The organism is Acinetobacter sp. WCHAc060033 (genome assembly GCF_004209125.1).
GTDB lineage: Bacteria > Pseudomonadota > Gammaproteobacteria > Pseudomonadales > Moraxellaceae > Acinetobacter > Acinetobacter wuhouensis.
Genome location: NZ_SGSW01000001.1, coordinates 1 through 57,671, shown reverse-complemented (window position 1 = coordinate 57,671; position 57,671 = coordinate 1). Strand labels below are relative to the sequence as shown.

The following is a 57,671-nucleotide window of genomic DNA, read 5'->3' as shown; positions in this document are numbered from 1 at the left end:
ATCTATTATGAATCATCTGTGATCTGCATCATGACACAATATCGCAATAAGAATATTTTCAAAGCTCTTCTCTTAGCACCGATCGCTTTATTGGTCATCTTGGCTTGTTTGTTTATTGTGATGAATCATGAATATAGCTTACAAGCAATTTTAACTGTTTTAGGAGTTACGTTGCTGATTTATTTCATTTACTGCGTGATTACAGTCCCGATCAGTTATGCAATATCAGTATTACTTTCTCGTAAAAATCGACTGACATTCTTTAGTATTATCTTTGGTTCTTGGTTGATGTGGGCTATCGTTTCAATGATAGGTTATCTCTTATTTACAGGCACACTTCCCACACCGTTTTGGAAGTTGTTTACAGATTGGTTTTTCTATTGTTTAGCTATGTTTGTTGGGTGTTGTTATTGGGGGATTTTGCAAGTATTCAATAAGATTACTTGCAAATCATAATCTTAGCTTTAAGATTAAACTAACTTTTGAAAATACCATCTAAAATGTCTCAAAATCGCGAAGAACTATTAAAACACTTAGCTGCCTCCCTCAAAGATGCCAAAGAAGATGGTGGAGCAATCCTTTTGGTTGGCGCAGGGATTTCTGTTTCAGCAGGTATCCCACCTGCATTTAAACTGATGAAAATTGCGATTGAGAACTTTCCAAATTATTTTACAGAAGAAGAACAAAAGCTAGCTCAAGAAGATTTAAGCCAACTTCAATACAATGACATTATGACCAAACTGTCGAATGTAAAACGTAAAGAGCTTTTTAAATGGTTTATAGAAGGCAATAAAGATAAAGGCATTGAAAAAGCCAAACTGAACTTCGCACATATTGCGATTGCTGAACTTTTAAAGCAAAAATACTTCAGCAGAATACTCACTGTTAATTTTGATCCTTTGCTGATTCATGCATGCTACATGGTAGGCATGTATCCTCTTCCCGCAATTTATGATTTAGGTTCTGTTGAAAGAGTTAACCCTGAACTTTTTAACGATCCATGTATCATTTATCTTAACGGACAACATGTAGGACAAGTTCAAAGAAACACTACAAACCAACTCACTCAACATGACCCTATTTTACAGAAAGTTGTACACTCAACAGGTTGTACTAAAACTTGGGTGGTTGCAGGTTATAGTGGTGAAAATGACCCACTTATGACCGCCCTGAAAGAGCTACGTCCTTATAGTAATTGGTTGTATTGGCTCGAATATAGCAATCAAGTTTTACAAAAAGAAAGCCATCATTTTTTAGGGATAGATGAAGAATGCAAAGTTATTTATGGCTGTGATGCTGATGAAACATTTATGGACATTGCAGAATGTTTAAATTGCAATTTGGATTTTATCGAACGACCTGAAGTGGAACTACAGAATTATTTAAATGAAATCAATTTTGAAACAGCACGAGAAAAAGGAAAACAATATAAATCACATACCGAACAACTTGTCAGAGTTCTAAGTAATAAACTAGATAATTACACTCGTGTTGATATTTTTTATACAATGTTGGAAAAACTAGACGAAGATCAATTTACTGAAAATAATCTTTCACTTAAAATTGCATGTCAAAAAGAAATTTTAATTTATGAGCCTAAAAATCTTTTCATGGCAGAACAATCCCTCAATACTATTATGGTTTTAAGTAGAACGACATCTGATATAAACTTAAAATTCAATATATTAAATGAACATAAAGACCTTTTAACTCTACTCGAGCCATTAAAATTAGAACAAAATATTCATAACGCATTTATTTACTTCTTAATTCATTTAGCCTTTATCGAAAAAAATTCAGTTGAGAAATCAAAGAAAATAAATTCTATTCAAAAAATTCTACCATTAATTAAAGATAACTTAGACACTCTAACTTTATTAGAGTTTTATGCTCTTATAAAAAATTTTTCAGCCTTCGAATTAACACTGAGTAAAGAAGCAAAAGCTTGTACTAACTCAAACGAATTATTAGAACTCAAAGAAAGTATGACAACATCCATCATTATTAATGAAATTCAACGCTCCTCAAAGTTCATTACGATCATGCAAAATATCTTTGATATAAAGGTTGATTAAAAACAGCAAACCTTTGCCACTCCCCACCAAAATCCTTATACTTAGAACCAATTTTTTCTAATACTTATAGTGGATGCTGCATGAGTCGCGCCATATCGCATATTGATACATTCCAAGGCTTAATTCTTGCCTTACAAAACTACTGGGCTGAACAAGGTTGCGTCGTGTTACAACCTTACGATATGGAAATGGGTGCAGGGACATTCCACACTGCAACATTCTTACGTGCGCTTGGTCCTGAAACATGGAACGCAGCATACGTTCAACCGTCACGCCGTCCGAAAGATGGTCGTTATGGTGAAAACCCAAACCGTTTACAGCACTATTACCAATTCCAAGTGGTGCTTAAGCCAAACCCAGACAACATTCAACAGTTGTATCTAGACTCATTAAAAGCTATCGGCATCGACACACTCGTTCACGATATTCGCTTTGTTGAAGACAACTGGGAATCTCCAACACTTGGTGCATGGGGCTTAGGTTGGGAAGTTTGGTTAAACGGTATGGAAGTGACTCAGTTCACTTACTTCCAACAAGTCGGTGGTGTTGAATGCTACCCTGTCACTGGTGAAATCACTTACGGTCTTGAACGTCTAGCAATGTACCTACAAGGTGTAGATTCAGTTTACGATCTTGTTTGGACCAAAGGTCAATTTGGTACTGTGACTTATGGCGATGTATTCCATCAAAACGAAGTTGAGCAATCGACTTATAACTTTGAATATGCCAACGTTGAAAAAATGTTTGAGCTTTTCGACTTCTATGAAGCTGAAGCAACACGCTTAATGGAAGCTGAACTTCCACTTCCTGCATATGAACAAGTGATCAAAGCATCACACAGCTTTAACTTGCTCGATGCTCGTGGTGCAATTTCTGTGACTGAACGTCAACGCTATATTTTACGTGTTCGTACTTTGGCGCGCTCTATTGCACAAAGTTATGTGGCAGCACGTGCAAAACTTGGTTTCCCTATGGCTGAACCACATTTACGTGATGAAGTATTGGCACAGTTAAAAGCGCAAGTTGAAGCAGAAGTAAAAGCTGAGCAAGTTGAATCTAAGGAGAGCAAATAATGTCTAAACATACAGTATTGTTCGAATTAGGCTGTGAAGAATTACCACCAAAAAGCTTAAAAACTTTACGTGATGCACTACAAGCTGAAACTGTAAAAGGCTTAAATGATGCTGGCTTAGCTTTTGATTCTATCGAAGCATACGCAGCACCACGTCGTTTGGCATTGAAAATTGTGAATGTTGATGCTGCTCAAGCAGATACACAAAAACGTTTCGATGGTCCTGCAAAACAAGCGGCTTTTGATGCTGAAGGCAAACCGACTAAAGCACTTGAAGGCTTTATGCGTGGTCAAGGCATCACTGTAGATCAAGTAACCACTTTCCAAGCAGGTAAAGTTGAAAAAGTTTGTTATTTGAAAGATGTGAAAGGTCAAAGCCTTGACGTTTTATTGCCACAAATTTTACAAACAGCTTTGGACAATCTTCCAATCGCAAAACGTATGCGTTCAGCGGCAAGCCGTACTGAATTCGTTCGTCCTGTAAAATGGGTTGTATTGCTGAAAGATAATGATGTTGTTGATGCAACCATTCAGGATCATCAAGCAGGTAATGTGACTTTTGGTCACCGTTTCCATGCACCTGAAGCGATTACATTGGCAAATGCAGAAGACTATTTACCGAAATTAAAAGCAGCACATGTTGTGGCTTCTTTTGAAGAACGTCAAGCGATCATTGACCAACAAGTTAAAGCGCTTGCTGATGAAGTGAATGCGATTGCGATCGTCCCTGCTGACTTACGTGACGAAGTGACTGCATTGGTTGAATGGCCAGTTGCGCTTCGTGCAAGTTTTGAAGAACGTTTCCTTGCTGTTCCGCAAGAAGCGTTAATCACCACGATGCAAGACAACCAGAAGTATTTCTGTTTGGTCAATGCGGACAATAAACTACAACCTTATTTCATTACCGTTTCAAATATTGAGTCTAAAGATCCGACTCAAATCATTGAAGGAAATGAGAAAGTTGTACGCCCTCGTTTATCTGATGCTGAATTCTTCTTCTTACAGGATCAAAAGCAACCGCTTGCTTCTCGTAAAGAAAAATTAGCCAATATGGTATTCCAAGCTCAATTGGGTACGCTGTGGAATAAGTCTGAACGTATTGCAAAATTAGCTGTGGCTTTATCTGCGATCACAGGTGCAAACCCTGCGGATGCTGAAAAAGCAGCGCTTCTTGCTAAATGTGACTTAACGTCTGAACTCGTGGGTGAATTCCCTGAACTTCAAGGGATTGCGGGTACTTACTATGCACGTATTGAAGGCGAAAATGATGAAGTTGCTGAAGCTTTAGGTGAGCAATATCTTCCTAAATTTGCAGGTGATGTTTTACCACAGACTAAGACAGGTACAACGATTGCCCTTGCGGATCGTTTAGATACGTTGACAGGTATTTTCGGTATTGGTCAAGCACCTACAGGTTCAAAAGACCCGTTTGCTTTACGTCGTTCTGCGATTGGTATTTTGCGTTTAGTGACTGAAAATAATCTTGATGTTTCAATTGAAGAATTGATCAAGCTTGCTTTAGCTGCGTATGGTGATGTGATTAAAGATCATGACAAAACTTTAACGGATGCAGTTGCATTCCTGGAAGGTCGTTACCGTGCGAAGTATGAAGACCAAGGCGTTGCGGTTGATGTGATTCAAGCGGTTCAAGCGCTTTCTCCAAAATCGCCTTTAGATTTTGATAAACGTGTGAATGCGGTAAATCATTTCCGTGATTTGCCTGAAGCTGCTGCACTTGCAGCTGCGAATAAGCGTGTTGCAAACATCTTGGCTAAAGAAGCTGCACCTACAGGTGAAATCGTTGAATCTAAACTGGTTGAAGATGCTGAAAAAGCACTTTATGCAGAGATTCAAAAATTGCTTCCTGTGGTTCAACCGCTTTTGGCTGCAAAAGATTATACCGAAGCGCTGTCTAAACTTGCTGCGTTACGTGCGCCGATTGATGCTTTCTTTGATAGTGTGATGGTGATGTCGGAAGATGCTGAGTTGAAAGCAAACCGTTTGCGTATCCTTGCGCAGTTGCGTGATTTGTTTACCAGTGTTGCAGATATTTCGGTGTTACAACATTAATGGAAATCTTTACTCATTCTCCAATGAGTAAAGCGATTCTCAAGCTCTTTCTTGAGCTTGAGAATTATATTTCTACGAATCATCAAAATTTACCTCATGGTGCTGTAAAAGCTTATATTTTTGGTGGTTGTGCTTTTCATATCCATACCAATGCTCGTGGTAGTAATGATGTAGATGCTGAAATTCAAGCAATTCCTTTATTAAAAAAAGAAGACATCATCATTTTTCTTGAACAAAATGATATTGAATATATTGATGAAAATAATTTAGAAACGAATTTAGAATTTGATCGTGGTTTTAACACCGCTTTAGCTTCTATTGATCCTGATTATATTGACCGCACTATTCCTCTCATCACTGAAAGTATTGTAGAAGTTTATTTAGTTTCAGCACTTGATCTGGCTATTTCAAAATTAGCACGGCTGTCTGATCGAGATATTGAAGACATTCGAATCCTATTTCAGCTCAAAAAATTTTCACTTGATCAGTTTAAAATTTCAGCGAATAATGCTAAAGACTATTATGCGACTCCTGAACAATTGGAATCGAATATTCACTATATGATTTCGTTGTTATCTGAGCTATCTGAATAAGTGAGAGGATGATGAATCAGCATGAGTTTGAAATAGCTTTACAACAATTACTCGCACATTCTTTAAGTTCTGCAACTTTTGAAGAAGTTAAACCTGTGGCTGAAGCTTTGCTATATTCAGAATTTTTACCCACTGCTTTTTCTAAACTCAATGCTTTAGAAACACGTCGATTAGTTTTTTTATTGGAAAAATTTAGCCGCTATTCTTGCTCTTCTGTGTTTAGACGTACTCAGTTAAAAGCCTATTCAACGAATTTATCAGAACGATTCACATCCCCAAATCTTTTACAGGATTCTTTTGCAACTGACCCACTCGCTAAAAAACTTGGTTTGGATGAAGATTTAAATCATCTCAAGCCACAATTACTTAGCTTACAAACACGTCATTATCAGCAATCATTTACTTAAAAATGTTTTGTATCCTTGCGCAGTTGCGTGATTTTTTACAAATGTTGCGGATATTTCGGTGTCGCAACACTAAGCTAAATATTTGAAATAAAATAAAAACCCTGCTTAAATAAGTGGGGTTTTTATTTTGAGTAAACTATAATGCTAGCAAATTATAAAGCTTATGATTTTGAAAAAAGTCTCGAACGTATTGATGAAATATTAGACTCATCTGACAACAACTATACAGATAGTAAAACTATACCTAACCGAGATAACTTAACTTTTACAAATGGTTACTATGTATATGGAACTGCAATATTTGTAGATATGAGAGGTTCAAAAGCCTATGCAAACAATCATAGAAGACCTGTACTAGCAAAAGTATATAGAAGCTATATTTCAGAACTCGTAGCTATTTTGAATAGTTTTAATAAAGTTCGAGAATTATATATAGAAGGCGATTGTGTTTGGGCAATTTACGATACACCTTATCAGCACGATATGAATGATATCTTTACTCTTGCTGGAATGGTCAACTCACTAATTGATACTATCAATATCAAACTACGTAAAAAAAAGTACACTGAAATCAAAGCAGGTATAGGAGTTCACTATAATGAAACCCTTATGATTAAAGCAGGTTATAAAGGCAGTGCTATCAATGAAGTTACTTGGATTGGCAGCCTAGTATCTGAAACAGCTGAACTATGCTCGAATGCAAATAAAAATGGTAATCAACCAATTTTATTTAGCAATTCATTTTATGAAAATCTACCAAATCAACAATATAAAGATTGGCTTGAAAAGAATTGGTCTTATGACTGTTATGGTGGATATATAATCAACACCAATATGAATGATTGGGTTGAAAATAATGGATAAATCTACTTTTTTACAATCTGCAATTCAAGATACTCAACAGAATATTAGAGCTATTGACTTTAAAATTGGGGCATTGCTTGCTGGTTGTATTGTGCCTTTCCCACAAATTAGAACAATTTATGAATTTTTAGACTCAAATGGTCTATGGTATCAACAAGCACTAGCTTGGCTAATTTTTGCTATCTGGCTAGTTGCTGTTTTAATCTTACTAGCAGCACTATCTGCAATTGATAACCCAAGCAAACATATTAATGATGGCTATGCTCAGAAAGGTCATTACTATGGTGGGGGAACTTTTAAATTTAATTTAATCAATGGTTTCTTCCGTACAGATATTCGAGCCAATCAAACAGTACAAAATTATTCAGATGAATTAGATAAAGCCAATTTTCCATTTGTCAAAGAGTTAGCTTTTGAACATTTGAAATTGATTTATGTCCGAGATTTAAAACTATTTAGGCTTAAATTTGCTGTTGTATTAATAGCTTGTTTGATAGTTATTGGATCAGTTTCATTCTTATTTACACCTGAAGCAAAAAAAGTTGAAGTTCAAAAAACAATGATAAAATTGCCTAATACACCTCAACAATAAAAAGTATACATTTAAGAGACTAATTTCCATAGGCTTTTAAGAAGGGCTTATCTATACTGAAAGCATTATTTTGACAATCAGACGCTTACAATGAATCTAAAATTCGCATCCACTACACTACTTTGTATTTCTGCCCTCACCGCTTGCTCAACCACACCAACAAATCCCAACGCCCCTGTCGTCTTAGAACAGCACAAAAATATATCTGCTGAACCATCGACAAAACACAATCTTGCTCGTCTTATTAAGCAAAAAGACAACTGCGTGATCGAATTTACAGGCAACTTTGAAACAGGCAAAGCCACAGAACACTGGATCTTTAAAGGTGATCAACTGATTTCAGCATTTTCAAATATCGATGCCGAAGTAGAAAACAAACAAACTGTATTTGATCCAAATGATGCTGAAAAAGTGAAAAACTTTGAATTACTGAAAAATAATTTCAAAACAACAAACCTAGAAAAGTGCCTATAAGCACATAAAACAATACGTTCATCCTCCTCAAAATATTCAAAAGAGCGAGGATGAACGATATTTTCAAAAATTCACTTTGTAAAAAATAAAAATTAGCCAAAATTAAAACATCTGTAATAACAAAGGCATAAAAAATTAAATCAGCTCAATCTTATTCACAAATCTTACATAATTGTTAAAATTCTGTAGCTAAGCTGTTGCTGTTTTATCTCAAGCGCTATTCAAAACCATTTTTAACATTAAGATGGGCATGACTCAAAACTTGAAACAGAATCAAGCACAGGATAAAACGAATTATGAAAATGCTTAAAACAACAGTACTCGTAAGCGCACTTCTAGCAAGTGGCTCTATTTTTGCCAATACAAATGTAGGTGCAAACGCATCAGTAGAAGCCAATGTAAATACCCAAGGTGGTCTACTGCACAACATCGGTCAAGGCATCCAAAACACTGCGGATAAAGTCGGTGCAGGCATTGAAAAAGGCGTAGACAAAACCCGTGAAGTCTCAGGAAATGCTTGGGAAGGTACAAAAGACGCAACCCATTCAGCAGGTCAAGGCATCCAAAATACAGCAGATAAAGTAGGAACAGGCATCGAAAAAGGTGTAGATAAAACCCGTGATGTATCTAAAGATGCATGGCAAGGTACAAAAAATGCAGCAGGTAAAGTTGGCGCAGGTGTAGAAACTGGCGTAGACAAAACCCGTGAAGTTTCAGGCAATGCGTGGGAAGGTACAAAAGAAGCTGCAAACAAAGTAGGTAGCGAAGTTGAAACAGGTGTTGAAAAAGGCAAAACAGCAAGCAAAGGCGCTTGGGAAAATACCAAAGAACTCGGTTCAAAAGCAAAAGATAACACCAAGAAAACATTAAAGAAAGCCAAAAAAGCAGTCACACCTAAATCATCTCAAGCAGGTGCGAAAGTAAATACCAACGCTCAAGTCAAAACCCCTGTAGGTAGTGCTAAAGTTGGTGTATCTGCCAATGCAAATGCAGGCACTAAATAATCTATATTTGGCACATGAAAAAACTCACTTCGGTGAGTTTTTTTTAATTTCAACATTTTGGCAACTATGTATCCTTATGTATTTTGCTGTAGGTTTTTTCTAACCGCCAAACATTTTATACAAATAAAACAGTATGATAACGACAATATATTTAGCTCATAGCTAAGTCTCATCAGTGAAGGATGAACAACGAAATGAAGATGATGAAAAGTGCATGTTTTATGATCGCTGTAATCACAGCACCATCACTCTATGCTCAAACGGATAGCGCAAATCAAAACCAAGCTTATGGTGACAATCCGAATATTTTTAGAGTTTTAGCACATAAAACCAGTGAAGCCGTGCAAAATACAGCTGAAAAAGTTGGAACTGCGACTGAAAAAGGCATTCAAAAAATTAAACCGTCATTTGATGCAACGATTGAAAATACCAAAAACTATACCACTGAACAAGCGACTATTGCGCGTGACAATACCCGTCAAGGCATCGATACTGCTGTCAAAAAAGTGGAACAAACCAAAGATAGAATCACAGGAAAAAACAGTTATAACATTCCGATTGAATCAGGTAGTTTAAGCCAATCTTCAACAACCGTTAATCCAAGTCAAAATAATACTGTGTCTTATACTGCACCGATTGTTCAGGAAGCACCGATCAGTACACAACCGATTCAGCAAATTCCACTTCCTCAAAACAATGTACAAAATGCGCAAGAAGAACCAGAGATTAAAAAGCAATCTTTGCCGATCGAAAATAATGCTACACCAAATCCTTCAAATGAGCGTGATACAACAACCAATAATTCGAGTACAAGCAGTGCAAAAGATTCAACAGATGATGATTCAGGTGTCCCAAGATAAGACAAAAATCAATCGTCAATTCACTTGGCGAATGGTATGACCTTGTTTAAATGCTTCAACATTTTCAAGCATTTGATCAACAATACGTTGACGAGCATCGATACTGCCCCATGCACTATGTGGTGTGATAATTAAGTTAGGAATATTCTCAGCCAGTAGAACATTGCCATCCTTTGGTGGTTCTACTGAAAGAACATCTGTCGCTGCACCTGCGATTTTTCCTTGTCGCAAGGCAACTGCCAAAGCTTGCTCATTGACAATACCACCACGCGCACAGTTGATCAAAAATGCTGATTGCTTCATCAAATCAAATGCTTGCTGATCGATCAAATCACGAGTTTCATCGGTCAATGGACAGTGTAAACTCAAAAAATCTACTTGAGGCAATAATTGCTTAAATGGGATACGTGATTCATTTTGTGGTCGATTGGGTAAAGCACCGACCAAGACATTCATACCAAATGCTTCTGCTAACTTGGCAACAGCTCTGCCCAATTCTCCGTAGCCAATGATCCCCAAAGTTTTCCCTGAGAGTTCGACAATAGGAAAATCAAGTAAACAGAAAATCGGCGATGTGTTCCATTCACCTTGTTTGACTGCACGATCATATTTTAATAATGATGTTGCTAAAGCTAGCATCAATGTCAACGTATGCTGTGCTACCGCAGACGTGCCATAACCTTGACAATTACAGACCACGACTCCCTTTGATTTCGCTTCTAATAAATCAACATTATTTGTTCCAGTTGCAGAGATCAAGATCAGCTTAAGATTTTGACATTGTTCAATCATTGATGCATCGACAACGACTTTATTGGTGATGATCACATCAGCATTTTGCACTCGTGCCAAAACCTGATCTGAGGTTGTCGCGGGATAAAGTTCAAGATCATCAAAAGCTGATTTTAGCTCACTAAAATCCAAATCATTCTTATCTAAAGATTCATAATCTAAAAATACAGCTTTCATTTACATTCCTTGTTATAAACATACAAAACTACAAGTATGAAATATATCAGGTATTTATCACAAGCTACTGAACTGTTGTAGGAATAAAGTTAAAAGATCTATTTTTTAATGCCGTTAAGTAGGCAACTGCCATCCGATACGCTTCCTGAATAATTGCTTCAGAAATATAACTTTCATTGTAATAGCCATGTTTCATACAAGTAAAAATCAACTCCATAAGAATGGTTAAGGTATCTGGTTGTTGTGGCACATAATTATCAACTTTAATCATTTCTAAAGCTTTACGAACTCCCTCACTGACCTTTTTCAATTCAATTTGATATTCCAAATAAGCCTGTCGTGTAAATGGACCACTCAGAATCAATAAACTGGCAATTTCAGATTCATTAAAAAATTTAGCCGTCGCTCGAATCATACTTTCAGTCAATAATCGCCCGTATTCATCAATACTGGCTTTCGGGTTTTCAGTCAGAACTCGTACAGCAGTTTGCCCCAATTGCTTGACCAGATCATTCAAATGCGCCAGTGCAATATGACGTAAAATATCGTATTTCGTCGGAAAAAATTGATAGATGCTGGTGCGTGGCACGCCAGAAGCATTGGCAATTTCAGGAATAGAAATCTTTTCAATTCCAATGGATAACAACAATTTTTCAGTTGTTTCTAACATCGTTTCCATACGTTTTTGTGAACGTTCTTGTTTGGGCTTGTTCACTTTCTTCGTCACTTTTTTTAATACAGATGTTGACGGTATTTTGATCATCAGCTAATCTCTTCAAAAATCCAACAAATGTTGGTTTTATATCTTCCTTGCAGTCATACAAAAAATATAGAGGAAAACGGAAATGAATTTACCCCTTTCCGATGTAAAAATGTCAAAACAAAGCAAAATTAAACTTTTTGCAGATCCAGAAGATGCATTACGCAATCAAAAAATCCGTAAAGGGATTTTAGAGGTCGGTGATCAATTACGTGAACGTCATCCGTGGTTAGTTCAGCACCAAGATCAAATTGGTCTGGGTATTTTAACCCTAGCTGTCACTGGAATTATTTTCAATATAACACAATACGCTAGAGGGAAAATGCCTTGGTATGTGGCAGTTCCACTTTCTGCATTTTGGATGTCAATCTTGCATGAACTTGAGCATGATTTGATTCACCAAATGTATTTCCGTAAAAATAAAAATATGCATAATTTGATGATGGGTGCGGTCTATATGTTCCGTCCAAGTACCATCAGCCCGTGGATTCGTCGTGATATTCATATACATCATCACAAGTCATCTGGCACGAAAAGTGATCTTGAAGAACGTGGTATTAACAATGGTGACAAATGGGGCTTAAAGCGTCTGATCATGACTGGTGACAATATGTTGGCGGTTTATCTGCGCCCAATCACCATGATGAAAACCACCAATCGCTATGTCAATGCCCAGAAAAACTTAACAAAAACTGAAAAATTAAAATTAAAAGCAAAAGTTTCATCAGGTTATACGCCTTTGGGGCATATTCACTATGCTTTATGGCATGGCTTTTTACTAATGTCAGTCGCAAAACTGGCAATGAAAGCTGTTGGCATAAAGCAACCTAAAAATAAACTATGGAAATTGGCGGATAAGACAACCAAGTTCTATGCCGTCAGTATTGCTGCACCGAATTTCCTCAGAACGCTGAGCCTGCATTTCACCAGCTCAAATATGCATTATTACGGTGATGTAGAAGATGGCAATATCGTTCAGCAATGCCAAGTGTGGACAGATTGGCGCATGAAACCACTACAAGCGTTCTGTTTTAATTTTGCAGGTACACATGCAATCCATCACTTTGTGGTACGTGATCCATTCTATATCCGCCAAGCAATTGCACAGGACTGCTACCCAGTGATGAAAGAAAATGGCGTGCGTTTTAATGACTTTGGTACATTCAAACGTGCTAACCGTAGATTTGAATCAGGAAAATCATGAGAAATAACAACAATAAATAAAAAAGTAAGGAACTTTCCGATTGATGAGGGCTCGTGCATGTGCCCTCTTTTTTATTTTAAATCGATTGGTTTGGCTTTATATTAGAGTGAATAAAATTTAAGCACCACAGTCGAATCACCATAAAAAATGAATTTTAAAACACTCAAACCATTATCCATATTTACACTTTGCTTTTGTGTATCCGCAACGAATGTTTTTGCAAGTGAAAAAGTTTTGCAATCTATTGATAACTTAGATAACGAGGACATCCATACTGATGAAGGTAATTATTTCAAACTCATTCAAATAGAACAAGGTTGTCGAATCGAAGCTAAGTTTTACCTATCTAATCAACAGCATATTTACAATTATTACATTAACAATCAAACATTATATAAAGCGACATGTAAGACTTTCCAATATCGCTATAAGAAAGGGGAAGAAGGTTCTTTAGGCGCTGTTACTGGTATTTATCAAAGTTCAAGTGAAGTTTATCCATTGACTGATGCTGAAATGCTAAAACGGTATAAATATTTTAAGTCATTATTTCCTAGCACTTATCTCAAGCAATGTACCTAAACAATACGCTAAAACATGTCACTTTAAGCAATCTTAAAGTGACAGAACTCATTCAAACTTTCATCATCAAAACTGACTTGCCCCTGAATATCACAACTCATATAAAAGTTTTTATAACTCAGCACATAAAAGTCCGTGGTCTTTTTGATCACGATTGGATTCATATCCAAAGACAAAGCATCATCGTGTTTAAATAGCTTGGTGACACGGCGGTCATTCATACAAATCAAATAGTTTTGTTTTTTAATCTCAACTTGCGCCAAACCATTATTTTCAACATGCAATGGAATAATATATTTACCATTCACATCAATCACTTGCTGATCATAACTTTCCAGTTTTTGCGTAATCACATTGAACACTAGAATATTGCCATAACTATCTTTAAGTTGAGATTTATCCTCAAAGGCAAAATTAACCTGAATCCCTAATTTTTGTAGATCCTGCTCATCGACACGTTTATTGGTCAATAAAATACGGGTAATCGTTTGCTTCAGACTGGCATCAAAAAAAGTGCTATCCAGTTGAATATCTGAACCTTTTAGAATTTTACCTAATGCTTCGTTATGTGTTCCAAGTAAATGCGCAATCACACTACGATAATAAAATTTACTGTTTTTCTTCACCTCACGAATCTGCTTATAAAAATAAGTCTGATCATAAGGACGTTCAATAAAATCGTGTAGTAATGCAGAGTTTGCCAACACCGCAATCGCATCATGTCCTGTATAAGGCAAATGCAAAGTATGTAACTGAGGAATTAGCGGTTTTATTTTTAAATAATGCTCTTTGTCATGTTCGAAATAAGGATCATAGACAATGATATATTCACACTCAGCAATAATATCTTTCGCCTGAATACGCATGTCTGAATTTAATTCAGGATCATAAAAGTCGGTGTAGCGTTTATCTTCAACTTCTGTTGGATCAATTGAATACTGTGGCACCATCGCCACCACACGATTCATTTGCAAAGCACGCGCATATTTGATTGCAGCGTAGCCCCCCATCGAACCACCATAACCGACGATATTTTTATACTGTTTTAAAATTGGCGTAATGTGCTCAAGTAAAGCTGTCATGCTTGAAGCAGGAAACCATGATTTTTGTTTCGGCATGATGCCTACCACAGCATAATCATATTTCATCAAAGACTTTTCAGCATTGATCGACGTACCCTTGGCACGGGTGATCAAGTCCCCAAAAGACAGAACCAGTGTGTCAGCACTTCCTTGTAAATAGATTGCTCTGATATGTTCGTCTTCAAAAATTATTTGCTTGTCCATTCGCACACCGAGCAAAGCTCTCTCATTGGCTGAAATTAAATGAATTGGCACTTGCCTATTCATTGCTTCAAGTGTCATATTTTATAGAGTCTGGTCAGATAAAAAAGCGCAAAATATGACACATTCCTTACATCCTGCTGCTCAAAAAGGTTTCAGTTCTGCTGCTGAACTTTATCAACAAGTACGACCAAATTATCCACAAGCAGTGGTTGATTGGTTAAAGGATGACTTAAAACTCAATCCTCATTCCACTGCGATTGATCTAGGTTCAGGCACAGGAAAATTCTTAGCCTATCTAAAACAAGCCACACCCAATATCACTGCTGTCGAACCTGTCACAGAAATGTTGGAACAGTTGAAAATAGTACATCCTGATGTACAAACGCTTCAAGCCAAGAGTGATCAAATTCCACTAGATCGTAGCAGTGTTGATGCTGTTTTGTGCGCTCAGGCATTTCACTGGTTTGCTAATATTGAAACCCTCACTGAAATTCATCGTATTTTAAAACCACAAGGGCATCTCGGACTGGTCTGGAATCAACGTGATGAAAATGTGGATTGGGTCAAAGCATTGGCAGATTTGCTCGCCACCATGGAAGGTGACACACCTCGTTACCACAGTGGACAATGGAAACAGGTCTTTGAGGATCAATCACTATTTGAACTGGTCAGTAGCAAAACCTTTACCCAGTTACAAACAGGTACAGTGGAAAATGTCGTGAGTAAACGTTTACTTTCCACCAGTTTTATCGCTGCAATGTCGGATGCGGAACAGCTTAAGCTCAAACAACGATTCGAACAAATAGTGTTTGAATATACAGGCAAACGTGCTGAAGATGAGATTGATTTTCCCTATACAACCTATGTTTATAGTTTTATAAAGCAAGATTAAGATACCGTAATTTTATCATTTCAGGATGCCAATATGAAAACCGCTTTGCCAATCATCACATTACTCTGTTCCGGTTTAATCCTCAGTGCATGTCATAAATCACCTGAACAAGAGGCAACAAAAACAGATCCACAAAACAAAGTTGAACAACAACTAGATGCAACACCAATCAAAGAATTCCCTGCAACAGAACATGATTCACAAGATATTGAAATATTAGTCAATTTTAATAATCATTTTTCAGCTTTAAGTGATGAAATGGAAAATGAAATCATAAAAATGCAACAAGAGGGCTCTTTAACCCCTGAATTTGAACTCAGTCGCCGTCAAGATAATATTCAATCCGCATTCAACATGCTTAAAGAATTAGATTTACATACCGAGCAAGGACGTTATATCCAAGGTTTACTCTATAGCTCTTGGGAAGCGCAGCAAAAACAACTCAAAGAAAACTCATCAGTAGAAGCAAAACAATCGGTTCAAGGGATGAATGAATATATGCAAGCTCAGAAGCAATTACAGCATTGGAAAAATCAAACTGAGAAAAAATCATAGTTTCGTCAGATTATTTATCTATTTTTCCCTGTGACTATCCATTAAAAAAGCCCTACTGGTTATAATCAAATAGGGCTTTTTAACATAAGTCTATGTTTTATCTAAAAATCATGATACTCGAATACGACAACGCCATTGCTGATCAGGTTGCTTAGACGATTCCCATGCACGAATATGAACTAACTCAATATAATCCTGTCCAGGTTTTTCAGCACTAAAGCGGAAAGTTTTTGTCCCACCGACACCTACAGCACCCTGCTCTACTTCATTCTGCGTATACGTTTCTTCAGTTTTAAAGATTTTCAACGGTTGCAACAATTGCCACTGATAACCCGTGCTTGGATTTTCAGGTGCATTAAACACAAGTACATCACCCACTTTCATATCCATCAAAGTTGGGCACTTTTGTTTGAGCGTATATTCATGTGTTCTCGTATTCTTAGGCGCATTGGAACTTTGACAAGCGGTCAATCCTAAACCCAATACCAACATGGTCACATACGCTAAACCTTTCATTCGTCAAACTCTTTGTTATAAATATTGCCTAAAATTAAGCCAATAACTTAGCATCATCTCAGCTTTGGCTCAATTTGAATTTAGAGTTTTTGATTTTCTAACCACTTAATTGAATCAACACGAATCAATTTACATGCGCCATCCCCGACACCATTCCAATCGAGTGCAGATTTCCACACCAAATCTTTGTCATTGACCTGAACCAAATCACCCGTTAAACGTACCAAGTCACCACGTTTTACTTTTTTGATTTCTTTAGCAATTTCAGGATTAGCAGGAATGATATGCATATTACTCACCAACTGAGTTGCATACTGTGCAGGAATCGGTGGCTTCGCCATTTGCCAATTTAAATAACGATCGTATTGGTTGATCGAAATCTGACGTGCAATTTCTGGATGAGTAAACAAACCACGCGTTACCGCATAATCAATCGGTGAAAACTTTGCTTGCTCATCATCGTTATATTCTTTTGAGCCTAAAATACGAAACTCACCACGAAATGGCTCTAATACTGAAATTTTCTGTTGCTGTTCAGTTGGCGCTAAACCATTGGCGATATTGAACGCAGGATTTATTTCAACTTTCTGTGCAGATGTTGTCGATTGAAAAGCATGAACCTGAAAAGCGCTCAATGCCAACAATCCTGCATAGATTAACTTTTTATTCATCGCATGCTCCTAATCACCACAACGTACATTTTTCATCGATATAACTGCATTATTCACATAAAAACTTAAAATAAATATCGAGTTTAGGTAACAAAATACAGCGATTTCGTCATATTTTTGTCTTATATTCCACGCTTGCTTTGGTTAGAATCGAATCAATACAAATACAACAGTCTAAAATGATGATCTATAAATTTTACCAGCAACGCATTTTCCCGCATTTACTCAATCAAATTATGCAAACCCCAAGTATGATGGATGGTCGTGCAGAGTTACTGCGTAAAGTACACGGTGAAGTGCTGGAAATTGGTTTTGGTACAGGTTTGAATTTACCTTTTTATCAAGCTGTCGATCAGCTCTACGCGCTTGAACCCAATCGAGATGTTTACCAACTTGCGCATAAACGTGTCTCCGAAGCACCTTTTCATGTACAACATATTCAAGCCAGTGCCGAAAAGTTACCTTTTGCAGATAATTCACTCGATAGTATAGTCAGCACTTGGACCTTATGCAGTATTGCAGGTTTAAACCAAGCTATTCAGGAAGTTCGTCGTGTTCTAAAACCAAATGGAACGTTTCATTTGATTGAACATGTACAATATAACGATAACAACACGCTCAAAAAATTGCAGGATATTTTGACACCTGTACAAAAAGTTATTGCAGATGGTTGCCATTTGAATCGGAATATTGAGCTTGAACTTTTAAATGCCAATTTTAAATTTGCTGAGAAATATTATTTTGATGCGGAAGATTTACCCAAAGTCGGACGGCGTATGTTCATGGCAAGAGCACAAAAAATTTAATATCTCTCTCATTACTTATTTTCTATTCACCACAAGCTCAATGACCTCTACGATACAATAAATTCATTTCGTTGAGGTCCCATAAACTCCACGCAAAAAATGCAAAGTTATTAACAAAATCAAGTTACACTTGTCTTAGAAAGAAAAAAATTAAGGACAGGTGTGCATGTCACTGCTACTCCAAATCACGCTATTTCTTGGCGCCGCGCTCATTCTCGTTCCACTCGGGAAAAAACTCGGTATTGCAACAGTACTTGGTTACTTATTTACAGGAATATTGCTTGGACCAAGCGTATTTAATATCGCCAATGATCCTGAAGAAATCATGCACCTTGCAGAGTTCGGCGTAATCTTACTGATGTTCTTGATCGGTTTAGAATTACGTCCTCAACGATTGTGGGAAATGCGCCAATCGATTTTCGTGATGGGAAGCTTACAAGTCATAGTAACTGGCATTGTGCTCATGGGAACCACGTTCCTCGTGTTGCAACAAAGCCTTTCCGCGAGCTTTGTGATTGGTTTTGCACTGGCACTTTCATCAACAGCATTTGTACTGCAACTGCTTGCAGAAAAACAACAACTGAATACCACACATGGTCAACAGTCCTTTTCAATTTTACTCTTTCAAGATATTGCGGCGATTCCACTGCTTGCTGTGATTCCAATGTTAGCAGGTGGTCAATCCAGTCATCATGGTGTGGCTTATTTCGCAGCGATCATTGCGACATTTACAGGGTTATTTTTATTTAGCCGCTATGTGATGCGCCCTTTCTTCCGCTTCGTGGCAAAAAGTGGTGCGACAGAACTGATTACTGCTGTTGGATTATTTATCGTTTTAGGCGTCGTACTGTTGATGGACACGCTCGGAATCAGTACTACACTTGGTGCATTCCTCACTGGCGTGCTTCTAGCAGATTCTGAATTCCGTCATGAGTTAGAAGCCAGTATTGCACCTTTCAAAGGCTTGTTACTCGGTCTATTTTTCATGACTGTGGGAATGACCACGCAAATCTCATTGATTGTGGATATGCCCTTATTCATCGTTGGTGGTGCAATAGGATTGATCCTCATCAAAATGCTCGTCATGACTGCGATTGCGCGATTTAAGAAGATGAGTTGGTCGAACAGTTTGATGGTTGCAACCTGTTTGGCTCAAGGCGGTGAATTTGCCTTTGTGGTGTTAAATGTCGCCAAAAGTGAAAAAGTCCTCACGGATGCCATCATGGAACCGATTACATTGGTTGTGACGCTATCAATGGTGTTTACACCCGTTGTATTTTGGGTCGTTTCCACTTGGATTTTGCCTTTACTCAACAAAAATACTGAACCTCAATATGATGAAATTCCCAATGATCACCCTGCACTGATCGTTGCAGGTTTTGGTCGTGTTGGGCAAATCATTGCTCGTTTGGCACGTATTCGTCATTTTCGATTTACCGCAATTGATAATAATCTGCAAAAAATTGATTTTGTCCGTCGCTATGGTGGCACATTGTATTATGGCGATGTGACACAACCTGATTTATTACGTTCCGCAGGCATCGAGCAAGCCAAAGTTTTTGTACTTGCCATTGATGATGTGGAAGACTCAATGAATGTTGCGCGCCATATTTTATTGAATTATCCCAACCTAACATTACTGGTTCGCGCACGTGACCGTTATCACATGCATTTGCTTCGTGATGTCGGGGTTAAACACATCTGGCGTGAAACATACTTAACGTCTTTGGGTATGGGCTATCGTGCTTTATGTGAATTAGGCGTCAGTAAAGAAGATGCTTATAATAGCGTTGAACTGTTTAGAAATTACGATGAAGAACTTTTAGCACGGCAACAACGTATTTTTACCGATGAACAAAAAGTCTTTGAAAGCTACCGTGATTTTATTTCAGAACTGGAACATCTATTTGAAAGTGATACCCAGGTGGATAGCCAAAATCCAGAGCAATACAAAGATGACCCTGATTTGGACGAATCAGGTTTGGAGCGACCAGAGCCGAAAACTCAAGCACCACAGCAAAAGCAGGATCGTTTTCATATTATTCGTGATGATGAAAACTGATCGTACATATAGCCATCAAGTTTTAGTACAAAATAAACTTGTGATTTATAATATCGCCACCATCTAAACAGGGATTTGGAGAATTTTATGACTGATTTACGTCAACGTTTTTATATTGAAGACAGCCCTGTTCGCGGTGAAGTTGTGCATTTAGATACGGCACTACAAACCATTTTATCTCAACGAGACTATGCACCAGCGGTCGCTATTCTTTTGGGTGAAATGCTTTGTGCAACTGCGTTACTTGCCAGCACATTAAAAATTAAAGGACGTATCAGCTTACAAATCCAAGCGCAAGGTACTTTTAAATGGGCAATGGCGGAATGCAATCACCTAGGTGATGTACGTGCACTTGCAGATTACGAAGAAGATCCACACTTCATGCTCAGTGAAGACAGCAGCACTGTACTCAACACCCTACAACAACCAGTTTTGTTTATTAATATTGAACCTGAACATGGTGAGCGTTATCAAGGTATCGTACCTTTAGATAAACCAACACTTGCAGGTTGCTTAATGCAGTACTACGATTTGTCTGCACAAATTCCTACACGTATTGTTTTGGCTAGTACACATCACAATGCGGGGGGCTTACTCATTCAATTATTACCGCGTAATAATGAAGAGGAACAGCAACGTGTCGATGAAGATTTGTGGCCACGCCTAATCATGCTGACTCAAACACTCAAATCTGAAGAATTAACCGATTTGGAAGCCCAAGACATTCTTTATCGCTTATACAATGAAGAAGAAGTTCGTCTTCCAGAAGTGGAAAACTTGCAATTTAACTGCACTTGCTCACATGAGAAGTGTCAAAATGCATTGATTCAAATTGGTTTAGATGCGGTCAAAGAAACTTTAGAAATTCAAAACCCAATCGAAATGGATTGTCAGTTCTGTAATAAAAAATATCAGTTCACTGCAAAAGAAGCACTCAGTCTCTTTGGTGAGCATTTAAGTTAAATAATTCCACCAACTTAAATTGATTCAGTTTAAATAGCAAACTTAAGTTTGCTATTTTTTTTGCAGATTAATACATATTTTTATATTTAAATAATACCCGAAAAACCAAACATAAATTTGTGACACACACCTCATTTTAACATAAAATCATTTATTTTATTCTTATCAAATACTGCAACTTTAATTAGTAAAACTTAAATCACTCAAAATAAAAAATAAACAGTATATATTCGATCAAACCCATTCAAAAATTATACCTTTAATAATAAATAACCCACTGATTTAAATAAATATATTTAAAAAAATAAAATCTTGATTTATACTTATAAAAGGTAGAGTCTATTCATAATAATTCATACTTATGATTTAAATAAAAAAGGATGTAAGAATATGAAAAAGATTTTACTCTGCTGCTTGAGCCTAATTACAAGCCTAAGCCATGCTTATGATTTAACAGGAAAATGGAAAACTGTAGATGATAAAACAGGTTATTCTCGTGCCGATGTCGAAATTGTAAAAAATCCAGATGGCACATATTCAGGGAAAATTTATACTATCCGTCCATTACCAGGTAAACCATTAGAACCGAAATGCTTACAGTGTAAAGGGAACTTAAAAAATGCACCTTACGTGGGCTTACAGATTATTTCAGGATTTAAACAGGATCCAAATAACCCAAATGAATTTATTGATGGGCAAGTATTAGACCCGTTATCAGGTAAAGTTTATAAAGGGAAAGCCAAAGTAAATGCAAAAAATAATCGCTTAAATATGCGTGGATATATTGGTGTATCAATGTTAGGGCGGAGTGTGACTTGGTTGAGAATTGAATAGATTTATATTAAAGCGCTTCGGCGCTTTTTTTATAAGCCCTGCCTTATCCTAAATGGATTTAAATAACCTGAAACTATAAACAATAATCCCCAATAACGTGAAAATACTTGTTCAATATTTGAATAAAAATAACATTGATCTAGAACTCATTTTTCAGCTATAAATTTTGAAACAATAACAACACGAAGAAAGGCTTCCATAGATCTCAAAAAAAGCATAAAACTATAATAAAGATAAACAATTAATGACTGAGAATATGGCAAAAAATTATTATGAAGAACTGGGAGTTTCAAGAACTGCGACGCCTGATGAAATTAAAAAAGCATATCGTAAATTGGCTCGAAAATATCATCCAGATGTGAGTAAAGAAGCTGATGCTGAGGAAAGAATGCAAGGCATTAATGTCGCTTATGACACGCTCAGTAATGAAGAAAAGAAAAAACAATACGATTTCGAACTCGACAACCCTTATGCCAATACAGCAGGCTTTGGCGGACAAAGCAATGGACAAAGTGGCTTTGATGGCAGTCAATTCTATCGTTCAAGTGGCAATACAAGTGGTCAAGACTTTAGCGGTTTTGAAGATTTGTTTGGACGTTTTGGTGGTGGGTTTGGTGGCGGTCGTCAACAAGAATATGGACAAAGAGGCTCTCAACAACGTAGTTATAAAGGTGAAGATCAACACGCCAGTATTCAAGTTCCTGTGAATATTGCCTATGAAGGTTCAACACAAACCATCACCCTACAAATTCCGACTTATAATGCTTATGGCGAAGCCGAAGTTCAACGAAAAACACTTCAAGTAAAAATTCCAAAGGGAATGAAAGAAGGACAACAAATTCGTCTTTCTAAACAAGGACAGGCTGGAATTAATGGCGGTGAAAATGGTGACTTATATATCGAAATTCAATACCAAGATACTGATCGTATTCGTGTCGAAGGCGCAGATGTATATTACACCGTAGATGTTACCCCTTGGGAGGCAGCACTGGGGCAAAGTATTGAAATAGATACACCAGCAGGTAAAGTCAAAGTGAATGTCCCACAGAATGCCAAAAATAATCAACAACTGCGCTTAAAAGATAAAGGTATCCCTGCAAAAGTACCTGGACATTTATATTTAGTCATCAATATCGTTTATCCAAAGGCCAACACAGAACAACAGCAAAAAGCATATCAAGATTTTTCCAATGCTTTTCATGACTTTAACCCACGTTCATAACTGAATAATTGATTGATAAATCAATCACTCTGCTAAAGGAGAGCAATCATGACAACTATTCAATACCGTGAAATTGTCTATGACGGTTTCCAAGATGCCGAAATCGTAGATGAAAACCTAAATTTAGATCTCAAAAATTTTGCCCAAGCCTGTGGTCAAAGCCCTGAGTGGATTTTACAATTACTAGAATATGAAATCTTACCTGCTCGACCAGAAGATCGTATTCATCAATTTTTTGGAGAAGACATTGCACGTGCTCGACGAGCCTATCGCCTTCAACGAGATTTTGAAGCAAGTTTATCTGCTGTTGCAATGATGATGGATTTACTTGATGAGGTTCAACAATTACGGAAACAAGTCAAACACCGTCATCTACATTCACACTAATTCATTTCAAATTGTTAATACCTAGTGGCAGGTTATTATTTAACCTGTCATGATGGAGAACTTGTCTTTCCGTTTTGTTTTATGATTTAGAATTTTATAAATAAGAGGTTAAGGGCTCTAATGAATTCGAAAGTAATGAATAAAAAGTTGAAACACATGTTCCCAGAACATCACAATCTCATGTGTATCCTCAAACAAGAAGATCCACATTTTGCCAAGCTTTTAACTGATCATGATGAACTCGATCGTGAAATTAGTCAGCTAGAGCTTGATCCACTCAATCATATTCATGAAAATATTGAACAGCTCAAACGAAAAAAACTGCGATTAAAAGATCAGCTTTATTCAATTTTACAAAGGTCTGCTCACATGAATGTATCACTAGAATAATCCATAATTATGTCAGTTTTATGATTACTCTAGCTATGTGATTACTTTAGCTTTGTTATTTTTTCAACTTCTTTCATGGTTTGTTTAATCGGCTCATAGTCCAAAAACCATAAAAAGTTAACGTGTTGATTATTATGTTGTTGCACCAACATATCAATCACACTCCTTTCCCCTCGCCCAACCAAATGTCGTCGATAAAAATAGATCAGTAATCCTACAGTACAAATCAACATTGCACTGAGCATGATCCAAAAACCAATTGGACTCTTTAAGCCTGGAATAAATTCAAAATTCATTCCATATACACCGGTTAATAAAGTTAATGGTGCAAATACTGCGGTAATGATTGCGAGAATCCGCATATTTTCATTAGTTTGATTGGCGATAGCAGAAAAATGTAGATCAATCGCTGTTTGAATCGCTGTACTTAAGCGAACTGTATATTTTTGAATTCGCTCAACATGACTGGTTAAATCATCCACTCGAACAAGCATAATATCTTGTTTTTCATTGTGTTTTTTACCCTTTAAATGGGTGTAATTTTCAACAATTTCATCGCGTAATTCCTGTAAAGAATCGATCTGCTCCTCACACAAATTCTCAATTTGCTGAAAGACCATATTTTCCTGAAATAGCTGATGCCACTTGGCAAAACGACGATTGCCTTGTAAAAGTTCTTGTTGCCAAAATTCTACACGGCGAGACAAAGGCTTTCGCAGGTCTAAATATCCATCCACCATACTATTGAGTAAGCGTAAGGCTAAATCGACAGGCGTCGTTGCTAATTTACGCGGTTTATTTTGCTCATCTATACTTTTGCTCATGATATTCATGATTCGTGTGAGATAGCTTTCAAAAGCATGATTACCTTTTTCATGTACCGTGATTAGTGCATGAGAGGTAATAATAAAACTGACTGGTGATGTGGCTAATCCAAATATTGTGTCATGCTTTTCTAGTGCATTTTCCCCACTATTAATTTGATCGTCTGGGGTAATCAGCTTTCTAAAAATGAGTAAATCATAATCCTCCATCGCATCGAATGCACATGGATGTTCTATATTTAAAAGATCTTTTAAATGATATTCATTGACCTGAATTTGAGTATTTTGCAATATTTCTTGTTGCCACTGTTCTGCACGATTCACCACATCTTCACGGGTACAATCAATCCAGACAAACTGCTGCTCTGCATTGAATACAGGTTCTTTTTGTACGCAGGTAAAGGGTGCTTCAGGATGCTGAAAAAAATAAAAACTTTGCATATTCACAGCTTTTAAAAAAATTATTGTTGGTCTTCCTTACTCGTATCATGCCATAAAAAAGCCTGCATGAAGCAGGCTCTTTTAAAGAAAATTGTGAATCCCACGTCAATTGCGCTCGATCTACATATTTCACCTATAAAGCACTCATGAAATATGAAAAATAATCTAATTTAAAAACAATAAATTAAGTGATCTTTTTTTTGATTTATGAAAGAGACAAAATACACTCTAATTGAAATCGAGCTCAAAACAGATTAACTTAACGTGTTATACCAAGACCTCAAATAAAAGATTTATATAATGAAAAAGACAACTAAATTTAACTCACCATTATTTTCAAACGTAAATGTAGGTGAAAAAATAAAAGACCTTAAACTTAATGGAAGATATAACGAAGCAATAGAACTTTTAAAAAAACCGAATACTTTTTACTCTTCAAAAGATATAAATCTTGAAATTTCAGATTGTTATTTTGAAATAAAAGAATATGCACTCGCAAAAGAATATATTTTAAAATCGATTAAAGCGAATGGTGAGACTTTATATCTCTTAGGTAAATTATCATCCATATATTATTTGTTGAATGATTTTGAAAACTTTTTAAAAGTTGGTAATCAACTTTTATCTTTAAATGATACTCAAGATTTTTTGGAAATACACACTAAACCAAAACCTATAGGTAATGATAAAACTAAAAATATCATTAGTTTTTCAATCTATGGCGATTCACCAAGATATTGCGAAACAGCCATTTTAAATACAATAGAGGCGAAAAATTTATATCCAAATTGGACATGCCGATTTTACGTCGATCGTAGCGTCCCCCAAGAAGTATTAGATAGATTAGTTGCAAATGGTGCTGAGTTACACTTCGTATCTGATGAAGTTAAAAAAATGATCCACGGCACGATGTGGCGCTTTTTAGTTATTGATGATGAAAATATTGATAGATTTATAATCCGTGATGCAGATTCTATTGTATCGACTAGAGAACAATATGCTGTAAATGAATGGCTCGAAAGTGATAAAGCATTTCATATCATGCGTGATGGATATACACATACAGATATCATTTTGGCAGGTATGTGGGGCGGAGTGACAGGAATTATCAAAGATATAAAAAGCCAAATCCTTAAATATAATAAAATATGTCAGTCAAAACTATATTTTGGGCAGGATCAACATTTTCTAAGAGATGTGATATGGAAACAAATTAAAAGCAGTGTTTTACACCACGACAGCCAGTTTAATTATGAAAATACAGTTAAATTCCCAAACCATCCTCAACAAGAAAATGGACATGAAAATAGACCCAACTTTCATGTTGGTTGGGATACAACTTCAGAATTTTCGATCCCCTCAAACAAAAAAAATGGTGAAAAATTTTCTTGGACAATCGTAGATAAAGAAAATCATGTGATTTGTAAATACACTTCAACAGTTAAAGCCAATAAGTTTACTTTTGTAGTCCCTATTCCTTATCTAGAAAAATTAAATAGCAAGGATTGGTCAGTTCAAGTTATTTAACCAATGCTTTTGTATATTCACAGCGTTTAACCGTTATTTTTAATCTTCCTTATTTTCAACATGCCATAAAAAAAGCCTGCATTTAGCAGGCTCTTTTAGAAAAAATAAATCTTGCGTCTATTACGCTTGGTCGATGTCTTTCATCGTAAGTTTAATACGACCACGGTTATCAACATCTGCAACCTGTACTTTCACTTCTTGCCCTTCAGCTAATACGTCAGTTACATTTGCAACACGTTCGTTTGAAATTTGAGAAATGTGAAGTAAACCATCTGTGCCCGGCATGATGTTTACAAACGCACCGAATTCAACGATACGAATGACTTTACCTTGGTAAATTGTACCAGGTTCAACTTCAGCAGTAAGAGCTTGGATTTTTGCAATCGCAGCTTGAGCAGCAGCTTTAGATTCACCAAATACACGTACTGTACCGTTGTCTTCGATGTCGATCGCAGCTTTAGTTTCTTCAGTGATTGCACGAATCGTCGCACCACCTTTACCGATGACATCACGGATCTTATCAGGGTTGATGTTGATCACTTGGAATGTCGGTGCGAACATTGAAATTTCAGGACGAGCACGTGAAATTACTTGGTTCATTGCATTCAGAATGTGCATACGACCTGCATAAGCTTGGTTCAATGCAACTTCCATAATTTCTTCAGTGATACCTTCGATTTTGATATCCATTTGAAGCGCAGTAATACCGTTTGCAGAACCCGCTACTTTAAAGTCCATATCACCTAAGTGATCTTCATCACCTAAGATGTCAGAAAGTACTGCGAAACGCTCACCTTCTTTTACTAGACCCATTGCAATACCTGCAACTGGCGCTTTAAGTGGAACACCTGCATCCATAAGTGACAATGATGCACCACATACAGAAGCCATTGAAGATGAACCATTAGATTCAGTAATGTCTGATACGATACGGATGACATACGGGAAGCGATCAGCTGCAGGAAGAACAGCTTGAACACCACGGCGTGCCAAACGACCATGACCGATTTCACGACGTTTAGGACCTGATTCACGACCAGTTTCACCTACAGAATATGCAGGGAAGTTGTAGTGCAACATGAAGTTGTCAGTTTTAGTACCCGCTAAAGTATCAACCATCAACGCATCACGAGTATTACCCAGTGTCGTTGTAACTAAAGCCTGAGTTTCACCACGTGTGAACAATGCAGAACCGTGAGCACGGTCTAATACACCCACTTGTACGTCTAATGCACGAACAGTTTTAGTATCACGACCATCAATACGTGGTTTACCTGAAAGGATGTTGTCACGTACGGTGCGGTATTTAAGATCTTCGAATAATTCGTTGAGGTCATCAGCGATGCCATCAACGTCTTCTTCAGGGATAAATTGAGCTTTTGCTTCTGCTTCCAACGCATCTAGAGCTGCATAACGATCTTGTTTAACTGCAATCGTATAAGCTTCAGAAATTTTAGCTTCAAATGTTTCTTTTAATTTTGCACGAAGATCTTCGTTTTTCGCAGGCGCAGTCCAGGTAGACTCTGTTGCACCGGCAGCTGCTGCAAATTCTTTAATTGCTTGGATCGCAATTTGCATTTCGTCATGACCGAAAAGCACAGCGCCTAACATTTGATCTTCTGAAAGTTCTTTCGCTTCAGATTCAACCATAAGTACAGCAGATTCTGTACCAGCAACAACAAGGTCAAGATCAGATTGAGCCAATTGTTCTAAGTTCGGGTTAAGAACATATTCACCGTTGATTAAACCCACACGCGCGCCACCGATTGGACCACGGAACGGAGTCCCTGCAATCGCAAGTGCAGCAGAAGTACCCAACATTGCAGCAATATCAGCTTCCATAGTTTTGTCAGAAGACACAACAGTTGCAGTCACTTGGATTTCGTTATAGTAACCTTCTGGGAACAATGGACGAATTGGACGGTCGATCAAGCGTGAAATCAAAGTTTCAGACTCTGAAGCACGACCTTCACGTTTGCCATAACCACCTGGGATACGACCCGCAGCATATTGTTTTTCTTGATAGTTAACTGTAAGTGGGAAGAAATCTTGACCCGCTTTTGCAGTTGGTTGAGCAACAACAGCAACTAAAACTGTTACACCGCCCATTGTGATCACTACAGTGTTTGCTTGACGAGCAACGCGACCTGTTTCGAGTACAACTTGATGTTGACCATATTGAAATTCTTTACGAATCACATTAAACATTGACATGTAATTTTATTTCCTAGTTCTTTTGAACAGTTATTCTAGTGGAGACCCCTAAGGTTTGGCATTCACATCATTCTGAACGAATAAAAAGCATAAATGACAAAGCTTAGAAGCCGACCTCACTAGAGAATAAATTCAAATTAATCTTTATTTACACTAATTTTAAACACGAAGAAGGAGCGAATATTCGCCCCTTCTCTTTATCCAGCAAATGCTGGACAGACTTTAGTTTTCATCACTACAGCATTGATCATGCAATAATCCGAAAATAAAAGTTTAAATCGAATTAACGACGTAAACCTAAAGCAGCAATCAAATCGCTATAACGAGTAGCATCTTTACCTTTAAGGTAGTCAAGAAGCTTACGACGTTGGTTAACCATACGGATCAAACCACGACGGCTATGGTGGTCGTGTTTGTGTTCTTTAAAGTGACCTTGCAAATCATTGATTTGAGCAGTCAATAAAGCAACTTGTACTTCAGGTGAACCAGTGTCATTTTCAGCACGAGCGAATTTTGCAACGATCTCTGCGCGATCTGCGTTTGTTAAAGCCATTCGATTTCTCCGAGATGCTTAATTTAAATACTTGATACAAATCAAATTGATTCTTCAAAATCAATTTAACTGCCGTGCATCACTACAGCAGTCGACTATTTTAAAGGAAGTATAATGAGATTGCAAAAATATCGTACATATTCTCGCTTCTAAAAATGGCTTCAAAATAAAAAATGAAATATTGCATTTTTTTTACAAACTTCGAGGCATTTAGGACACTGACTTATTTATTTACTCAGTTCAAACTGTAAACCTGAATAAAAATAATCACGGAAAAGAATGTGAAACTATTTTCAACCAATACCTGTTATGTACCTAAAGACTTAAACAGCATTACACAGAGTAAAAATGAAGTATTGCCTGAACAAGGCGGGATGACTGAACAGCAAGTTCAAAAAATATGGGGCAGTATTGAAGGCTTATACCGAACAGGGAATCATCCTCTGATCAGTGTCTGCCTTCGTCGTAAAGGTGAAATTATACTGAATCGTAGTTTAGGCTATACTTCAGGAAATTCAGCCAATGGACTTGAACAAAATGCCGTAATTGCCAATCCTGATACACCGATTTGCTTATTTTCGGCCTCGAAAATGATCACAGCGATGCTGATTCACATGTTAGATGAAACAGGTGAAATTAATCTACTTGATCCGATCAGTTATTACATTCCTGAATATGCCCAAAATGGTAAACAACGTGCCACCATTTTCCATTTGCTCTCACATCGTGGTGGAATCCCTCGCGTAGAAACAGAAGTCACACCTGAGCTATTATTTGATAAAGAACAGATTTTACAACAACTCTATGCTTCTAAACCGATTTCACCTGCTGGAGCACACCTCGCCTATCACGCTGTGACCGCAGGTTATATCTTAGGTGAATTGATTGAGCGTGTGACTGGACAAGATATTCGCCAGTTTTTGCATGAACAAATTGAAAAGCCGATGGAGATGGAGTTTTTCAACTATGGCTTAAAACCTGAATTTCGAGATCATGTTGCCTTAAATTACCCTACAGGAGTACATCCTAAATTAGGTACAGATTTATATTTAAATCATGTGCTTGGTGGTGGCTTGCAACTTGCTGTCGATGTCACCAACGATCCTCGATTCATGGGCAGTGTTTGTCCAGCAGGTAATATTTATACCAGTGCCGAACAAGCCAATCGTTTTTTTGAAATGCTGTTAAATGGTGGACAATATAAAGGCAAACAAATCATGAGCCCTGAAACGGTGTTCAGAGCGACACTTCCGACATCGACTACAACGATAGACCGCACTCTCATTGCACCCATGCGTTATGCACTTGGCCCAATGCTGGGTAGTAATCCTGTAGGCGTATTTGGTCCTATGACTGGACAAGCATTTGGTCACTTAGGTTTTTCCAACATTCTATGTTGGGCTGATCCTGAGCGTGATATTAGTGTCAGTATTTTAAATACAGGAAAATCTGTAGTAGGAACCCACATTCCTGCTTTAGCGCAGACACTTTACCAAATCTCTAAGAATTGTCCGAAAATTCCAAAAGAACAGCGTCGTGCATTGTTTGGAACTGATCGTACTGAAACAGATTTAGTTTAAATAAGCTTTAGCCTGATCATAATCCTTCTTTTTATTATACTTTTTAGTTTATCTTATAAAAAAGCCCTAAGATTACTCTTAGGGCTTTTCCATTGCGCTGTAGTTTCTTATTTAATAATTATCGTTATCTTATTTATTGTACTCACTCGTGCTTTGACACTTATTGTTCTTATATACTGACAATATTTTCACGACCTTGTGACCAATTATGTCCATATGTGACCTATTATGCACCATGATTTTTCCAGACATAAGTCGCATTATCTTCTATCCGTGTGAGAAATATCTTACAAAAATACAAATCATCGTTTCCTGTAAAAAATATATTGAATACATTTAAAAAATTTAATGAAGATATCAAAATACGGTTTTTAATATCTATTCAATAAAAAAGCCTTGTAGTCTCTCCCAAAACTACAAGGCTTAGCGGCTGTAAGTTTCCTCTTTATCACTTACTTACATGTAAGTTCGCAGTCTCTCGACTTCAAATTATTCTTATTGTGCGATTTTACTCAACGATCCTTGCTGAGCTCTTTATGGGTTCATCATCTCAAAAAGTGACATGAAGCTCTATGCGCAAATCTCTCGAATTCATGTAAGCCATTTCGTACAAAGTTAAATTATTTAAATATACTACAAAATAACTATATTCATTTAATCTTACTAACCAACCCACTCATTCTACGCGTTGAAATCATCAAAGATTGAACAAAAGCTTGTTGATCAACCAAAAGACTCACCACTTTCTTGGCACGGGTAATCGCTGTATAAATCAATTCTTGACTCAACAATCGTGTCGCAGCAGCATCCAAAACCACTGCTGTATGAGTAAACTCTGAGCCTTGAGATTTATGAATTGTTAATACAAAAGCAGTTTGCATCGACTTTGGTAATCGTGTTGCAGGCAACCATTTGTTCAAACTTGGAAAATAGACTTCAAATTGATCGGCTTGCTGACGATGCCTAAAACAAATCCCAATATCACCATTGGACAATCCGAGTTGATAATCATTATAAGTCATCATCACAGGACGCCCGACATACCAATCCCCTTGCCTAGATAATGTTGGTAAAGATGCAAATAATGCTTTCTCCATTTCTCTATTAAGTTGTTCCAAGCCCAAAGTGCCATGACGTACTGCCGTTAAGATGCGATACAAATCAAATGCTTTAACAACTTCTTCTATATCCTCATCACTGTTTTCATCTTTGGATAAATAATTTTTGAGCGTTTCAAAATATGGTTGAAAGCCAAAGCTCAACTTTTGATTATAACTTTCGAGTTCTGCTGATGTAATTTTTTCAGGTAAATATTCAAGTTGAATGACATCTTGCACGTCATTTTGTAAAACAATATTTTGAATTTCTGTGGCTTGAACAACTTCATTTTCAAAATCTTGGAGGATCTGCTCCTCATTCAATTGCTGATGTTTTTGTTGTTGAATAAAGCGTGCCATTTTCCCAATTAAAGCATCATCACTAAAACGTCGTGTCGTGAGCAGATTAACTCTATTTTCTTTTAGCAATTCAACATGTTGTAAGTCTGCCAATACCGAACCAACATCTACAGAAGCAAGCTGATTGGCATCGCCCAATAAAATCAAGCGACAATGTTCAGGCACAGCTTCAAACAGTATAGTGGCTAAATTCAAATCCAACATGGACGCTTCATCGACCACGATCACATCATAAGGCAAAGGCTGACGCAAATTAAAACGAGGTACATGTTGATTACCTAATCCTAATAAACGATGCAAAGTCATCGGATTAAATAAGTTTTGATCTAGTCCAAAGCTGTGTAGTTTAGGGTCAGATAGTGAATTTTGTAGTGCCTCACCCATTCGTTGTGCAGCTTTCCCTGTCGGTGCTGCCATGGCAATACGAATATCTGGAATGGCTTGATGAAGCACTGCGATAATCCGCGCTAAGGTATAAGTTTTACCTGTGCCAGGTCCGCCAGTAATGATATTGAATGCATTTTTGGCAGCACTGACCAAAGCCTTTTTCTGATGTTCATCACTCAATAAATCATCATACGCGGATACATCTACTTGTTGAACCGCTTGTTGTTTTAAACGTAGAACTTGGGTTGCCAAACGCTGTTCCAACTGCCAATAACGATATAAATAAACAAATTCATCATCTTGCACAAAAGGTGCGACTTCAGTCTGTGCCACTTGGTCATTTGCAATTAAGGTCGCCAATATCGCTGTATTTTTACCTTGTTTGGCAATACAACTATCCCCTTGAGTCGTTGCCGACAAAATCTCTTTTACCAATTCAAGTGCTTGTGCATATGCATCTTCATGCATATGAGAGGCTGTGGAATACTGTGTTAAAACGTATTTACTCCATGTCTCTATCCATTGCGGGACTTGACTTGCTAAATCTTGTTTATTTTCCACACAGTTATCCTCAGAGTTATCTACAAGGTTTTCAACATACTTATCCACAAAAGCATCCACAACTTCATTCACACCCTTAAAACAAGGATAAGTATCTGTTTATTCAAAATTTTAAATGAAAAATTACGCACTTTCCGCCAAATTACCCTCAGTAAAATAACCGAGAATCGCATCTAATCTGAGGATAAATTCTGTACTTGGTCGCCAATAGTGATAGCCCTGTTCAGACTGCCCATTCATACCGCGCAAATATAAATAGGTTGCGCCCCCCAAATCACGGTCAATTTGATAGTCCTCAAGTTGCACGTTTAAATAACGATGCAAGGCAACTAAATATAAAGAAGCTTGTAACCAATAACTGGCATGCGACATACTTTCCTGTACCGCTTCGGAACAATAGCTCTGTTGATCGACACCCAAGAAGTTACTTTTATAATCGGCAATATGATATTTCTGCCCATCAAAAAATACCAAGTCAATCGAACCATTTAAATAACGTGCTGAGTTGGCATCTTTAAACTCTGGCATGGTAATACCATGTTCATCGAACAATTGATGAATCCGTTTAATAGCGAGTACACGATCAGATAAGGACAAATAGAAAGGAAATTCGGCTAAATGCTCATGTGGTTCCAGTTGACCTAAATTAAAACCATTGAGGATGGGCGTAGATAAAACATCTTTCAGCCATTCCGCCATCCAACCTAAAACAGTTTCTTCAGCAGGTGGAATTTCGGATGATTCCGTTTCTTGCTGATCATTAATAAATGCTGCCTGATATTTCTCAAGCAGTTCGGTTCTTAAACTCGCATAATCATTTTTAAAACGACGGTGAATTTCTAAATGCCAATATTGCTGATCTTTAAAATCGATATGTTCAAAAATTTCATGTAAGAAATTCCCTGCGACTGTTCCCATCGGAAAATTGGCTTTAATCCATGCAATCGGTTGTGTTGCGATTTGATGATCTATTTCAATGACTTCTTGCTGAATTTCATCTTCAGCACTTTCAGCCTTTTGTTCAGAAACAGCCAATGCATCTTGGATTTGTTGTCGAGTCAAATGCTGTGCCAAAGCACTAAAACTGGTTTTACCACGTGGATAAAAACGCTGTTTGGGAAAGATCTCAGCCGTCAAAGGAGTGTTTGCTTCCGCTTTGGCTTTTTCTAATCGTGGCGGACATTGTGTCAGTAAGGGTTCTACTGTACTGCCAATATGGCTAAAGGTATTCGCACCCTGCCCTCGCCAAAAAGCCAAACCTGTCGTCGATTTTTCCTTCACATCACTGAGCATGGCATAGACACGATAACTGGCACGGGTTAACGCCACATACCATAGGCGATGGTGCTCTGCCAACGCTCGCTCATTGTGTTGTTCAATATCTTTAGGATCGAGAATAGAGCTATCATTGACCGCAACCACACGTTGCTGTTCTACTTTCCCTTGAGTATTGACCTGTTCAATGGTGGAAAAATTGAGGGTTTTATTGATTTCTTTAAAATCTTTATCCGCACCTAAAAGGAAGACAAATTTAAATTCTAAACCTTTCGATTGATGAATAGTCATCAGCTGAACGCCTGCCTCATTCGACAGTTTACGTTCCATTTCCCATTCACGTTCCATGGGTGACGTGAGCTGTTTTAAATACCAATGATACAGATTTTGCGCACCTTGATATTCTTCACTGTGCTGACTGAGCAATTCGGTTAAATGACGTAAATTCACCACCACGCGTTCATTGTCACGACTTTGTGTAGCGACTAATTTTGTCCAGACTAAAAATTGATTCAGTGCAAATTGCCAAGCGGTTAAAAAGCCTTGATTCAGCCACATCTCACGGATTTGATCGAATAGCTCAATATACTGACTTAAACCATCCGCATGTTGCTCCAATGCAACCAATTGTTTTAAATCAAAATCCAATAAGCGACTGAGTAAAGCCCGTTTAATTTTTGCTTCATGGTAGGGATAAAGAATTGCCGATAATACCGCACCCACATCTTGAGCAATCTGACTTTCAAAAACACTTTTTTTCGAAGGTCGATTGGTACGAATACCTAAATAATTTAATGCAGATTGCGCTTTGTCTAAACCATCGTGGTTTTTGGATAAAATGGCAATATCATTTTCATCAATATTTCGCTGCCCTGATTTTTCAACAAAATATAAATTGCCTTGAATGCCTTGATTGAGCAGATCACGAATTTTCCAAGCGACTTGCTCTGCTTCTTGATTTTTATCTTCTAATTTCAACCAACGTAGCGGTTGTGGATTGGCAATATCTTGATCAATTAAATCAGGATGCGGACGACTACCTGCTTGTACAGGGGTATAGATCACCTGTTCACCAAAATCCATTTGCTGTTGGAATAATGCATCGACCACTTCAACCAACGGTTTAACTGAACGATGGTTATAAATCAGGTTGTATTCATGCCCATCTTTGCCAAAAACGTCTTGATGCGCCTTTAAAAAGGTCAGCATATCACCGCCACGGAAACCATAAATCGCTTGTTTACGGTCACCGACCATGATCATACAGCCTTTTTTCACTCGGCTTGGATGACGCCAAATTTGCGCCAACATATCATCCTGATCTTGGTTAGTATCTTGGAATTCGTCCACCAGAATCAAGGGATAACGCGCATGTACAAAAGTCGCAAAGCGTTGTCCTTGCTCTCCTTGTAAAGCTTCGGCTAATGTGCGAATTTGCTGTGCAAAGGTGGTTTCGCCCTTTTGTTGCAAGACCTGTGGTAAACGCTGTTTAACCTCTTGTGCCAAATAATATTTTAAAAATGTATTGGTACCCAGTAACTGATTTTCAAATGTTTCAATGGCTTCATAAATCTTTAAAAGCTGTTGAATCACCGCATGTTGATAAAAATCAATTTGTACCTTTTCAGGCGCAGCTTTCTTGAAAATTTGTTGCTCACGTAACACTTTAATCAGCGTAGCAAAATCAGTCTTTGCTGTGGCAAGGCTTGAGCTTAGATAATGCTTATAATCATTCTTCTGAACGGTTTGAATAATCTGCGGCAAGCTTTTGGCAAAAATTCGATGGAAACGATCACTTCTAAATTTCGTCCCATTGATGAATTTATAATATTCACCATCCAACAAATAATAGGCTTCTAGGCTTTGTAGTTTCTCTGGTTTAATCTGAGCGAGTTGTTCAATGGCTTGCTGAAATATTTGAGAATCAGCACTAGAAAACTGTGGTTCAATAAACTGCGCTGAAGCAAAATTTAAACTTTGCTCAACCGTCGCCACATAATAATCAACGCCACGTAACTCTCCTGCAAACATCAAGCTATCCACAATTTCTTGCGGTTGCTTTTGAATCCATGCACGCAATATGTCGTGAATCAATTGATGACTATAACTTTTCGCATCATCAGTAATTTCAGCCCGTTCAATTTTGCCACTTTCAAAAGCGAACTCACGTAATAACTTCTGACTAAAACTGTCTAATGTCCCGACGAATAGCTCATCGAGTTGGTCAATGACCAATTTTAAACGCTCACAAGCATAGGCAATCTGCGTTGCAAAAGTCACCAGTACTTTGGCGAATAAGGGATCGGTCTCTTGTTGTGCTTTGGCTAATACTTCTGCTTCGGTCAATTCACGACAAGACTCGAAATAACGAAATGTTTCCTGCAAACGCAAACGGATACGACTTTTTAATTCTGCCGCAGCTTTACGGGTAAAAGTGGTCGCAATCACTTGGCTCGGTAAATATTTCTCAAGAAAAATACGAACCATTAAACTGGATAAGGTATAGGTTTTCCCTGTTCCTGCCGAAGCCTCAATCCAATGCAATCCTGAAAATTGCATATCGCCAATCGGTTCAATGGAAATCTTTTTATTCGCAACATGTTTATTTACAACATTGTCGGCAGAAGTTGATTCAGTCATGATTATTCCTCTGCAACAGTTTGATGCTGATAAATCGGTTGATACAGATCATGGGCAAATTGATCACAGGCATGTTTCAACAAGGCTGTTGCATCCTGTTCTTGTAAAATAAACTGCCAATCTCGATGCTGACGACTCCATTCCATCTCAGTTAAATCATAAGGTAGAAATGCATCACTCTTGTTCCATTCCGCCAGAATATCCGCAAAGTTTTCAATATGGGTTTGTCCCTCTTCTTCGCTCCATTCGAGTTGCTTTTTATTTTCAGCAAGTTTTAATAATAATCCTGCGGGCAAAACCAAAGGTTCAGATTGCCCATAAGTAAAGGCTTGGAACCATGCCAATAGATGTGCTTTGGCTTGCTCCGAACTCAGCCCAGTATTGAGAATGGTCACGTCACTAAACACCGCAATACGTTGTAAATCTTTGGCTTGCTCACCTGCGAGATTTAAATAACTCAACCACAACAAATATTCGAGCCAGACTTTGGCACGGCGTTTGGCACGACCACTGGATGCATCTAAACTAACCCAATCCACACCGAATTGTTTTGGCACAGTGATATTCATGACCACATTCTTTTCAATACGCCATTGCCGTTGTGTGGTCGCTGTCACTTCCGGTGCATAGCGTTTTAAGCGTTCTTGTAGATTATCTTGTTCAGCTAAGCTCATTTGCCATGCACTCTGCTGAACCTTACCCATTGGCAATTGATCTTGTAATAAGCCAATATCAGTTGCGTTGTTTTGCGTATCGCTTTTCTGTAAAAAATCACGAATTTGATAACGTGCTAAACCATCGAGAATCAAAGGCTCATTCAATGTCGGAATATCTTCTGCACGTAGATTTTCCACGCCCAAAGTTTTTAAATATAAACGCGCAGGGAAAGTTACATCCTGAATCCATTGCCCTGCATCCAATACAGTCATGTCTTCCTGAACGATTGGATAAGGTGTATTTGCCCAAGCTGTACGTTTCGATAAATTTTCCGCTTGACGAATCTGTTGTGCCACAACGAACCATTGATCTTGATAGCGGATATTCTGCGTAGCTTCAAAACCATTCGGATCAAAAGGCTGTAAAGTATGAATATGGTATAAAGACTGAATTTGTTCAGGGACTTCAATACCATTCAAATTAACCATCTGATCTGCCTGATCAGGTGAGTTGAATAAAGCACCCGTAGACTGTGCAATCAAAGCAATATGATTGACCAATTCCTGCAAGACACTGGATGGATCACGCACTTCACCATCGCTGACATCAAAGCCATTATAAAATAGCCATAGATTTTCCTGCGCTAATAACAAAGCATCTAAAAATGCACCTTGGTCGTCATCCAAACGAGAACGATCACCCAATTGTGGTTTTAGAATTTCCATTAAATCAAAGGGTAAATGCACATTCCGATCTGGGAATTTTCCACCGTCTAAATTCATCATCACCATTAATTTATAGGGTAATGGTCGAATTTGCCCAATCTGACTAAAGGTGATCTGACCTGTCGGTAGAGCTTGATCAATTTGCCCATCTAATAGATTGTTAATTTCATTAAGTAAATAAGGTAAAGGCAACTTAATCTGTTTTAGCTCATTGGATTTTTGAATATCCTCTTTATTTCTGTATGCTAGCGATAACATCGTATCCTGTTTTTTGAGGATTTTCTTAACTACTGTTAATGCTTCAACACCTGCTTGTTCAAATTCAAGGATGTCTTGATTCAGCAATTTTAACCATGCATCGACATAGCATTTTAGCTGGGTATTTTTACCCAGTTCATGCGCAATCATCCAATCACGGCGCTGGTCAAAGTCTTGGTAAATCTGAATTAACTTAGCAATGAGTTCAAAATCACTGGCTAAAACTTGGGTATAACTTAAAGTATCGCCATTCGCATGTTTAAAAATCTGATGCTCTGGAACCGCCATACCCAATGCCAAACGATCTAAGGCATATTTAAAGCTAAAACGGTAATCAGTATCGTCAGCACTGAGTGAACGTTGTAAATGTTGTGCATCCAAACCACGCTTAAACCCTGCACTGATCAATAAATCAATCATGCGTTCGGTATTGGAAACATCGAGCTCATAGCGGATTTGCGTGGCATTCAAATTCAGCCAATCGGCAAAATCTTCAACGCTAAAACGCCCTTCAACCAACTGAATACGCCCAAGCACTGCACGCCATGCATTATTGGCATCCAGTTGCGTCACCCCTGCAATTTTTACTGGTAGATAGACACTATCTTGGTTTGGCGTATGTGGGAATACACTACGAATTAGCGGTTCAATTTGTTTTAAATCTGGAACTAAAACCAGAATATCACTCGGACGATGTGGATTTTCTGCCGTACCTTGTACTAACCAATGAATCAATTGATCTTTTAAAACTTCCAACTGACGCAATGACGAATGACAGACATGAATTTGAATCGAATCATCGTCCTCAGCAATCGGATAAGCATGCGGTTCAGGCTCAACCAAATACAGAATATCAGACTGTAACTTGGTCAATAAATTGCTCGGCTCTTCATCAACAAAGGCATCTACCCATTGCCCTTCATCACCTGATGAAAGATTGGAAAGAATCGAGAAATGATCACGGGCTTGTTTACCAAAACGAGTGAGTAATGGATGACGAGATTCACGAATTTCAGCATTAAAATTTAAAGTAAATTCATCAAAGAACTTTTGAATATCTTCATCTGTCGCTTTGGGATGCTTGGCAATAAAACGTTCTTTAACACGCAAATCGTATTGTTTTTTCCAGTTTGGATCGACACTGTCTGCCCAATATTCTTGCGATGGGTTGTAATGCAGAATAATGACATCTAAATATTGTCCCAATCGTCTTAAAAACTGCAATTGACTGGGTGGCAAATCGAGTAAGGTGAAGACAATTAAACGACTTGGCAATTTTTTCAATGCGAAAGGACGTTTAACCTCATCATCTAAAATCTGCCAAAAATCATCATCAATACTTTGCATTTCAACAAAATCATCATGAAATGTCTGTTGCCACAACCATCGTTGCCAGCTTTCCAATTCTTGCGCTTGATTTAAAGTGAATGCTGAAATCGCTTGATTAGTTTTAAAGAATTGTTGTTCTAAATTGAGTTCTTGACCACGTCCCCATTGCCCAAGCCAATTGCTTGGACAGGTACAGACATTTTCACATGCACGTTGGCATTCGCCACGATACATCATGTAGTTACTGAATAACTTTGATACTTGTTCAGACACCCAATACAACATACTTTGCTTTTTCAGTTGTTTGTCTAAACCATTTTCAAGCTGTGAAGCAGCATCGTAAATACGTTGGATAATGCTATGTAAAGGATGATGTTCAGCAAGGCTATTTTCATCATTTTCAATAAAGCTTTTCAGGGTTTGATAAATGCGCCATTTCATAATCAAACGTGGAATATTGGCTTTACGAACTTTATCTTTATCTTCTAAAACTTGTTGATAAGCAAACCACTGAAAACCACGAATCCGTTGGTGAAATTGACTATTGGCACTAATACCTTGTTGTTCAGCGATACGTTGACTGAGCCATTCCTGAACAGCAGGGCTCGGTACAATAAAATGTTGTGTTTGCAGGACAGCAAAAGGATTTTTAGATGGCTGTGTCGTATTTTGCAAAAGTCCTTGCACCAAAACGTCAATGCGTTGGCTTTGAATCACATGTATTGCCATAATCCCTCAACTGTCAATATTTTACTCTGCATGGTGATGCACAAAAACATAAACATAAACATAAACATTCACCACTATACAACTGCGTCATACTATGGCATTTTTACACTATATTTGGAAATAACTTCACACCTTCGAGCTTAAAAACTGGTGTCTACAGAAATATAAAACGCTTGAAAAATAGGTAATTGTTTTATGAAAATTGATAAAATCCCAGATTCAATCGACCCAACTTTAAATTTAGAACAAATTCGTAATGAATGTTTAGAACTCGTCAAAAAACGTGCTTATTTTTCAGCAGGTGCAGCCGTTGTCCCTGTACCATTTTTTGATGTGGTGATTGATGTGGGAATTTTATCGCAATTGATTCCTGAAATTAATGCACGTTTTGGTTTAGCACCTGATCAGATCAGCGTTTATGACCCTGCGACTAAAAAAATCCATTGGAATGAATTGCGTAAACGTGGTTTTGAGTTTTCAGGTTTAGTTGTTGCTCGTACTGCGGTGAAATCTTCTTTGAATAATGTTGCTGCCAAAGTCATTACTAAACAAGTGACTAAATTCATTCCTTTGGGCGGTTCGATCATTGCGGCAAGTTTGGGCTATATCGTGATGAAGAAAGTTGCCGAAGCGCATGTGGATGAATGTTATAAATTGGCAAAAGGCATTCAGCAGAAACAGAATGCGAGTGTGGTGAAGTATTCTTGATGTAAATATTTTAAGTCGCTTAGAACATCGGGCTCATAATCCGATGTTCTAAATTGATCAGAATAAAGTTTAAAAAGAAAACTCACTCAAAATTCAAAACGATTCTGAATCCATTGCTCTATTTTCTTGCGTGGTATGCCTTTACTGACAGATAAATATGCAATCTGCTCAAAATTAAACGAAATACCGTATTGTGCCTCAATGTCCTCAATAAATTTCTTGAGATTTAAAAGGTCTAACTTTGGAAAAGTTTGTTGATCAAAATCAATACTAAAAATATGACTATCTTTGACTTTCATCCGTCTTTTTTGGCTTGATGATGCATTTTCCAAATTAACCTCATAAGTATCATTCATCACCTGAGGAGAACTCAATGCAAGCTCAAAAGTAAACCTTTTTTGTCTTTCATCCTCACTTAACTCAGCAGGCGTTGACCATTTACCATCGGTAGTTAAAACAAGCGAAATTGACCAATCCAAAAGATCAGGTGGCGTAATCTGTAACTTCTGTAATATTTGATAGCCAACCAATTGGGGCATAATCTCTGCATAATATTGCTGAATCCGAAGTACGGCAGGATGTTGTGCATTGGCTAGCTTCAACATGTCATACAAGATTGATAAATAGACAGGTTGATCCGCAATATTTTGTGAAATAAAACGATCCAACCATTGCTTTACGCTGTGCTGTTCTGAAAATCCCAAGACTGCCCAAACAGCTCTTAAAGCCACAACATCATGGCTATCTGTATGAAACATTTCCGCAGTTTGCTGATAGCATTCCAAGCAATCAATGAGATACTCATCAATATCAGGCGATGAAATTTCTTGTAATTTCTGAATATTTTTAGCATCAGGATAATAAGAATCACTGCTCAATTTACGTAGCAATTGATTCAACAATTTTTCTGAAGGCTTGGCGAGTTTCAATTTATACTCATTTAAAATAATGCTTAAATTTCCCATCGCCTCGCTCCCGTTTAAATCAATTAATCATTGTCAATTTTCAATCCACTTTCAATTGTTTCAATATCGCCTTAAGCACTTGAATCCGAGCAGAATACTTATCATTGGTTGAAACAATATGCCACGGCGCATACTCAGTATTGGTCCGCTCAAACATATCTACAGCCGCATTGAGATAATCATCCCAATGCCCACGATTACGCCAATCATCTGGGGTAATTTTAAAACGCTTATGCGGTGTTTCTTCACGTGCTTTAAAACGAGCCTCTTGCTCATCTTTGCTAATCGCCAGCCAAAACTTAATGATCACGGTTTGATTATCAGTTAAATCTTTTTCAAAACGATTGATTTCATCATAAGCACGTTGCCATTCCGCAGGTTTAGCAAAGCCCTCAATCCGTTCCACCAAAACCCGCCCATACCAAGTGCGGTCAAAAATGCTGATCTTTTCCTCAGGTTGAAGCTTCGTCCAAAAGCGCCACAAATACGGACGACGTAACTCATACTGCTCAGGTGCGGCAATGGTATGAATTTCATATTCACGAGGATCAAGATTTTTAACAATCCGCTTGATCGCACCACCTTTCCCCGCAGCATCCATACCTTCAAACGTCACCACAATATTACGTGGGTCATTACGCAAGGCATCAGAGACTTTCTTGGATAATTTCTTTAACTCAGCCTTATAATCATCATTTTTCATCTCATCAGTAGATGGATTCAACAGACTTTCAGGAACAGGGGCTTGCTTCCACTTAGTTCTTACTGTGGTTTTATGTTTCGGTAGTTGTTTTAAGGCATGCAAAATATATTGTGCAAATTGTTGATCACGAACTTCTTCATCTTCACAATCAATCACATACCAATCATCAGTAAAACGCTGACGAAGCTTTTGTATGGTGTCATATTGCTTTTTATTGCGCCAATCCAAACCCATCAACTTATGCCAACGTTGCTCAGAGGCATCAATATTATCCAGACGCTTTTGCAAATTTTTCCACGGCAGATCAAACCAGACTTTAATCACATCCACATGGTTATTTTTTAAATCCTGTTCAAATGTGCGCATGCTTTCGATATAGGCATCAAATAACGTTTCATCCAAAGGCTTAGACACATGCATTGCCGTTGATAATAAATCACTATACCAGTTGCCAAAAAAGACTTGGATTTGCCCTTCAGCAGGGATATGTCTTGCATAGGGCTGCCAAAATGTTTGCTTGGCACTAAATAGATATGCAGGATCAGCTTTAACACGTAAATAACGTGGATCAACCCATTCACGTAATTGTTTTACTGCTTCACCTTTACCCGCAAGCTCAATACCACTGACCAAGATCACGATGCTTTTGGCATTGTTTTGACCTTTAGAATTTTTAAGTGCGTATTGTGCTTCAATCAAATCAACCGAAAGTTCTTCTTCATCCCGCAATGAAAATTGTAGTTGTTCTTCAACCATTTGCTACTCTTTTGATTTAACTGTACTTCATTCGAGTATAACCATTCTCTAAAATCACACCATATCTTTTCTGTATAAAAATACAGCGAAGCAAACTAATCTCGCTGAATAAGACATCCACTGACCATATTTCCCAATTGTTTTTGTACTTTTGTCATGGCGATATGATTAAACTGCCTTTATGCTTTTATAAAACGAAATTTAGAGTTTTTGTATGTCAAAACTTGCTGCACTCGATCAGCTTTTAGAACAATACCAACAATTGAGTTATCACACTGACCCAATTCTTGAAAAGCGCCTACATGAAGCCCAAGATTGGTTAAAAGTTCGCATTCAAAAAACGCACCATGATTTGTTTAACCAAAAAGAAAACCAGTTGATGGCGAAATACTTTATCAACCGTTTATATGGTGGTCCTGAGTTTGATGATCTCGCTTTGCAAATTGAACGCCTTTTAAAGTATGCGCACAAAGCAGAAAAAATCATTCCTGAAAATGCCATCAAAACAGGTTTAAAGTCAGTCGGGCTTGCTGTATTGGCAATGCAACTCGATGAACAAGTCGCAGCACAACTTTTACAAGACTACCCTGCTGACCAAGCCATTGATGACGAAATGATGCGCCAAACCTTGCTTAAACTTGATCAACACGATGCCCGTTTAGAGCAATTGGGGCTATTGGATGATTTGGGCGGCGCATTGGATAAATATATGCGCTCATTTATCATGCATACTGCTTTTAAAATGTGTAAAGGCACAGCAGCGAAATATAAATTTGAACTGATGTATGACTTTATTGGTGAAGGTTTTGTGGCAATGAAACCGATGAAATCCGCAGCCAAGTTTATTCACGAATTTACCGTAAAAGAAACTGAGATTGTTGAAAAAGTCCATTCAGGGCATCCACATCCATTTGAAATTTAATTTTAATTGTGCACTCAACAAACCGATCTTTTAGATCGGTTTTTGTATATTATTCATAACAATTGTTGGATGATGACTGCAAATTTTTTCAGAATCTGTCATTATGCAGGGCAATATAAAATTTCCCATTTTTGTGTTCAGGAGTGACTCAAATGTCGAATGAAGACCAAAAGCCTACAGCACCTGCTGAAACGGCAACCAATACAGACAAAGTGAGCCCATTCTTAACCGAACCATTACCACAAGGCGCACCACAAGGTCAGCAACAATCTTTACAACAACAGCTGACCGATACCCCAGTTTCAGGCACTGTGCCTAAATACAATCTACCTCGTGGCGCAAACACAGGCAATGTCGGTGCAACCACACATTTCGGCTACCAAACGGTTAGCAGTGAAGATAAAGCACAAAAAGTGGCGGAAGTGTTCCACTCAGTTGCGGCTAAATATGACATCATGAATGACTTGATGTCTTTCGGGATCCACCGCTTATGGAAGCGTTTTGCGATCAATATGTCAGGTGTGCGTCGTGGTCAGCATGTGCTTGATATTGCAGGCGGTACAGGTGACTTAGCCAAAGTCTTCAGCCGTGAAGTGGGTCCTACAGGTCACGTTGTATTATCAGACATTAACGAATCAATGTTGAATGTGGGTCGTGATCGTTTACTCGATGCAGGCTGTACCAATGTGGATTTCGTATTGGCAAATGCTGAAACTTTAGAGCCATTTGCAGACAATAGTTTTGACCTTTTAACCATCAGTTTTGGTTTACGTAACGTGACCGATAAAGATGCGGCACTTGTTGCGATGTATCGTGTACTTAAGCCAGGCGGCCGTTTACTCATTTTAGAATTCTCTAAACCTGTGTTCGAACCATTCTCAAAATTGTATGATTTGTATTCATTCACTGCTTTACCGATCATGGGTAAACTTGTGGCGAATGATTCTGAAAGTTATAAATATTTGGCTGAATCAATCCGTATGCATCCAGACCAACGCACTTTAAAAGGTATGATGGAAAATGCAGGCTTCCAAAACACCGATTACCACAACCTAACAGGTGGAATCGTGGCTGTGCATCGCGGTTTTAAACTTTAAAGGTCAATTGCCATGTGGTCAATTTTGGCACTCGGTGCTGTTGAACGGCTGATCAATCAATTTATCAATTTGGATGCGATCACTCGTATCCAATTCGATGAATTACAAGGTAAATTATTACGTGTGGTGATCGATTCACCACAATTGTCTGTTGATGTATTTTTTGATACGCATAAAGTTCGGCTTGAACCGACGGTGACAGGTAAAAGTGATACACCATCGATCTTTGAACAACGTCCTTTTGATCAAACAGTTGCGATTTCAGAAGCAACTGCGACTTTACATGTCAAAAGTGTAGTTGAACTCGCCAAACTGTTTGTTGCAGAAGATATTGGTAATATTCCACTTCAAGGTGATTATCACCTGCTACAGGATATTCAACGTATTCTGCAACAGGCTGAACCTGATTTAGCCTCGCATTTAAGCCCGTGGATTGGTCCTGCACTTGCACATGAAATTGGTAAAATTCAGCTTGCACCAAAACTGATCAAACGCTCTTTACAAAGTCATTTATTTTTTGCCGAAGACTTTTTAAAAGAAGACACTGGCTTAGTTGCTCCACGTTGGCAAATGAATGATTTGCAACAGGATACCCGTTCTCTCAACCAAAATATTGATCGGCTTGAAGCGAAAATCCAAGAGCTTCAAAACCATTTCAACTCTGAACAACCTAGGTAAGACCATTTATGATTCCGCACATTTCCCGATTGCTCGACCTGTGGCGCATCGCTGCTCACTATAGACTCGATACATTGGTACCTGCGGAAGAATTACCTGAAAAAGCCCGCCATGCCTTGTCGATTATTCGTATGCACCCTGCGGCATGGTCAAGTAAAGAGAAGAAAAATCCACTGAAGCTCAAAGAAGCTTTAGAAAAAATGGGACCTTTGGCAATCAAGTTAGGGCAATTACTTTCAACACGCCGTGATTTGATTCCACCTGAAATTCTACAGCAATTGGTGTTATTGCAAGATCGTGTCAAACCTTTTGATTCAGATGTTGCAAGAACACGTATTGAAGAATCACTCAAAGCCAATATCTCAACACTTTTCGCTCGTTTTGATGAACAGCCTTTAGCTGCGGCTTCGATTGCGCAAGTACACACGGCAGCTTTACATGATGGTCGTGAAGTGGTCATTAAAGTCACTCGACCTGATATTCGTAGTCAAATCTTAGAGGATTTTGAAATTCTAAGATGGCTAGGCACGAATTTGGAAAAGCGCCTTGAAGCAGCACGAGCTGTGCATATTTCAGAAATTATCGAGAACTATCGTCAAGTCATTTTGAATGAATTGGATTTGACTTTAGAAGCGGATAATACCCGCCGTATGCGCCATTACTTCACAGGCTCAAACATGATGTATGTGCCTGAAGTATATATGGATAGTAAAGATGTGATGGTCGCTGAACGCATCACAGGTGTACCCATTTCTGACATTGAAACCTTTGAAAAACTCGGCATGGATCGTAAAGATTTAGCTGAAAAAGGGTTAACCATTTTCTTTACCCAAGTGTTCCGTGACAACTTTTTCCATGCAGACATGCATCCGGGAAATGTCTTTGTTGAAACCTTGAATCCAAGCAAACCTCGTTATATTGCCCTTGACTGTGCAATTATGGGTGAGTTGTCCAAGTCAGATCAGATGACCGTTGCCCGTATGTTACTTGCGGTAATGAATAGCGACTTTATGCAATTGATTCAGATCGTGCATCAAGCGGGTTGGATTCCACCGGGAACTGATCAAGATGCCCTCGCCCGTGAAATGCGTCGTACCGTTGGACCGATGGTGTCTAAACCAATGCACGAGTTGGATTTTGCAGGCATTCTGATTCAAGTCATGGACATTGCCCGTCGTTTCCATTTGGAAATTCCGCCACAACTGATGTTATTACTCAAAACATTGGTGCATGTGGAAGGCTTAGGGACAGATCTCTATCCTGATTTGGACATTTGGAGTTTGGCAAAACCGATTCTGACCGAATGGGTTAAAGCACAGATGAATCCGCAGAAAAACTTAAAGGAATTAGGACAAAAAATTCCTGACCTACTGTTAGGTGTGCAAGATTTCCCTACATTGCTGATTGATAGTTTGAATGGTCTGAAAAATCAGTCTGCATGGCATTCGAAACAGTTACATGAATTGCAAATGATGCGTTTGGAAGTTGAACATCAACAAAAACGCAGTTGGATGTTCGGCAGTATCATGGCGATTTTATTGTCGATAGCGATTATTGCACCGTGGTATGTGTCGATTGTACTCATTGTATTGGCGAGTGTTTTAGCTGTTTGGCGGATTGCGAAATAGTTTAAGCATTTAAAAATAAAGAATCACATCAGCGTTGATGTGATTTGTTATTAAAAATAGAAAATGTAGTGAATTTAATATGGGAACTTTTTCCAACATAAGTATTCAACATCTATCTATTTGTTCCGTTATAGATGAAATAAAACATTTTTATAAAATTACTTATCAACTGAGTTTACCAATTATTCAGGAATGGTATTTAACCGACCACAATAAAAAAATTCATACTATTGTCGTTTCCTGTAACCATAGTATTTATTGGGTTGACATTAACTTTCCTTATCATGATTTAACAGATCCTCTCATTTTTGATTTTTTAATATATTTATCTAAAAAGTATAAAACCACAGTTTTACTGGGTAAATTGAAAACAACCACAGCAGAAGCACAATTTATAAAACTTGAAAATGGAGTCATCCAATACCACATTGCACAGAATCTAATTGAAGAGCAGATTGTCATAACTCAAAAATCTGGCTTAGAAAATTCCGATAATATTTTCAAGTCGGACTTCCCAGAAATTGGGCAGGCATTTGATTCAGATATACAAGAATTTTTAGATTTAGATGACTGGAATAACTTTTTTGGCAGCTGTAATCGTGAGTATACTTTTGACTCTTCAATACATATAGAAGAATACTTTCATTTACGCTGGCATAAAGAACAGTCATGACTCCCAAGTCACCCACTGAAACCTCTCGCCATTGTCCAACAATCCCTCACCACTAAAATACCCTCATCCGTTTGAGTGAGTGAACCCATGACCCAAATCCTACAAAAACACCCTGCTACTTTAACTATCCAAGCAGGCACACTTGCCAAACAACTGATTCAAAAAGAAGGACTACAAGCACACCATGTTGATATGATTCCTGGTGCGGCAGGCGGTCCCAAAGGCATAGGTTTAATGGGTCTGGATCAAGCCATTTTCGGTGATTTCCTACAAAGAGCGAAACAACGTCGTTATCTCATCGGCTCATCAGTGGGTGCATGGCGTTTTGCAAGCCTCATTGCACAAGGTGAGAAAAAAGGCGCTGAACAACTGGCAGAGTTATATATCAATCTACCCTTTCATAAAGGCATGAAAATCGCTGATATTGAAAAAATATCACGTGATATGTTACATGGAATATTAGGCGATCAATCTGAAAAATTAGTCACTCACCCTGATTATCACCTTGCGATTATCGCAGCTAAGGCAGAACATATTTTCCAAAGTGATCAAAAGCTTGCCTTATATAGTTCATTACTGGGCATCATTGGTAGCAATGCAATTTCACGCAATCACTTGAATAAATTTATGCAACGGGTAATCAGTCAGCCTGAACATTTCCCACAATTTAAAATTCAGGATGATGCCTTTACAACCCATTATGTCAATTTTAATACCAACAATGTCGCAGATTGGCTGATGGCTTCAGGCTCGATTCCGGGTGTAACTCCTGCAGTAAAAAATATTGCCGATGCACCACAAGGCGCATATCGTGATGGCGGTTTGATCGACTATCACATCGACTTGCCATTTGACAGTAAAGGGATTGTTTTATATCCACATTTCACCGACAGTATCACCCCTGGTTGGTTCGATAAGATGTTTAAATCCCGCAAAGCCAATCCTGAAAATCAAGCACGGACTTTGCTACTTTCACCGTCTGCGGAATACCTAAAATCATTGCCTTTGGGTCGCCTCCCTGACCGTAAAGACTTTGTGATGAAAGGCTTATCAGATAGTGAACGTAAAAAATTATGGCGACAGTCTGTGGCTGAAAGTCAACGTATGGGCGATGAATTTTTAGAACTGGTGGAAAAGCAGAATTTTGCTGATGTGATGATGGATTTGTAAATCGTAGGCAAGTCCCTCTTTAAAGGGGGACTGAGTGAGAATTAAAAATTTTATCCATAAATTTATAACTTGCTTAAGCTACTTAATTTGTTAAATTGAAAACAATTACAAATACACTTCTGAATAATGATTCAAACAAAAAATCTAAAAATTGCCATCGTCGGTGCAGGAACCGCAGGGCTTGCCACCACAATCCTATTGGCACGACAAAATATTCACGTCACTCTATTTGAAAAAGCTGAAAAACTCGAACCTGTGGGTGCAGGCTTATTACTACAACCCTCAGGGCTTGCAGTATTTGAACATTTAGGCGTATTGGATGATGCTGTAAAATTGGGTGCAATCGTAACAGGCTTAGAAGGTCAACTACCAAGTGGCTTTAAACTGGTCGATAGTCATTATGCACAAGCACATCCCGATTTTTATGGTCTAGGGATTCACAGAGCAACGCTCTGTCATGTTCTTGAACATAAATGCCGTGAATATCCTGATTTGATCACATGGAAAATGAATACAGATATTCAATGCCTTGAAGAAGCTGCAGATGAAATTCGAGTCTATGGTACTGTCAATGGTGAAAAATTCGATCAAGTTTTTGATTGTGTGATTATTGCCAATGGTGCAAGAAGCGAACTCAGACCCAAGTCGTGGGTTAAAGTCGATCAAGCCTATCCGTGGGGTGCAAAATGGACCATTGTTCCCGAATGTTTAGACTTCGATACCCAAATTCTGCATCAGTTTTATGATCGCTCTAAAATCATGATGGGAATCCTGCCAACAGGTGCTATACCAACTGCACCTGAGCAACGGCTTTCAAGTGTGTTTTGGAGTTTACCCACAGATCAATTGGGCAATTTTTTACAGACCAATCAAGCACGTTCAGAATGGTTAAAACAAATTTCAAAACGTTGGTCACCTGTCGCAGATTGGTTAGAACAAGTGATTGCCAATCCTGAAGATAAACAGCAATGGCTTTCAGCAAATTATCGTGATGTGGTGATGTCAAAGTTTGGCGAGGGTCGCATTGGTGTGATTGGCGATGCGGCACATGCCATGAGCCCACAACTTGGGCAAGGTGCAAATATGGCACTTTTGGATGCGTGGGCTTTAGGACAAGCTGTTGAAAATGCAACACAGAATGGATCACTTGATTATCCACAGCTTTGGAAAACTTATCACCAACATCGTCAAAGTTCGACAGCCTTTTATCAATTTTTAAGTCGCCTACTCACACCACTCTATCAATCGGAACATTGGTGGGCAGGTGGATTCCGTGATCTAAGCTTTTCATGGATGTATCGTATTCCCTACTTCCGTAAAGAAATGGCAATTACCGTGTCAGGTTTAAAATCAGGCATGTTTAGTCAAATGAAGTATGAGGAAATTTCGATGGGCAAGAAAAAATAACAGTAACTATAAACACTAAGCCTCTCGGAATGATATCCCGCTTTTCCCATTAGTGAATAATCACTTTTTATTTGAGTGCTCTTTTTATGACACTCGGCTTCGATCACATAGATGGTCAGATCAACTACATCTCAATTAGCACTTGAACAATATAAAATTATGATTTTAGAAATATTGAATAACTTAAAGTTTATTAGAACGAAAATTTCCATGTCCTAATAAACTCAAATACGATAATCGTAATATTAAAAGCCTTAACTCACATCTTTAACCCATAAACATTTGATAAGCTAAACGGCAGATTAAGACACTCACAAGAATTAGAAATAAAATACGAATAAAGCCACTACCATATTTCAAAGCCATTTTTACTCCGACCAATGAACCACAAACGTTAGCAACTGCCATCATTAAACCCAGTTGAAATAACACATGTCCGGTAGGAATGAAGAAACTTAAAGCAGCAAAGTTGGTCATAAAATTACCGATTTTTGACAATGCAGATGCATGTAAAAAATCAACTTTTAAATAACGAATGAAATAAAAAATAAAGAAACTTCCTGTTCCTGGTCCAAAAATACCATCATAGAAACCAATGGCTAAACCACCGACTCCTGCGATCAATAGCATTTTATTGGTGATTTCTTGTTGAATATGTATTTGACCAAATTGCTTTTTTAACAAAGTATAAATCGCAATCACAATCAGCATGAATAGCACGAATGGTCGCAGAATATTTTGAGGAATCAGTGATACACATGCTGCACCACCAAATGAACTGATAAATGCAGTAACACCAATAACAGCAAGTAATTTCCACTGGATTTTGACTTGTTTTAAATAAGAGAAAGCAGCAGATGCCGTTCCACAAATAGAAGCCAGTTTATTGGTTCCAAAGATCGTTGCAGTTGGATAATGCGGTAACGCGCCCATTAACGCTGGAATTTGAATAAGTCCCCCACCTCCGACAGCCGCATCAATTGCACCTGCACAAAAGGCAAAAAAGATTAGACTGAGGATCAGATCAAATTCCATACCACTTACTCTAAAGTTTTCACAATGTGAGAAATAATAACAACATTGCCAACAAAACTGATGGTTTATTTAGAGGTTTAACACTCTTTTTGGAATTAAACGCTTTTTATCACTAATTTCTGCCAGCCCTAAACATTTATCACCCTCAAAAACCAAAACCTCAGCCTCGGCAGCATGGTCAATATTACTTTCCATACCGCGGCAAAAGTATTCTGCACGACCTTCAGGTGCTTGGATTTTAGTGAAATGATCAATCGGTGCATACACGGGTAATAACAAAGCTTCACGCTGTTGCTCAGTCAAACTTTCTAAATACTCAATCGTATATTCAGGAAGAAGATCAAAATGTCCTGTTTTAATTCGATGTAAATAGGTCAAATGTCCATAAGTACCCAAGGCTTTGGCAATATCCTCACCCAAAACTCGGATATACGTCCCTTTTGAACAAGTCACATCTAGCGTTATTGAATCTGCTGTAAAAGATAAAAGTTGAATTTGCTCAATGGTGATTGGACGAGCTTCGCGTTCGATCTCAATGCCTTTACGTGCCAACTCATATAAAGGACGACCTTCTTTTTTAAGTGCTGAATACATCGGAGGAATTTGCTGAATATCTCCTGTGAATTGCGCCAAAACCAGCTCGATCATGTCTGGGTTTAATTCAGGAACTGCTTTTTCTAAAAGGGTTTCACCTTCGACATCACCTGTCGTGGTGCTATTGCCCAATTGAATTGTGGTTTGATAACGCTTAGTTGAATCGAGTAAATAATGTGAAAATTTCGTCGCCTCACCCAGACAAATGGGTAATAAACCAGAAGCCAAAGGATCTAAAGCCCCTGTATGTCCTGCTTTTTGCGCACGGTATAACCAACGTACTTTCTGCAAGGCTGCATTTGAACTAATACCCAAAGGCTTATTCAATAAAAAAACACCACTGATATGGCGACGTGATATTTTTTGAGCTTTAGCGGACATAATCAGACTATATAAAGATGTGATTGATGTAGTTTAACAAAAACCACTTGTCTATTTTTACAAATTTTAAATGAGAAACTGATGCTTTTATGTCAAATTGCTTTGTCTATAAAAATATTAAAAAATAGGATATTAGATGGAGCTGTCTAGAAAAAAAATGCTAGGGTTAGCAACTATTGTTTTGTTAATCCTTATTTTAGCGATTATTTTTTGGTTAAAACCAAGTACACAAGACACTAAAAATTCAGACAATACACTACAACTACAGCAGCAAGCTGGACAATTAGCTCCATCTCAAATTTCTGCTTCAGAAGCCATAAGTTTTGCCAGTAAAAGCCAACAAGATACCCAAATCAATTGTCAAATCCGAACAGATGCAAGCAACCGTTTGATTGTGAATGAACAAACTAAAGACTGTTTTGAATATTTCATTACTCAGTATGGTGAAAAAACGGTTGAACAAATTAAAACGGATTTTCTCAGCTATATCAAAGTTAGTTATCAAGATCCTGTTCGTTCACAACTCGGGGATTTATGGACACGTTACATCAACTACCGCAATAAACTTGGTGACTTACAAGCCCCCACTGCGGATAAGGAAAGTGTGCAGTATTATCAACAAATTGTGAATAACACCCAAAGTTTAAGAAAACAATTCTTTTCAGACTACGAAATTCAAGGCTTATTTGGCACTCAAGACACCTATGACCAATATACTGTGGATCGTATGGCAATCATGGACAATAAAAATTTATCTACTGATGAAAAAGCCAAGAAACTCAAAGACCTCTTCGACAAACTTCCTGAAGATTGGAAAGAAAACCTACAGCAACTCAACCAACTAGAAGATCTGAGAAAGCTCACAGCTGAGATTAAAGCTCGTGGAGGTTCCGCTGAGGAATTACGTCAAATGCGCACCAATCTTGTCGGTGCTGAAGCAACACAACGCTTAGAAAGCTTAGATGTACAACGCAATGATTGGAAAAGTAAAGTCACCCAATATCTTACTGATCGCGACAGCATTATCAAAAGTAATATGAGTGATTCAGCAAAACAAAGTGCTGTGGAACAACTCAAACAAAAACAATTTAGCAATCAACAAGAGCAATTACGCTTACAAACTTTTGAAACTATTCATGACCAAGGAGGGAAATTACCATTTGCGAATTAATGATCAAATTTTCAATACACAGGGAATATAGAGAATACCGACAATACGTTATTGGTAATGAGTTTATGTCGCTGCTGTAAATGCCGGCATCAAACTCAAGTTTCAGCATCACAATTTTTTGCAAAAAGTAACTGTTAACGCAGATTGCTTAAAAACTAAATATCTCAGCATGATGGCTCTTTCAAACCATCAAAAACAAAAAGAGTAATACACCATGAAATTAACAATGAATGCACTTGGAATCGGACTCATCATAGGGCTCAGCACAATGTCGGCTTCTGCCTCTGGGCTCCAAAAAGTCAGTGCAAACTATGTCAGTTCAGATTATGCAAAAACCAAATACCCCATCGTATTTAATCATGGCATGTTTGGTTTCACACGTTTAGGAACACAGTCTTTTGGTATGGATTATTTTTACCAAATCCTACCTGATCTTGCCCGAAATGGTGCAAATGTTTATGCAACCCAAGTTTCACCATTGGAATCTACTGAGGTTCGTGGGGAGCAACTTTTACAACAAGTCGATGAAGTCCTCGCATTAACTGGTTCATCTAAAGTCAATTTAATTGGTCATAGCCATGGTGGCCCAACCATTCGTTATATTGAAATCGTCGCACCGCAAAAAGTAGCCTCTTTAACAGCCGTTGCGGGTACCATTAAAGGCTCGAAAGTCGCGGATGATTTACTGGCAAATCAAGCAGCAAGCAGTGTGATGACGGTTTTAGGACAGTATCTCATTGCACCTATCATTACCATTCTTGAAGGCAATCCATCATTAAGCAATAGCCTTGATCGCTCATTGAAAAGTATCAGTGAAAAAGGTTCAACAGAATTTAATAACAAATACCCTAGTGCTGCGATCCCAACAGACTGTGGACAGGGACAAAAAGTAACAACGAATGGTGTTTACCATTATTCATGGACTGGGACGGCACAAATAACCAACCTCTTTGATATTGCGGATACTGCTATCTCTCAATTAGCACCGCTTTCTTATAAAAATAAAGATAACGATGGTCTGGTCAGTCGTTGTAATACTCATTTTGGGCAAGTTATTCGAGACAATTACAATCAAAGCCACCTCGATGAAGTCAATCTCATCTTAGGCTTAAAAGGGTTGTTTGCACCTGATCCAGTTGTGCTCTTCCGCCAACATGCCAATCGATTAAAACTCGAAGGCTTATAATCTTAAAGATGATCAAGATACTGATATTCAGTATCTTCCATTCATCGATATTATTTGATTTTCACACATACTATTTACTTTATCTTTATAATCATAATTAACAAAATGAATTGTCAATACAATATTAAAAATGAGGATAAAATGAAAATAAAACCACTTCTATCTAGCATGCTCACTTTAAGCTTATTTATAAGTTTATCGACTCAAGCAAGCGTAATAACACAAATCAAGCCCAACTATGTCAGTTCGAACTATGCGCAAACTAAATATCCTATCGTCCTTACCCATGGCATGTTTGGCTTTAGTCGTTTAGGTACACAAGCTTTTGGTATGGATTATTGGTATCAAATTGTCCCCGACCTTGCCCGCAATGGAGCCCAAGTCTATGCCACTCAAGTTTCGCCCTTAAATTCCACAGAAATACGTGGTGAACAACTCCTACAACAAGTTGATGAAATCATTGCACTGACAGGAAAACCCAAAGTAAATTTGTTTGGTCATAGTCATGGTGGTCCTACTAGCCAATATGTTGAAGCTGTTGCCCCGAACAAAGTGGCATCAGTAACTGCTATAGCTGGCGCTATGCATGGTGCGGAATTTGCAGATAATATGTTAAAGTATCAAGTGGTTGCAGTACCACTTTCAAAAATTTTCAATATTATTGGTACTGCCATTTTTAATGCAAAATATGCCACTGCTGCAACCCCATCCAATTGTAATATTTCAAATTCTGGACAAAAAATCACAAGCAATGGGATTCATCACTATTCATGGACAGGTGATCGTCAAGTCACCAATCTGTTTGATGTCTTGGATACGGCATTAATGACTATCGTCCCTGCCCTGTTCATGGGAACTGCCAGTAATGATGGTATTTTATCTGTTTGTACAGCCAATTATGGTCAAGTGATCCGTAATGACTACGAGCATAATCACTTTGATGAAGTCAATCAGGTATTGGGCTTACGTGGTCTATTCTCTCAAGACCCTGTGGCTCTATTCAGGCAACATGCCAACCGCCTAAAACTGCAAGGTTTATAATCTAAAGAACAATTAAGATGCTGCCCCTCAGCATCTCCCACCCATCAAAATTGTTTATTTTTTACACAAAAATACATACACTATTTATTTTATCTTTATAATTTTTAGTGACAAAATGAATTGTCAATAAAAATTAAGAATGAGGATAAAATGAAAATAAAACTACTTCTATCTAGCATGCTCACTTTAAGCTTATTTATAAGTTTATCGACTCAAGCAGGCGTAATAACACAAATCAAACCCAACTATGTCAGTTCAAACTATGCGCAAACCAAATACCCAATTGTCCTTG

Annotated in this window: 50 protein-coding genes; 35 read left to right on the top strand and 15 right to left on the bottom strand. The window is 37.9% G+C overall.

What is annotated here, in order from left to right; all coding sequences use genetic code 11:
- Positions 1–30 precede the first annotated feature (30 nt).
- From EXE10_RS00250 to EXE10_RS00200, 11 genes are all read left to right on the top strand, one after another.
- Entirely contained in the window at positions 31–456 is a 426-nt protein-coding gene (locus EXE10_RS00250; RefSeq protein ID WP_130111966.1) for a hypothetical protein, read from the top strand.
- A gap of 44 nt (positions 457–500) precedes the next feature.
- On the top strand, positions 501–2,075 hold the full coding sequence (locus EXE10_RS21820) for a hypothetical protein (RefSeq protein ID WP_228256754.1): 1,575 nt from the start codon (positions 501–503) through the stop codon (positions 2,073–2,075).
- An 80-nt stretch (positions 2,076–2,155) separates the two neighbouring features.
- Positions 2,156–3,148, top strand: a complete 993-nt coding sequence (gene glyQ, locus EXE10_RS00240; protein ID WP_130111965.1) for a glycine--tRNA ligase subunit alpha — start codon at positions 2,156–2,158, stop codon at positions 3,146–3,148.
- Positions 3,148–5,217, top strand: a complete 2,070-nt coding sequence (gene glyS, locus EXE10_RS00235; RefSeq protein ID WP_130111964.1) for a glycine--tRNA ligase subunit beta — start codon at positions 3,148–3,150, stop codon at positions 5,215–5,217. The genes glyQ and glyS overlap by 1 nt, the downstream gene beginning before the upstream one ends.
- Entirely contained in the window at positions 5,217–5,810 is a 594-nt protein-coding gene (locus EXE10_RS00230) for a DUF6036 family nucleotidyltransferase (RefSeq protein ID WP_130111963.1), read from the top strand. The genes glyS and EXE10_RS00230 overlap by 1 nt, the downstream gene beginning before the upstream one ends.
- 11 nt (positions 5,811–5,821) lie before the next feature.
- A complete protein-coding gene (locus EXE10_RS00225; protein WP_130111962.1) occupies positions 5,822–6,217 on the top strand; it encodes a hypothetical protein in 396 nt (131 codons plus the stop codon).
- A gap of 141 nt (positions 6,218–6,358) precedes the next feature.
- Positions 6,359–7,081, top strand: a complete 723-nt coding sequence (locus EXE10_RS00220; RefSeq protein WP_130111961.1) for an adenylate/guanylate cyclase domain-containing protein — start codon at positions 6,359–6,361, stop codon at positions 7,079–7,081.
- Positions 7,074–7,673, top strand: coding sequence for a hypothetical protein (locus EXE10_RS00215; RefSeq protein WP_130111960.1), 600 nt, complete (start codon positions 7,074–7,076; stop codon positions 7,671–7,673). The genes EXE10_RS00220 and EXE10_RS00215 overlap by 8 nt, the downstream gene beginning before the upstream one ends.
- A gap of 90 nt (positions 7,674–7,763) precedes the next feature.
- Positions 7,764–8,147: a hypothetical protein gene (locus tag EXE10_RS00210; RefSeq protein ID WP_130111959.1), complete on the top strand. Its 384-nt coding sequence runs from the start codon at positions 7,764–7,766 to the stop codon at positions 8,145–8,147.
- A gap of 296 nt (positions 8,148–8,443) precedes the next feature.
- Positions 8,444–9,151 carry a hypothetical protein gene (locus EXE10_RS00205; protein WP_087553018.1) on the top strand — a complete coding sequence of 236 codons (708 nt, stop codon included), beginning with the start codon at positions 8,444–8,446 and terminating at the stop codon, positions 9,149–9,151.
- A 194-nt stretch (positions 9,152–9,345) separates the two neighbouring features.
- Positions 9,346–10,011, top strand: coding sequence for a hypothetical protein (locus EXE10_RS00200; protein WP_130111958.1), 666 nt, complete (start codon positions 9,346–9,348; stop codon positions 10,009–10,011).
- Positions 10,012–10,026: 15 nt separating this feature from the next.
- Here the strand turns inward: EXE10_RS00200 and EXE10_RS00195 are convergent, their stop codons facing one another.
- Both EXE10_RS00195 and EXE10_RS00190 read right to left on the bottom strand, forming a co-directional pair.
- On the bottom strand, positions 10,027–10,980 hold the full coding sequence (locus tag EXE10_RS00195; RefSeq protein ID WP_130111957.1) for a 2-hydroxyacid dehydrogenase: 954 nt from the start codon (positions 10,978–10,980) through the stop codon (positions 10,027–10,029).
- A 64-nt stretch (positions 10,981–11,044) separates the two neighbouring features.
- Entirely contained in the window at positions 11,045–11,743 is a 699-nt protein-coding gene (locus EXE10_RS00190; protein ID WP_068973772.1) for a TetR/AcrR family transcriptional regulator, read from the bottom strand.
- An 82-nt stretch (positions 11,744–11,825) separates the two neighbouring features.
- Between EXE10_RS00190 and EXE10_RS00185 the strand changes: the two genes are divergently transcribed.
- On the top strand, positions 11,826–12,944 hold the full coding sequence (locus EXE10_RS00185) for a fatty acid desaturase (RefSeq protein ID WP_130111956.1): 1,119 nt from the start codon (positions 11,826–11,828) through the stop codon (positions 12,942–12,944).
- Between the two features lie 234 nt (positions 12,945–13,178).
- On the top strand, positions 13,179–13,523 hold the full coding sequence (locus EXE10_RS00180) for a hypothetical protein (protein WP_228256753.1): 345 nt from the start codon (positions 13,179–13,181) through the stop codon (positions 13,521–13,523).
- A gap of 23 nt (positions 13,524–13,546) precedes the next feature.
- Here the strand turns inward: EXE10_RS00180 and EXE10_RS00175 are convergent, their stop codons facing one another.
- Positions 13,547–14,809 carry a hypothetical protein gene (locus tag EXE10_RS00175; protein WP_130111954.1) on the bottom strand — a complete coding sequence of 421 codons (1,263 nt, stop codon included), beginning with the start codon at positions 14,807–14,809 and terminating at the stop codon, positions 13,547–13,549.
- A gap of 115 nt (positions 14,810–14,924) precedes the next feature.
- On the opposite strand from EXE10_RS00175, the gene EXE10_RS00170 reads away from it, so the two are divergent.
- Together EXE10_RS00170 and EXE10_RS00165 are read left to right on the top strand one after the other, a co-directional pair.
- Positions 14,925–15,701 (top strand): class I SAM-dependent methyltransferase, encoded by a 777-nt coding sequence (locus EXE10_RS00170; RefSeq protein WP_130111953.1) that lies wholly within the window; start codon positions 14,925–14,927, stop codon positions 15,699–15,701.
- Positions 15,702–15,734: 33 nt separating this feature from the next.
- On the top strand, positions 15,735–16,256 hold the full coding sequence (locus EXE10_RS00165) for a hypothetical protein (protein WP_130111952.1): 522 nt from the start codon (positions 15,735–15,737) through the stop codon (positions 16,254–16,256).
- A gap of 108 nt (positions 16,257–16,364) precedes the next feature.
- On the opposite strand, the gene EXE10_RS00160 is transcribed toward EXE10_RS00165, so the two are convergent.
- Positions 16,365–16,772, bottom strand: a complete 408-nt coding sequence (locus EXE10_RS00160; RefSeq protein ID WP_130111951.1) for a protease inhibitor I42 family protein — start codon at positions 16,770–16,772, stop codon at positions 16,365–16,367.
- Positions 16,773–16,852: 80 nt separating this feature from the next.
- Positions 16,853–17,443, bottom strand: a complete 591-nt coding sequence (locus tag EXE10_RS00155) for a hypothetical protein (protein WP_087553011.1) — start codon at positions 17,441–17,443, stop codon at positions 16,853–16,855.
- 182 nt (positions 17,444–17,625) lie between these two features.
- On the opposite strand from EXE10_RS00155, the gene EXE10_RS00150 reads away from it, so the two are divergent.
- The 7 genes from EXE10_RS00150 to EXE10_RS00120 all read left to right on the top strand — a co-directional run bounded on the left by EXE10_RS00150 (position 17,626) and on the right by EXE10_RS00120 (position 24,107).
- Positions 17,626–18,249 carry a class I SAM-dependent methyltransferase gene (locus EXE10_RS00150; protein WP_130112037.1) on the top strand — a complete coding sequence of 208 codons (624 nt, stop codon included), beginning with the start codon at positions 17,626–17,628 and terminating at the stop codon, positions 18,247–18,249.
- A 166-nt stretch (positions 18,250–18,415) separates the two neighbouring features.
- Positions 18,416–20,311 carry a monovalent cation:proton antiporter-2 (CPA2) family protein gene (locus tag EXE10_RS00145; RefSeq protein ID WP_130111950.1) on the top strand — a complete coding sequence of 632 codons (1,896 nt, stop codon included), beginning with the start codon at positions 18,416–18,418 and terminating at the stop codon, positions 20,309–20,311.
- Between the two features lie 87 nt (positions 20,312–20,398).
- Positions 20,399–21,274 carry an Hsp33 family molecular chaperone HslO gene (locus tag EXE10_RS00140; protein ID WP_130111949.1) on the top strand — a complete coding sequence of 292 codons (876 nt, stop codon included), beginning with the start codon at positions 20,399–20,401 and terminating at the stop codon, positions 21,272–21,274.
- A 390-nt stretch (positions 21,275–21,664) separates the two neighbouring features.
- Positions 21,665–22,108, top strand: a complete 444-nt coding sequence (locus EXE10_RS00135) for a DUF2147 domain-containing protein (protein ID WP_087553008.1) — start codon at positions 21,665–21,667, stop codon at positions 22,106–22,108.
- A gap of 256 nt (positions 22,109–22,364) precedes the next feature.
- Positions 22,365–23,330 (top strand): DnaJ C-terminal domain-containing protein, encoded by a 966-nt coding sequence (locus EXE10_RS00130; protein ID WP_130111948.1) that lies wholly within the window; start codon positions 22,365–22,367, stop codon positions 23,328–23,330.
- A 48-nt stretch (positions 23,331–23,378) separates the two neighbouring features.
- On the top strand, positions 23,379–23,717 hold the full coding sequence (locus EXE10_RS00125) for a chaperone modulator CbpM (protein WP_130111947.1): 339 nt from the start codon (positions 23,379–23,381) through the stop codon (positions 23,715–23,717).
- 120 nt (positions 23,718–23,837) lie between these two features.
- A complete protein-coding gene (locus tag EXE10_RS00120) occupies positions 23,838–24,107 on the top strand; it encodes a YdcH family protein (protein WP_068973785.1) in 270 nt (89 codons plus the stop codon).
- 41 nt (positions 24,108–24,148) lie between these two features.
- Here the strand turns inward: EXE10_RS00120 and EXE10_RS00115 are convergent, their stop codons facing one another.
- Entirely contained in the window at positions 24,149–25,372 is a 1,224-nt protein-coding gene (locus tag EXE10_RS00115) for a magnesium transporter CorA family protein (RefSeq protein ID WP_130111946.1), read from the bottom strand.
- 300 nt (positions 25,373–25,672) lie between these two features.
- Between EXE10_RS00115 and EXE10_RS00110 the strand changes: the two genes are divergently transcribed.
- On the top strand, positions 25,673–26,899 hold the full coding sequence (locus tag EXE10_RS00110; protein WP_130111945.1) for a tetratricopeptide repeat protein: 1,227 nt from the start codon (positions 25,673–25,675) through the stop codon (positions 26,897–26,899).
- 120 nt (positions 26,900–27,019) lie between these two features.
- Here EXE10_RS00110 and pnp read toward each other — a convergent pair whose 3' ends face one another.
- A complete protein-coding gene (gene pnp, locus EXE10_RS00105; protein ID WP_171405006.1) occupies positions 27,020–29,107 on the bottom strand; it encodes a polyribonucleotide nucleotidyltransferase in 2,088 nt (695 codons plus the stop codon).
- Between the two features lie 289 nt (positions 29,108–29,396).
- Positions 29,397–29,666 carry a 30S ribosomal protein S15 gene (gene rpsO, locus EXE10_RS00100; protein WP_004725514.1) on the bottom strand — a complete coding sequence of 90 codons (270 nt, stop codon included), beginning with the start codon at positions 29,664–29,666 and terminating at the stop codon, positions 29,397–29,399.
- A 281-nt stretch (positions 29,667–29,947) separates the two neighbouring features.
- Here rpsO and EXE10_RS00095 point away from each other — a divergent pair, with 281 nt between their 5' ends.
- Positions 29,948–31,246, top strand: coding sequence for a serine hydrolase domain-containing protein (locus EXE10_RS00095; RefSeq protein WP_130111944.1), 1,299 nt, complete (start codon positions 29,948–29,950; stop codon positions 31,244–31,246).
- Positions 31,247–31,896: 650 nt separating this feature from the next.
- Here the strand turns inward: EXE10_RS00095 and recD are convergent.
- From recD to EXE10_RS00080, 3 genes are all read right to left on the bottom strand, one after another.
- Positions 31,897–33,651: an exodeoxyribonuclease V subunit alpha gene (recD, locus tag EXE10_RS00090; protein WP_213073839.1), complete on the bottom strand. Its 1,755-nt coding sequence runs from the start codon at positions 33,649–33,651 to the stop codon at positions 31,897–31,899.
- 123 nt (positions 33,652–33,774) lie between these two features.
- Positions 33,775–37,566 carry a UvrD-helicase domain-containing protein gene (locus EXE10_RS00085; RefSeq protein WP_130111942.1) on the bottom strand — a complete coding sequence of 1,264 codons (3,792 nt, stop codon included), beginning with the start codon at positions 37,564–37,566 and terminating at the stop codon, positions 33,775–33,777.
- A gap of 2 nt (positions 37,567–37,568) precedes the next feature.
- The gene (locus EXE10_RS00080) at positions 37,569–41,264 is read right to left on the bottom strand and encodes an exodeoxyribonuclease V subunit gamma (protein ID WP_130111941.1); all 3,696 of its coding nucleotides are present in this window, start codon (positions 41,262–41,264) and stop codon (positions 37,569–37,571) included.
- Between the two features lie 195 nt (positions 41,265–41,459).
- On the opposite strand from EXE10_RS00080, the gene EXE10_RS00075 reads away from it, so the two are divergent.
- Positions 41,460–41,972, top strand: coding sequence for a hypothetical protein (locus EXE10_RS00075; protein WP_130111940.1), 513 nt, complete (start codon positions 41,460–41,462; stop codon positions 41,970–41,972).
- A gap of 86 nt (positions 41,973–42,058) precedes the next feature.
- Here the strand turns inward: EXE10_RS00075 and EXE10_RS00070 are convergent, their stop codons facing one another.
- Together EXE10_RS00070 and EXE10_RS00065 are read right to left on the bottom strand one after the other, a co-directional pair.
- Positions 42,059–42,937, bottom strand: a complete 879-nt coding sequence (locus EXE10_RS00070; protein ID WP_130111939.1) for a hypothetical protein — start codon at positions 42,935–42,937, stop codon at positions 42,059–42,061.
- A gap of 40 nt (positions 42,938–42,977) precedes the next feature.
- The gene (locus EXE10_RS00065; protein ID WP_130111938.1) at positions 42,978–44,396 is read right to left on the bottom strand and encodes a phosphate--AMP phosphotransferase; all 1,419 of its coding nucleotides are present in this window, start codon (positions 44,394–44,396) and stop codon (positions 42,978–42,980) included.
- 214 nt (positions 44,397–44,610) lie between these two features.
- Here EXE10_RS00065 and EXE10_RS00060 point away from each other — a divergent pair, with 214 nt between their 5' ends.
- The 7 genes from EXE10_RS00060 to EXE10_RS00030 all read left to right on the top strand — a co-directional run bounded on the left by EXE10_RS00060 (position 44,611) and on the right by EXE10_RS00030 (position 51,971).
- A complete protein-coding gene (locus tag EXE10_RS00060; RefSeq protein ID WP_130111937.1) occupies positions 44,611–45,318 on the top strand; it encodes an FFLEELY motif protein in 708 nt (235 codons plus the stop codon).
- Between the two features lie 152 nt (positions 45,319–45,470).
- On the top strand, positions 45,471–46,415 hold the full coding sequence (gene ubiE, locus EXE10_RS00055) for a bifunctional demethylmenaquinone methyltransferase/2-methoxy-6-polyprenyl-1,4-benzoquinol methylase UbiE (RefSeq protein ID WP_130111936.1): 945 nt from the start codon (positions 45,471–45,473) through the stop codon (positions 46,413–46,415).
- A gap of 12 nt (positions 46,416–46,427) precedes the next feature.
- Positions 46,428–47,093, top strand: a complete 666-nt coding sequence (locus tag EXE10_RS00050; protein WP_130111935.1) for a ubiquinone biosynthesis accessory factor UbiJ — start codon at positions 46,428–46,430, stop codon at positions 47,091–47,093.
- An 8-nt stretch (positions 47,094–47,101) separates the two neighbouring features.
- A complete protein-coding gene (locus EXE10_RS00045) occupies positions 47,102–48,721 on the top strand; it encodes an ABC1 kinase family protein (protein WP_130111934.1) in 1,620 nt (539 codons plus the stop codon).
- A gap of 79 nt (positions 48,722–48,800) precedes the next feature.
- Positions 48,801–49,394, top strand: coding sequence for a hypothetical protein (locus EXE10_RS00040; protein ID WP_130111933.1), 594 nt, complete (start codon positions 48,801–48,803; stop codon positions 49,392–49,394).
- 87 nt (positions 49,395–49,481) lie between these two features.
- A complete protein-coding gene (locus tag EXE10_RS00035) occupies positions 49,482–50,564 on the top strand; it encodes a patatin-like phospholipase family protein (protein ID WP_130111932.1) in 1,083 nt (360 codons plus the stop codon).
- 126 nt (positions 50,565–50,690) lie between these two features.
- Positions 50,691–51,971 (top strand): FAD-dependent oxidoreductase, encoded by a 1,281-nt coding sequence (locus tag EXE10_RS00030; RefSeq protein WP_130111931.1) that lies wholly within the window; start codon positions 50,691–50,693, stop codon positions 51,969–51,971.
- A 267-nt stretch (positions 51,972–52,238) separates the two neighbouring features.
- Here EXE10_RS00030 and EXE10_RS00025 read toward each other — a convergent pair whose 3' ends face one another.
- Together EXE10_RS00025 and truB are read right to left on the bottom strand one after the other, a co-directional pair.
- Positions 52,239–53,006, bottom strand: coding sequence for a sulfite exporter TauE/SafE family protein (locus EXE10_RS00025; protein WP_130111930.1), 768 nt, complete (start codon positions 53,004–53,006; stop codon positions 52,239–52,241).
- A 69-nt stretch (positions 53,007–53,075) separates the two neighbouring features.
- A complete protein-coding gene (gene truB / locus EXE10_RS00020) occupies positions 53,076–53,981 on the bottom strand; it encodes a tRNA pseudouridine(55) synthase TruB (RefSeq protein WP_130111929.1) in 906 nt (301 codons plus the stop codon).
- Between the two features lie 136 nt (positions 53,982–54,117).
- Here truB and EXE10_RS00015 point away from each other — a divergent pair, with 136 nt between their 5' ends.
- The 3 genes from EXE10_RS00015 to EXE10_RS00005 all read left to right on the top strand — a co-directional run bounded on the left by EXE10_RS00015 (position 54,118) and on the right by EXE10_RS00005 (position 57,379).
- On the top strand, positions 54,118–55,152 hold the full coding sequence (locus EXE10_RS00015; protein WP_130111928.1) for a lipase secretion chaperone: 1,035 nt from the start codon (positions 54,118–54,120) through the stop codon (positions 55,150–55,152).
- Between the two features lie 214 nt (positions 55,153–55,366).
- Positions 55,367–56,338 carry an esterase/lipase family protein gene (locus EXE10_RS00010; protein ID WP_087554316.1) on the top strand — a complete coding sequence of 324 codons (972 nt, stop codon included), beginning with the start codon at positions 55,367–55,369 and terminating at the stop codon, positions 56,336–56,338.
- Positions 56,339–56,479: 141 nt separating this feature from the next.
- Entirely contained in the window at positions 56,480–57,379 is a 900-nt protein-coding gene (locus EXE10_RS00005; RefSeq protein WP_130111927.1) for an esterase/lipase family protein, read from the top strand.
- Positions 57,380–57,671 lie beyond the last annotated feature (292 nt).

What these genes read in the sequence shown, in the direction of transcription:
- rpsO (WP_004725514.1), bottom strand. Translation starts at nt 29,666, where the DNA reads ATGGCTTTAACAAACGCAGATCGCGCAGAGATCGTTGCAAAATTCGCT.
- EXE10_RS00205 (WP_087553018.1), top strand. Translation starts at nt 8,444, where the DNA reads ATGAAAATGCTTAAAACAACAGTACTCGTAAGCGCACTTCTAGCAAGT.
- EXE10_RS00130 (WP_130111948.1), top strand. Translation starts at nt 22,365, where the DNA reads ATGGCAAAAAATTATTATGAAGAACTGGGAGTTTCAAGAACTGCGACG.
- EXE10_RS00120 (WP_068973785.1), top strand. Translation starts at nt 23,838, where the DNA reads ATGAATTCGAAAGTAATGAATAAAAAGTTGAAACACATGTTCCCAGAA.
- EXE10_RS00135 (WP_087553008.1), top strand. Translation starts at nt 21,665, where the DNA reads ATGAAAAAGATTTTACTCTGCTGCTTGAGCCTAATTACAAGCCTAAGC.
- EXE10_RS00145 (WP_130111950.1), top strand. Translation starts at nt 18,416, where the DNA reads ATGTCACTGCTACTCCAAATCACGCTATTTCTTGGCGCCGCGCTCATT.
- EXE10_RS00195 (WP_130111957.1), bottom strand. Translation starts at nt 10,980, where the DNA reads ATGAAAGCTGTATTTTTAGATTATGAATCTTTAGATAAGAATGATTTG.
- EXE10_RS00200 (WP_130111958.1), top strand. Translation starts at nt 9,346, where the DNA reads ATGAAGATGATGAAAAGTGCATGTTTTATGATCGCTGTAATCACAGCA.
- ubiE (WP_130111936.1), top strand. Translation starts at nt 45,471, where the DNA reads ATGTCGAATGAAGACCAAAAGCCTACAGCACCTGCTGAAACGGCAACC.
- EXE10_RS00010 (WP_087554316.1), top strand. Translation starts at nt 55,367, where the DNA reads ATGAAATTAACAATGAATGCACTTGGAATCGGACTCATCATAGGGCTC.
- pnp (WP_171405006.1), bottom strand. Translation starts at nt 29,107, where the DNA reads ATGTTTAATGTGATTCGTAAAGAATTTCAATATGGTCAACATCAAGTT.
- EXE10_RS00175 (WP_130111954.1), bottom strand. Translation starts at nt 14,809, where the DNA reads ATGGACAAGCAAATAATTTTTGAAGACGAACATATCAGAGCAATCTAT.
- truB (WP_130111929.1), bottom strand. Translation starts at nt 53,981, where the DNA reads ATGTCCGCTAAAGCTCAAAAAATATCACGTCGCCATATCAGTGGTGTT.
- EXE10_RS00025 (WP_130111930.1), bottom strand. Translation starts at nt 53,006, where the DNA reads ATGGAATTTGATCTGATCCTCAGTCTAATCTTTTTTGCCTTTTGTGCA.
- EXE10_RS00210 (WP_130111959.1), top strand. Translation starts at nt 7,764, where the DNA reads ATGAATCTAAAATTCGCATCCACTACACTACTTTGTATTTCTGCCCTC.
- EXE10_RS00050 (WP_130111935.1), top strand. Translation starts at nt 46,428, where the DNA reads ATGTGGTCAATTTTGGCACTCGGTGCTGTTGAACGGCTGATCAATCAA.
- EXE10_RS00005 (WP_130111927.1), top strand. Translation starts at nt 56,480, where the DNA reads ATGAAAATAAAACCACTTCTATCTAGCATGCTCACTTTAAGCTTATTT.
- EXE10_RS00150 (WP_130112037.1), top strand. Translation starts at nt 17,626, where the DNA reads ATGATCTATAAATTTTACCAGCAACGCATTTTCCCGCATTTACTCAAT.
- EXE10_RS00190 (WP_068973772.1), bottom strand. Translation starts at nt 11,743, where the DNA reads ATGATCAAAATACCGTCAACATCTGTATTAAAAAAAGTGACGAAGAAA.
- EXE10_RS00170 (WP_130111953.1), top strand. Translation starts at nt 14,925, where the DNA reads ATGACACATTCCTTACATCCTGCTGCTCAAAAAGGTTTCAGTTCTGCT.
- EXE10_RS00230 (WP_130111963.1), top strand. Translation starts at nt 5,217, where the DNA reads ATGGAAATCTTTACTCATTCTCCAATGAGTAAAGCGATTCTCAAGCTC.
- EXE10_RS00220 (WP_130111961.1), top strand. Translation starts at nt 6,359, where the DNA reads ATGCTAGCAAATTATAAAGCTTATGATTTTGAAAAAAGTCTCGAACGT.
- EXE10_RS00060 (WP_130111937.1), top strand. Translation starts at nt 44,611, where the DNA reads ATGTCAAAACTTGCTGCACTCGATCAGCTTTTAGAACAATACCAACAA.
- EXE10_RS00110 (WP_130111945.1), top strand. Translation starts at nt 25,673, where the DNA reads ATGAAAAAGACAACTAAATTTAACTCACCATTATTTTCAAACGTAAAT.
- EXE10_RS00140 (WP_130111949.1), top strand. Translation starts at nt 20,399, where the DNA reads ATGACTGATTTACGTCAACGTTTTTATATTGAAGACAGCCCTGTTCGC.
- EXE10_RS00250 (WP_130111966.1), top strand. Translation starts at nt 31, where the DNA reads ATGACACAATATCGCAATAAGAATATTTTCAAAGCTCTTCTCTTAGCA.
- EXE10_RS00070 (WP_130111939.1), bottom strand. Translation starts at nt 42,937, where the DNA reads ATGGGAAATTTAAGCATTATTTTAAATGAGTATAAATTGAAACTCGCC.
- EXE10_RS00155 (WP_087553011.1), bottom strand. Translation starts at nt 17,443, where the DNA reads ATGAATAAAAAGTTAATCTATGCAGGATTGTTGGCATTGAGCGCTTTT.
- glyS (WP_130111964.1), top strand. Translation starts at nt 3,148, where the DNA reads ATGTCTAAACATACAGTATTGTTCGAATTAGGCTGTGAAGAATTACCA.
- glyQ (WP_130111965.1), top strand. Translation starts at nt 2,156, where the DNA reads ATGAGTCGCGCCATATCGCATATTGATACATTCCAAGGCTTAATTCTT.
- EXE10_RS00080 (WP_130111941.1), bottom strand. Translation starts at nt 41,264, where the DNA reads ATGGCAATACATGTGATTCAAAGCCAACGCATTGACGTTTTGGTGCAA.
- EXE10_RS00125 (WP_130111947.1), top strand. Translation starts at nt 23,379, where the DNA reads ATGACAACTATTCAATACCGTGAAATTGTCTATGACGGTTTCCAAGAT.
- EXE10_RS00185 (WP_130111956.1), top strand. Translation starts at nt 11,826, where the DNA reads ATGAATTTACCCCTTTCCGATGTAAAAATGTCAAAACAAAGCAAAATT.
- EXE10_RS00045 (WP_130111934.1), top strand. Translation starts at nt 47,102, where the DNA reads ATGATTCCGCACATTTCCCGATTGCTCGACCTGTGGCGCATCGCTGCT.
- EXE10_RS00040 (WP_130111933.1), top strand. Translation starts at nt 48,801, where the DNA reads ATGGGAACTTTTTCCAACATAAGTATTCAACATCTATCTATTTGTTCC.
- EXE10_RS00030 (WP_130111931.1), top strand. Translation starts at nt 50,691, where the DNA reads ATGATTCAAACAAAAAATCTAAAAATTGCCATCGTCGGTGCAGGAACC.
- EXE10_RS00015 (WP_130111928.1), top strand. Translation starts at nt 54,118, where the DNA reads ATGGAGCTGTCTAGAAAAAAAATGCTAGGGTTAGCAACTATTGTTTTG.
- EXE10_RS00225 (WP_130111962.1), top strand. Translation starts at nt 5,822, where the DNA reads ATGAATCAGCATGAGTTTGAAATAGCTTTACAACAATTACTCGCACAT.
- EXE10_RS00160 (WP_130111951.1), bottom strand. Translation starts at nt 16,772, where the DNA reads ATGAAAGGTTTAGCGTATGTGACCATGTTGGTATTGGGTTTAGGATTG.
- EXE10_RS00035 (WP_130111932.1), top strand. Translation starts at nt 49,482, where the DNA reads ATGACCCAAATCCTACAAAAACACCCTGCTACTTTAACTATCCAAGCA.
- EXE10_RS21820 (WP_228256754.1), top strand. Translation starts at nt 501, where the DNA reads ATGTCTCAAAATCGCGAAGAACTATTAAAACACTTAGCTGCCTCCCTC.
- EXE10_RS00215 (WP_130111960.1), top strand. Translation starts at nt 7,074, where the DNA reads ATGGATAAATCTACTTTTTTACAATCTGCAATTCAAGATACTCAACAG.
- EXE10_RS00065 (WP_130111938.1), bottom strand. Translation starts at nt 44,396, where the DNA reads ATGGTTGAAGAACAACTACAATTTTCATTGCGGGATGAAGAAGAACTT.
- EXE10_RS00075 (WP_130111940.1), top strand. Translation starts at nt 41,460, where the DNA reads ATGAAAATTGATAAAATCCCAGATTCAATCGACCCAACTTTAAATTTA.
- EXE10_RS00165 (WP_130111952.1), top strand. Translation starts at nt 15,735, where the DNA reads ATGAAAACCGCTTTGCCAATCATCACATTACTCTGTTCCGGTTTAATC.
- EXE10_RS00115 (WP_130111946.1), bottom strand. Translation starts at nt 25,372, where the DNA reads ATGCAAAGTTTTTATTTTTTTCAGCATCCTGAAGCACCCTTTACCTGC.
- EXE10_RS00085 (WP_130111942.1), bottom strand. Translation starts at nt 37,566, where the DNA reads ATGACTGAATCAACTTCTGCCGACAATGTTGTAAATAAACATGTTGCG.